Source organism: Curtobacterium sp. MEB011 (assembly GCF_030209655.1).
Classification (GTDB): domain Bacteria; phylum Actinomycetota; class Actinomycetes; order Actinomycetales; family Microbacteriaceae; genus Curtobacterium; species Curtobacterium poinsettiae.
The window spans coordinates 1-55,339 of record NZ_JARVRN010000001.1; the positions used below are offsets into that span (position 1 = coordinate 1).

Sequence of the window (55,339 nt, forward strand, 5' to 3'; positions counted from 1 at the left end):
TGCTGAACAAGACCTTCGGCACCGACGCCGTCAAGCGCGGCCTCCTCGTCGGCACCGCCACCATCACCGCACAGATCAAGTAACACCCCCGCACCACGATCGGCCCGGACCACGCAGCAGCGCGGTCCGGGCCGATTCGCGTTGCGCGAACCGCACCGCGCCGCGGGCCCGCGCCTGGCAGAACCAGTCGTACCCGGCGGCCGTCGTCGCCCTCGCCACGGGCTGGGCGACACCTCACGCGCTCACGCTCGCGAGAACTGTCGCTCAGCGCGAAAGCCCGGCGACGGCCCGCGCCGCCGCGCCACGGCACCGCTCAGCGGCGGCGCCACCACCGCCGCGGCTTCGCGTCGGCCAGCGCCTGCTCCGCAGCCCGAGCGGCCGCCGCCATGCGCAGCTCGCGGCGCTCCCGCCAGGCGAGCACCTCGGCTTCGACGTCGCGCATCGGCGTGACCACCGGCGGCCCGCCGAGCAGCTGTCGCCGGGCCTCCTTCACCCGTGCGTTGAAGTCCACCAGGACGTCGCGCACATCGGTCTCGAGCGACAGGGCGTCGAGGGCGTCGTCGAGTTCGGCGTCCTCCGTCCGGAGCGCCAGGGCCGGTGGCGCGATGCCCCGGATGTCCTCGCGCTCGATCTTCGACTTGATCCACCAGTCGGGATCGTGTTGGCCGTCGATCCCGGGCAGCGGTTTGCCGTGGTAGGGGTTGCCCTCGAAGACTCCTCGGCGTTCGGCTTCGGCGATCTGCGCCCGCGCGTGGGCCGCGACGTCGGCGGCCTTGAGCAGCCGGCGTTCCTCGCGCTCCGACCGCACCTCGTCGGGGTCGAGTGACCCCCGCTCGATCTCCTGGTCGACGAGCTGCTGGTACCGGTAGCGCGCGGCCCGGCGGAGGCGGTCCATGCGTGCATCGACGTCGTTCATCGTCAGACCATGATGCCCCGCGCCCCCGACGGTTCGTCCAGCCCCGTCAGGACTTCTCTGAGACTTCTTCGATGGTCAGCGCCGCCTGGATGAGCGCCAGGTGCGACAGGCCCTGCGGGATGTTCCCCATGAAGTCCCCGTCGACGGCACTGAGCATCTCGCTGAACAGACCGACGTCGTTCGCCTGCGCCACCATGTCGTCCATCAGGTGCTTCGCGTCGTCGACGCGTCCGACGCAGGCCATCGCCGCAGCGAGCCAGAACGAGCACGCCACGAAGGGCGATTCCTCGTCCTGGATGCCGGAGTACCGGTACACGAGCGGGCCGTGCTGCAGCTGTTCCTCGATGGCCCGGATCGTGGACTCCATGCGGGGCCCGCGGTCGAACGCCGACATCGCGTGCAGCAGGATCGAGCAGTCGAGTGCATCGCTACCCGGGTACATGACGTAGTGGCCGAGCTCCTCGTTCCACCCGTTCTCGGCGACCCAGTCCTCGATGAGCTCGCGGTTCTCGATCCACTTGTCACGGGGGCCGTCGATCATCCCCGCGTCGTGCAGCTCGACCGCGGCGTCGAGCGCCTGCCAGCAGCCGATCTTGCTCGTCGTGTAGTGCTGCGTCTCCTGCAGCTCCCACATGCCCGAGTCTGCTTCCGGCCACCTGTGGCAGGCGTCGTCGGCCAGCCCCTGCAGCACCGACGCGGTCTTGCGGTCGAGCACGTTGCCGGCGCGGACGTACTGGCGCATGATCTCGAACACGTCGCCCCAGACGCCGAGCTGCAGCTGATCGCCCGCCCGGTTGCCGATCGTGACCGGCCCGATGCCGTTCCAGCCGGGGACGTCGCGTTCCTCGACCGAGTCGCTCTTGGACCCGTCGAGTGCGTAGAAGATCGGCATCGTCTCGTCGTGCTCGGCGATCGTGCGCATCACCCACGAGACGGCCGCGTGGGTCTCCTCGCGCAGCCCGAAGCGGGTGAGTGCGTGCACCGTGTACGCCAGGTCGCGCACCCAGGCGAACCGGTAGTCCCAGTTCTTCCCGCCGGTGCGGTCCTCGGGCAGGCTCGTCGTCGGTGCCGCGGCGATCGCACCGGTGGGGGAGAAGATCAGGAGCTTCAGGGCGAGGGCGCTGCGCTGGACGGCATCCGACCACGGCCCGTCGTAGCTGAACTCCTTCGACCAGGTCGCCCAGTTCTCGATCGTGCGGTCGACCCCCTCGAGCGTGCGCTCCGGCTCGGGCAGGAAGATCGGTTCGTCGTACGTGCCGACGATCGTCAGGATCGACTTCGAGCCCTCGGTCGTCGAGAACCGGCCGGAGAACCGGGGTCCGTCGTCGTGGACGGGTTCGAAGCCCTGCTCGACGATCGCGATGGTGACGCCGTCGATCCCGATGACGGTGCCGTTCGCGGTGTCGAGGCGTCGGGGTTCCGCGGTGTTCAGGATCGTGCCGGGCACGACGGCCCACTCCATCTCGACGGAGCCCTGGACCCCCTGGACGCAGCGGCCGATCTCGGCCCACGGCAGACGTCCGGCGACACCGGTGACCATGGCGTCGGTCACGGTGGCGGTGCCGGACGGGGTGGTCCACGTCGTCACGAGCACGTTCGTCCCCGGCAGGTAGGCCCGGGACACCTCCGCCTGGTCGTCGACGGGTCGCAGGGCGACGTGTCCGCCGTGCTCGGCGTCGACGATGCTCGCGAACACCGGCGGCGAGTCCATCGACGGGATCGGCAGCCAGTCGATCCGGCCGTCGAGCGCGATGAGGGCGACGGTCCGCCCGTCACCGATCGCGCCGTAGGAGCGGAGCGGCACGTACCCGTTCGTCCGTTCCTCGTTCTCGGTCGCGTCGGGGGTGTCTCGCGTGCGCTCGGTCATGCGTCCAGCCTGCCCCGGCCCCGGCGGCGACCATCAGGCGGACGTACCCCTCGTGGAGAACGCGCGACGCGCCTCCCGCCTGTGGAGAACCGCCGGAGCACCACCGGCGCGCAGCCGACACGCCCACATGACTTGCGCACCCCGGGCGTGTCGCACTACCGTCGTCCTCCTGCCGATCAGGCAGACCGCCCGCCCCGGGCACACCGGAAGGACCGCGCATGCGCGCCGTGCAGCACAACGAGGAACGCGTCGAGCTCCAGCTCGCCGCGGCCGCCGTGCTGCCCGAGCAGCAGTGGTCCCTCCGCTATCCCGCGTAGGCACGCGACGTCAACGACGCCTCGTGCCCACCCGGCCCGGGGCGTTCGTCAGCACCGCTTCCTTCCGTCCGCCACGTCCGGCGACGACCAGGAGGCCGGGCGTGCGACCGTCTCGGACCGTCACCTCGACCGTCACGAAAGCGAGACGACACCATGAAGAAGATCAACGACCGATTGCTCAGCTGGGCCTCGATGCTCGAGGACAACACCGAGCAGCAGGCCCGCACGACCGCGCGCATGCCGTTCGTGTTCCCGCACCTGGCCCTCATGCCCGACGCACACCTGGGCCTCGGGGCCACCGTCGGGTCCGTCATCCCGACCCTCGGCGCGATCATGCCGGCGGCCGTCGGCGTGGACATCGGCTGCGGCATGATCGCGGTCCGCACGCAGTTCACCGCGAGCGACCTGCCGGCCGACCTGCAGGGTCTGCGCGAGCAGATCGAGCGCGCGATCCCGCTGTCGGCCGGTGCGTCGAACCGGAAGATCGTGGCGACCGCCGCACCCCGGATCGCGGAGCTCGAGGCGATGGCCGAGACCGCCGGGTTCGACCCCGACGGCGTGCACGGCGGCTGGCGCAACCAGCTCGGCACGCTCGGCTCCGGCAACCACTTCATCGAGGTCTCCCTCGACGAGCAGGACCGGGTCTGGCTCTTCCTGCACTCCGGGTCGCGGGGTGTCGGCAACAAGATCGCGCAGCGCCACATCAGGGTCGCCAAGAAGGCCATGGAGCGCTGGTGGATCCAGCTGGCGGACCCGGACCTGGCCTACCTGGTCGAGGGCACGCCGGAGTTCGACCGGTACATCGCCGAGCTGCGGTGGGCCCAGCACTTCGCCCTGCTCAACCGCGAGGAGATGATGGACCGCGTCGTCCGGCAGCTGTCCGAGGCCGTCGGCACGCCCGTCGACGAGCGCGAGCGGATCAACTGCCACCACAACTTCACGCAGCGTGAGACGCACTGGGGCAAGTCCGTGTGGGTCTCGCGCAAGGGTGCGATCCAGGCGAAGGCCGGTCAGCCGGGTCTGATCCCCGGGTCGATGGGCACGGCGTCGTACGTGGTCGAGGGGCTCGGCAACAAGCCGTCGCTCGAGTCGTCCCCGCACGGCGCCGGGCGGCTGTTCTCGCGGAGCGCTGCCCGGCGGACCTTCACCCACGAGCAGCTGCGCGAGGCGATGGTCGGCATCGAGTACCGCGACACCGACGCGTTCCTCGACGAGATCCCGGCCGCCTACAAGCCGATCGACCAGGTGATGACGGACGCCGAGGACCTCGTGGCGATCCGGCACACCCTGCGCCAGGTCGTCAACGTGAAGGGCGACTGAGACGCGCCCACCCAAGGACGGGAGGCCCGTGGCGGCCCCGCCACGGGCCTCCCGTCCGCCACGTGGCGGACCGCACGGCCCGGCGCGCCCCGGACAGGACGACGCGGGTCGGGCACGCTTGGCCGTGATGAGCGACACGGCGGAGCACGCAGCGAAGGAGACCGGACGACAGGTCCGGCGAGCGGCCGACAGCCGTTGGTTCGAGGTCACGGCACGCGCCGGGTTCGTCGGCAGTGGCATCGTCCACCTGCTGATCGGGTACCTGGCGATCCTGCTCGGCATCGGGAACGCGTCCTCGGGCGGTGAGACCGACCAGTCCGGTGCGCTGCAGCAGATCGCCGCCGTGCCCGGTGGGGTGTTCCTGCTCTGGCTGATCGCCGTCGGCACCGCCGCACTCACCGTGCGTCTGGTCGTCGAGGCGATCGTCGGCGGACGGTCCGACACCACCCGCGGCTGGCTCGCCCGGCTGAAGGACGTCGCGAAGGCCGTGGTCTACGGCGTGATCGCGTACTCGTCGGCCTCGTACGCGCTCGGCGCCGGGTCGAGCTCGAGCAGCTCGTCGCAGAGCGCCGCGGCGAAGACCCTCGCGACGCCGGGCGGGGTGTTCGTGCTGGTGCTGGCCGGGGCGGTCGCGGTCGCGGTCGGCATCGGCCTCGTGGTGATCGGCTGCCGTCGGTCGTTCCGGAAGCAGATCACGCGACCGTCGGGCCAACTCGACCGCGTGGTCACCGTCCTCGGCGTCGTCGGGTACGTCGGCAAGGGCATCGCCGTGGTGATCGTGGGCGTGCTCATCGCCGTCGCGGGGCTGCAGAGCGACCCCGACCAGGCCACCGGCCTCGACGCCGCGTTCGACGCCGTCCGGAGCATGCCCGGCGGGGTGTTCGTCCTCGTCGCGATCGGCATCGGGTTCCTGGCGTTCGGCGTCTACAGCTTCTTCCGCGCGCGCTTCGCCCGCCTCTGACCCGCTTCCGCGCCTGAGCGGGCGCGGACCCGCCCAGCGGTAGACGGGGTCGATGAGCACGAACGTCACCACCGGCCCCGCGACCGTCTTCGTCGACGCCCGAGCGGTCCTCGCCGAGAGCATCGTCTGGGACCCGTCCGCGCAGCTCCTCCGGTGGACCGACATCACCCTCGGCACCCTCAACACCGCTGGCGCCGACGGCACCGTCCGGTCGAGCGTGCCGCTGCCGCCCCCGCTGGCGAGCTTCCAGCCCCGCGCCTCCGGCGGGTTCGTCGCGGCCCTCGGCGACGCCGTCGTCGTGACGGACGAGCAGGGGGCCGTGGAGCGTGAGATCGCCCGCGTCACGCACAGCACCTCGGGCAACCGGTTCAACGAGGGCAAGTGCGACCCGTTCGGCCGGTTCCTGGTCGGCAGCATGAACGTGACCACCGGCGAACCCGACGCCGCGCTCTACTCGGTCGAGGCCGACGGCACCGTCCGGCTGCTCCGCGGCGGCTTCGGCGTGACGAACGGCATGGAGTGGTCGGAGGACGGCAGCACCATGTACGTCACCGACACCAGCGCCTCGACGGTCTTCCGGGGGTCGTACGGCCCGGACGGCGAGCTCGGCGAACTCGAGCCGTTCATCGTCGGCCACGCGCACGACGGCCTGGTCCGTGACGACGAGGGCTGCTTCTGGAGCGCGATCTACGGCGGTTCCCGCGTCGAGCGCTACGGTCCCGACGGCTCGCACCTGGAGACGGTGGAGCTCCCCGTCGCCAACCCGACGTCGGTGGCGTTCGGCGGCCCGGACATGTCGACGATGTTCGTCGGCACGGCCCGCGAGAACCTCACCGAGCAGGGCCTGGAGCAGGCGCCGCCCTCCGGCGCCGTCTTCGCGGTGCCGACCACGGTGCACGGCTTCCCCGCGAACACCTTCAGCGGCTGACCACGTCGTCGCCGCCCGAGCGGACGGCGGCCGGGTATCCTGGGCGACCGCCCGACCGGAGGAGACCCACGTGGACGACGAACGCCAGGCACCCCGTCCGGACCCGGCCGGGGAACTCGCCCAGGCCGAGGACGCCGACGTCACGGTGCAGGTCGACCGGGTCGCACTCGACGGCACCTACGTCCGGGTGAGTTCGATCGGTGAGCCGGGCGAGCGGGCGTTCGTGCTCGTCGCGGGTCTCGGCATCGCGTCGACCTACTACGAGCGGCTCGCGCCGCACCTCAACGAGAACGGACCGGTGCACGCGCTCGACCTGCCGGGCTTCGCGGGCGTCCCGCGGTTCCGTGGGACGGTCTCGATCGAGCGGTACGCCGACGCGGTCGAGCGGGTCATCGACGACCTCGGGCTCGAGGACCCGGTGCTCATCGGGCACTCGATGGGCACCCAGGTCGTCACCGAGGTCGCCGCTCGCCGTCCCGAGCTCTCCGACCTCGTGCTCATCAGCCCCGTGGTCGACTCGTCGGCGCGCACGGTGCGGCAGTCGGCGTTCCGGTTCCTGCGGTCGACGCTGCACGAGCCGGCCGCGGTCCGCTGGCACGGCATCACGGCGTACGCGCTGTGCGGCTGGCACTGGTTCCGCAAGGTCCTGCCGCGCATGATCGCGTTCCCGATCGAGGAGCGCGCCGCGCACGTGCATGCCCGCACCCTGATCGTCCGCGGCGAGCACGACGCGATGGTGCCGCGCGACTGGGTCCGCCGGCTGGCGCGCGTGTTCCCGTACGCGGTCCTGCGCGAGGTCGTCGACGGTGCGCACTCGGTCATGCACGCCCAGGCCGACGCGGTCGCGCGGCTCGCGGTGGCGCACGTCGACCACCGGATCCCCGACCGCGGCGTGTCCTCGCTGCAGCGGGTGCGAGACGACTCGACGGCGTCGGACCTGGCCCGGCTCAGCCCGGGAGACGCCTGGTTGCTGGTCAAGTCGCGGTTCATCGAGCTCTTCGGGATGGCCCGGAACGACGACGAGACGCTCGAAGCCGCCAAGTCCGCGCACGCCGTCGCGATGGCGGACGGCGACGACCTGCCGGTCGACCCGGCGGACCGCCGGGCGGTCGTCGACGAGGTCGCGCCGGAGTCGAAGTAGCCAGCACCGTCGAAGCAGCGAGCCCCGTCGAGGCGGCGGGCGCCGCGGTGTGCGGGCGACCGCCTGGAGGCCCGGTGCCGGTCCGACGGACCGGCACCGGGCCTCCAGGGCGTCGCGACCACCGCGACGGGCGAGCGATCAGGCCGTGATGCGGCCCGGCAGCATGTCGGGCGTCAGCGAGTTCGCCTCGGCGAGCACCTTGCGGGCCTCGTCGGTCTTGTCCCACACGTTCCAGAGCAGCACACCCCGGACCGTGTCGTCGTCGTCCAGGTAGTAGACGACGCCGGTCACGGTGGGGTCCTGCCAGTCCTCGACCGTGCGGAGCTTCGCGCTGACCTGCCCCACGGCCTCGTACCCCATGTCGAAGACGTCGGAGTAGAACATCGGCGTGTGGTCGTAGGTCTCGTCGGCGTCGGCCAGGTTGCGGCCGGCCTGTCGACCCTGCTGCTGGGCGTTGTCGACGTGTTCCACCCGGCGTGTGCCGAGGATCCGGTCCGGGTACTCGGCGACGTCCCCGGCGGCGAACACGGAGTCGTCGTCGGTGAGCAGCGTCGAGGACACCACGATGCCGTCGCGGACGGTGAGTCCGGCGTCGGCGGCGAGCTGCGTCGCGGGCTCGATGCCGAGCCCGGCGACGACCGCGTCGGCCTCGACCACGGAACCGTCGTCGAGCGTCAGTCGCACACCGTCGGCCGTCTCGGTGCCCTCGGACACCCGACGACCGGTGCGGAGCTCGACGCCGTGGTCGACGAAGCGCTGCTGGAACGCCCGTGCCAGGTCGTCGGGGAACATCCGTCCGCCGACGATCTCGTCCGGGTCGACCAGCGTGACGCGTGCGCCGTTCTGCACGATGCCCGCGGTGATCTCCTGGCCGATGTAGCCGCCACCGACGACGGCGACGTGCGCTCCGGCGTCGGCGAGCTCGCGCAGGCGGCGGTAGTCCGACGCGCTGCGGTAGTCGAGCACGCGTGCCGACGGGGACAGCCCCGGCAGCCCGCGGGGCTTCCCACCGGTCGCGAGCAGGAGCCGCTCGTAGCCGTGGGTCGCACCGTCGGCCGTCGTGACGGTCTTCGCAGCACGGTCGATCGCCGTAACGGCGGTGCCCAGGACGAACTGCGCCCCGGTCTCCTCGGTGTGCAGGTCGACCTTGTCGTCCCAGCTGAAGTCCGGGTCGGTCCAGAGCTTCTTCGAGAGCGCGGGCCGGGCGTAGGGGCGGTCGACGTCCTCGCTGAGGATCCCGATCGACCCGTCGGTGTCGAGCTCGCGGATGCCGCGGGCGGCCGCGTCGGCGACCATCCCGCCGCCGACGATGAGGTAGCGGAAGTCGGTCATGACGCCTCCTGGTTGTGCTGTGGTGCCACGATCAGATCGTCGCGACCGAGCCGGAGTCGACCCGGTAGTTGGCGCCGTTCACGAAGCTGGCCAGGTCGGAGCACAGGAAGGCCACGACGTTGGCGACCTCTTCCGGCTCACCGCGCCGCTTGAGCTCCATGTACGGCCGCTCCTCGTCGAGGAAGCTGCCGATGGCCTCGTCGAACGATGTGCCGCGCTGCTTGGCCCGCTTGTCCATCATCGCGTCGGTCATCGGCGTGTGGATGAACGCGGGCGAGACCGTGTTCACCAGCAGGCCCTCGGAGGCGTAGGAGCGCGAGAGCCCCTTGGCGAACGAGAGCACCCCGGCCTTGGCAGCGCAGTAGGGCAGTTCGTCGTCGTACGGTTGCGAGGCGTCCTCGGACACCAGGTAGACGATGCGTCCCCAGCCGCCTTGTCGCAGGTCGCCGATGAACTCGCGGGTGATCCGCACCGGGCCCATCAGGTCGATGTCGATCGTCTCCGCCCAGCCGGCCTCGTCGATCTCGTGGAACATGCCCTGGGCGCCGGTGACGCCCGAGGACTGCACCAGGATGTCGATCTCGCCGACGGCGTCACGCACCTTGTCGTGCAGGGCGGCGAGGCTCTCGGCGCTCCGGACGTCGGCCGCGAACGCGTGCAGCTTGCCGAGGGGAGCCTCGAGCTGGTCCGCACTGGTGTCGAGACGGCTCTGGTCGATGTCGGTGACGACCACGGTCGCACCCTCTGCCAGCAGGATGCGCGCCGTGTTCCAGCCGATGCCGGAGTCGCCGCCGAAGACGAGTGCGGTCTTGCCCTGGATACCGAGGTCCACCCGGGCCCCTACGCGTGCGCCGACGCGTCGGCGACGGCGGGCGTGGTGGCGGACGCCAGCGGGGTGCTGGGCGCGCGGTTCTCGGCGGAGACCATCCAGGCGAGCTGCTCGAGGCGCTCGATGAAGCCGTGGAGCAGGTCCGCGGTCGTCGGGTCTTCCTCGTCGACCTCGTCGTGGACGTCGCGCATGGTGCCGGTCGCCTGGTACAGCCGGAGCGTGACCTGGTCGATGGCGTCGTGCGTGGTGATCTCGCCCGAGGGGAACGCGTCGAGGTGGCTGCCCGCGGAGACGGTCGCCGAGCGGCCGTCCGGCACGAGGTACAGCGCGCGCATGCGCTCGGCGGTGTCGTCGGCGAACTCGCGAGCGGCGTCGACGATCTCGTCGAGCTGCAGGTGGAGGTCGCGGAAGTTGGTGCCCAGGATGTTCCAGTGGGCCTGCTTGCCCTGCAGGTGCAGGTCGATGAGGTCCACGAGGACCGCCTGGAGGTTCTTGGCCATCTTGTCCGAAGCGTGCATGGTTGTGGCTCCTTTCGCGTCGGTGTGACCGTTCCGGTCTACGCGGTGCCGCAGTGCACGTTCTCAGTGCGCTCGGAGGCAGCGTCCCCCGACGACAGTCGGAGGCCTCGGCGCGACGGTGCTCAGTGCGACGGCGCGGGGTCGACCTGGTCGACCGCCTGGCGCATCTGCTCCAGGAAACCGGCGACGACCCGGGCCTCGGACGCGGGGAGTCCCTCGGCGATCGACATCATCCGGCGGTGCATCACGCCGAGCGTGGCGCGGACCTCGTCGTCGGTCTCGGTCGTCGGCGTGATGACGAGGGCCCGGCGGTCGGTGGGGTGCGGATCGCGGCGCACGTGGTTCGACTTCACCAGGCGGTCGATCAGGATCGTCGTCGACGCGGACGAGATCTTGAGGTACGCCGCGAGGTCCTTGGGGCTCACGGACGTGCCGGAGCGCTGCGCCTGCAGCAGGAACCGCACGGCGAGCAGGTCGGTCTCACCCATGCCCATCGAGTCACGGGTCCGGCGGCGCATGGCGGTCTCGGCGGACCGGTACCGGCGCAGGGCGTTCAGCACGGCGACCCCGCGCTGGGTCGCGTCGTCGTCCGGGAACCAGTACCCGGACGCCTCGGTGATCTCCTGCGTGGACATGGCGTTCAGGGTAACCCGTCTCGTTTCTCAGCTGTCGAGCGAACTCCCGGGTTCCGCGGCGCCCGATGCGTCTGCAACGTCATCGACGTCCGGTGCGTGCCCACCGGACGGACAGGAGGCCCGTGGCGATCCCGCCACGGGCCTCCTGTCCGACCGTCGTCGCGTTACGCGGCTGCGGACTCGTCCGTGCCGGCCGCGGCCTCGGCGAGCGCGGTGAGCGCGCCCTGCACGAGCGTCGTGACCTCGGCGTCCTCGCGCGGGTGGGTCTCGGCGAAACGGACGACCGACTGCGGGATGGCGACCTTGACGTCCTCCAGGACCTTCGCGCCGGCGATGCCGGCGACCTTGCGGGCGTCGTCGTGGGCCCAGACGCCGCCGTACTGGCCGAACGCCGAACCGATGGCGGCGAGCGGCTTGCCTGACAGCGGCGAGGCGCCGAACGGACGCGATGCCCAGTCGAGGGCGTTCTTCAGCACGGCGGGGATGGTGCCGTTGTACTCGGGGGTGACGAGCAGGACGGCGTCCGAGGCGGCGATCGCGTCGCGGAAGGCGACTGCCGGGGCGGGCGGGGTGTCACCGTCGATGTCCTCGTTGTAGAACGGCAGGTCGACGATGCCGTCGAAGGTGTGCAGCTCGATGCCCTCCGGCGCGTGGTGCGCGGCGGCCTCGGCGAGCTTGCGGTTGATGGAGTCGGCGCGCAGGCTGCCGACGAGGACGAGGACGTTCGTCATGGAGCTCCTTCTGTTGCGGGATGCTGTTGCTGGACGGAAAGGTGTCAGCAACAACCAATGCGATCGTAGGGGGCGCTATTCCCGGTCCGCTGAGTACGGTGGCGTCGTGACCACGCTTCGGACCCCGGCCAGCACGCCACGAACCACCGACCCGACCTGGTGGCGCGACGCCGTCGTGTACCAGGTCTACCCACGCAGCTTCGCCGACACGGACGGCGACGGACTCGGTGACGTCGCGGGCATCACGAGCCGGGTGCCGTACCTGGCATCGCTCGGCGTCGACGCGCTGTGGCTCTCCCCGTTCTTCCCGTCGCCCCTGGCCGACGGGGGCTACGACGTCGCCGACTACCGGGCCGTCGACCCGAAGCTCGGGTCCCTCGAGGACCTCGACGCGCTGCTCCGGGCCGCCCACGAGCACGACCTGAAGGTCATCGTCGACATCGTCCCGAACCACACCTCGGACCAGCACGAGTGGTTCCGGGCCGCGTTGGCGTCCGCGCCGGGTTCGCCCGAGCGGGCGCGGTACGTGTTCCGCGAAGGGTCCGGTACCTCCGGCGAACTGCCGCCGAGCGACTGGGTGTCGAACTTCGGCGGCAGCGCCTGGACCCGGGTGCCCGACGGGCAGTGGTACCTGCACCTGTTCGCCCCCGAGCAGCCGGACCTGGACTGGTCGAACCCCGAGGTCCGTGCCGACTTCGAGGACACCCTGCGCTTCTGGTCCGACCGCGGTGTCGACGGGTTCCGCGTGGACGTTGCGCACGGGCTGGCGAAGGACCTGTCGACCCCGTACCGGCCGTCGGACGAGCAGGACCTGCCGCTCGACGGCTCCGACCCGCTGTACGACCGTGACGAGGTGCACGAGATCTTCGCCACGTGGCGTCGGGTGCTCGACGAGTACGACCCGCCCCGCGCCGCGGTCGCCGAGGCCTGGGCTCCGGCACCCCGTCGCGTCCTGTACGCCCGGCCGACCGAGCTCGGGCAGGCCTTCAACTTCGACCTGCTCGAGGCCCCGTTCGAGCCCGATGCGTTCCGTCGGATCATCGAGCGGAACCTGGCCGCCTCGGAGCAGTCCGGCGCCTCGAGCACCTGGGTGCTCTCGAACCACGACGTCGTGCGGCACCCCACCCGCTACGGCCTGCCGGACGGCACGGACACCGATGCCTGGCTCATGACCGACGGCACGACGCCGGAGCTCGACCGCGCACGGGGGCTCCGCCGGGCACGAGCGGCCACCATGCTGATGCTCGCGCTGCCCGGGTCGTCGTACGTCTACCAGGGCGAGGAGCTCGGGTTGCACGAGGCCGCCGCGATCCCGCGCGACCTGCTGCAGGACCCGAAGTGGCTCCGCACCGGGCACACCGTGAAGGGCCGCGACGGCTGCCGGGTGCCGATCCCGTGGGCGCGTTCCGGGCCGTCGTTCGGCTTCGGGGACGCCGCGCCGCACCTGCCGCAGCCGCAGGACTTCGGGGAGTCCTCGGTCGAGGCCGAGGACGGCGACCCCGAGTCCACCCTGTCGCTGTACCGCGAGGCGCTCGCCGCCCGCCGTCGCCTGCAGCAGGGGGAGGCCCTGACGTGGCTGGAGTCCGGCTCCGAGGTCGTCGCGTTCGCACGGAACGACGGGTGGCGGTCGGTGACGAACTTCGGCACGGCCCCGGTGCCCCTGCCCGACGGCACGGTCGTCGCCGCGTCCGGGCCGCTCGACGGGGTCGCGCCGGGACTGCTGCCGGGTGAGACGACGGTGTGGCTGGCCTGAGCGGTCCGGTTGCGCCGTTCTTCCTCCACAGCCCGGAGGCCCGTGGGGGCGTTCCACAGATCATCCCGCCGCCGCCCGGGGGTGACGTCCCGGTCGCGAGCATCGGGGCATGACAGATCCCAGTGCTCCTGCTCCAGCTCCTGCCCCTGATCGCCGGTCGCGCCGGTCGTTCCGGTCGCTCCGCTCGCGGGTCGTCCGCCGTGTCGCCGCGGCCTGCGCCACGGTGACCGCGCTCGGCGTGCTCGCGGCGCCCGCCGTCCTGCCGTCCGGGTCGAGCGCCGCGGCCCTCGACTTCCCGTACGTCAACCAGTTCTCCAGCGCGTCCGGCGGCGCCCTGCACGGTGACGCCGCGGTGTCCGGCGGGCGGCTGCGGCTCACCGACGACGTCCTGAACCAGGCGGGAGCGTGGTCGACGAACGACACGTTCCCGTCCGACACCGGACTCGAGATCGAGTTCACCTACGCCATGTACACCGCGAAGGACGACCCCGGGGCCGACGGGCTGCTGCTGTACCTGGCCGACGGGGCCGCAGCACAGGGCGTCGGGTCCTTCGGTGCCGGCCTCGGGTACGCCTGCCGCAAGGAAGCGACCGAGGGCGGCGGGCGGCAGTGCGACCTGCCCGGCGTGCCCGGGGGCTTCGCTGCCGTCGCGATCGACCACTACGGCAACTTCTCGTCGCGCATCAACGGCTCCGGTCCGGGAGCGCAGCCCGACCACGTCGTGGTCCGCGGCTCGGGCAACGGGACAGAGGGGTACCGGTACGTCGCCGGTGCGACCGCTCCCGGTGGCACGGTGACCTCCGGCTCGACGCCCCGCACGGTCCGCATCACCCTGCTGCCCGACGACGACGGCGGGCTCTCCGTCACGGTCCGGCTGCAGGCCGGCTCGACCATGCGCACCGTCCTCGACTCGGTCCCGCTGCACGGCGACGGCCAGGCTCCGTTGCCCAGCACGCTGCGCCTGGGGTTCGCGGGGGCCACGGGCAGCCACGTCGACAAGCACGAGGTCGACGCGCTCCGGGTCTGGAAGCCCGCCGACCTGTCCGTCGAGCACGACCTGCCCACGACCGTGACGGCCGGTGAGTCGCTCCGCTACACCGTGACGGCGCGCAACCCCGGCCCGAACGCCGCCGACCCGAGCCCACTGCAGGTCGACGTGCCCGACGGCGTCGAGGACGTCACCTGGACCTGCACCGCCGCCGAGGGTTCCGCCTGCGCAACCGGGTCGGGCACCGGGGACGTCGCGACCGACCTGTCCCTGCCCCGAGGGGGTTCGGCCGTCGTCACGGTCGAGGGCCGGGTGGCCGAGGGCACGTCCGGAACACTGGAGAGCGTGGCGACGATCGCCCCGCCGACCTCGTTGTCCGACACGAACGAGGCCGACAACACCTCGCGAGCGAGCACGACGGCGACGGCACCGGTCGTCGCGGCACACGTCGAGACCGACAAGTCGGTGTCGCCGTCGACCGTCCAGCCCGGCGACGAGGTCGAGTACCTCGTCACCGCCCGGAACCGGGGCCCGTCGGTGGCGCAGCAGGTCGGTGCGGTCGACGACCTGCCCGAGGCGATGCGGTTCGTGGGCTCCGACGACGGGTGCACCGCCGAGGGCCAGCGGGTGACCTGCAGCTCCGACGTGTCGCTGGACGTGGGCGAGACCCTGGACTTCCGGATCCGTGCCGCGCTCGATCCCGCGTACCGGGGCGACGGCTCCGACGTCGTGAACGTGGCCACCGCGACGTCGCCGACCGACCCGGACGGTGGTGACCCGTCCACCGGCGTCGCGATCGTCGTCGGCCCGGACGACGAGGCGCCGGAGCCGAGCCCTTCGCCCACCACCGGTCCGGTGCCGACGACCGGCCCCGCCACGGACGACGGGGACGGTGACGCCGGTGGTGACGGCCCCGCGCCGGACGGTCGCGACGACGGGGACAGCGGCGCCGGTGACCCCGCGGCCGGTCGTGGTCCGGGTGCCCCCGTCGGAGCCCTCGCCTACACGGGCGCCGAAGGACTCGGCCTCGCCGCGGCGCTCGCCGCAGTGGCCGCCGCGGTGGGCTCCGTGTGCTGGTGGCTCGCCCGACGTCGTGTCCGGCTGGGCGCCCCGGACGACGACCCGCAGCAGCCCTGACACCACGGGGACGGCACCGCAGGACGGTGTCGTCCCCGTGCAGGGGGGTGTGGACGTCCACAGGGGGTCGAGTCCGCTCCGGTCGGGCGCTCACCACACCGGCGGTAGGATCGGATCCACGATCCGCATGCCCGAAAGAGGTCTCGTGTCCGACACCGTGGACGACGCCACCACCGTGGAAGAAGCGACCCAGCGCGCGCGGTACTGGCCGATCCCGATCCTCCGAGCGGTCCCCGCTGCGATCGTCGCGATGGTGATCACCTTCTCGACCAACCACGCCGCGGGCTACGGCCTGCTGCTCTTCGGCGGCTTCGCCCTGGTCGAGGGCCTCGTGCTCCTGTTCGCCGGGATCTCCCGACTGCCCCTCGACGGTCGTTCGCGTCGCACGACCCTGCTGCAGGCCGTCATCACCCTGCTCGCCGCCGTCGCCGCGATCGCGTGCAACGGCTTCGGGCTGCCGGCCTTCATCACGGTCATCGTCGCGTTCGCGGTGCTGACCGGAGCCCTCGAGCTGTCGCAGGGGCTCCGGGCCCGGCGGCGTTCGCCCTTCGCCCGCGACTGGACCACGATCGGCGGCCTCACGCTGCTGCTCGCGGTCGCCTTCCTCGTCACCCCGCCGGACTACTCCCAGCAGCTCGGTGGCGTGGAGAAGGTCACCGGCACCCTCGACGCCTCGATCGTGCTCGTCGGCCTGCTCGGTGCGTACCTCGCCATCACGGCCGTCTTCCACGTGATCGCCGGCCTCTCGCACAAGTGGGGCACGGCCACGCCGGCCGTCGCCCCGGACGGAGCACCACACGCATGACCACCCCCAGCCGACGTGACCGTCTGCGCCCGGTCGAGCTCCTCGGGATCTCCGCGATCATCGCGGTGTTCACCGGGCTCGTCGTGCTGTTCTCGACGCGGGAACTGCAGCTGGCCGTGATCTTCCTCGGCGTCGCGTTCATCGTGGTGGTCGTCGTGCTCGCGATGCTGCAGCTCGCCTCGTCGAGTGACCAGGACGACAACGACATGCTCGGCGGACACAAGACGCCGGCCGAGGGCGACGGCGACGACTTCCACTGAGTCCCGCCGCTGACGGCTGACGGCTGACGGCTGACCCCCAGTCCTGGGCGGACACGCCCGAGGTCACGAATCCGGAACGGTCCTGTCAGGATCGCCTGTCCTGCCGACACCTCTGAGTGAAGGGGGTGGGATGTGGATGTGACGACCGGCACCGACACGGACGAAGGACTCGTCCGTGCGATGGCACAGGGAGACACCGGCGCGCTCGCCCGGGCGTTCGACCGGTACGCCGCCACCCTCACCCGCTACGCGTGGGCGCTGGTCGACGACCGGTCCGACGTCGAGGAGATCGTGCAGGACGCGTTCCTGACGCTCTGGCAGCGCGCCGCGACCCTCGAGCTGCCGGCGGACACGGTGCTGCCGTGGCTGCTCGTCGTGTGCCGCAACCACGCCTTCAACACCGGGCGCAAGCAGGCCCGGCGCCGCACGGACGAGCTCCCGGAGCACCTCGCCTCGCCCGCCGACCACGACGAGGCCCGCGAGACCCTGCGCTGGGTCCGCGCCGAGATCGCCGCGCTCCCGGACCTCGACCGCCGCATCTGCGAGCTCTGCCTGCTCGAGGGGCACTCGTACGCCGAGGCCGCCGAACTCCTCGGACTCACGGTCGGCGCGGTCACCCAGCGGGTGTCCCGCAACCGTCGACGACTCAAGAAGGTGGTGATGCACGATGAACACTGAGCCTCCGCAGGGAGACGACCTGCAGCGCATGCTCGTCTCGATGAAGCAGAACGTCCTCGAACGTGCCACCCCGCTCCCGAAGCGTCGTCGTGGCCGGTCCGGGATAGTCATCGGTGTCGTCGCGCTGCTCGCCGTCGGCACCGCCACCGGCGCCGTCGCCCTGACCCTGTCGCAGCAGAACGCCGACCCGGTCGCCGCTCCCACCCAGACCCGGCAGCCCGAGCCTGCGCCGTCCTCCACGACGCCGAGCTCCGCCCCGATCACGGGTGCCCCGGTGCCGAAGCCCACCCCGACGTCGACACCGACCCCCGTCGCGGCGACGATCCCCACGGACTGTCGCGCGCTCGTCCCCGCCGAGGACTACGACCGCTTCTTCGGTGACACCCCGCTGACGCAGGCCGACCCACCGTCGGGTACCGATCGAGTGCCGGATGGTCAGGACCCGGAGGGCACCCAGTCGAAGGTCTCCTGCTCGTGGCGTGACCCGCGCGCGGACGTGTCCGGGATCGAGGTCCGGGCCGGGACCGCCACCGAGGCGACCATCCAGCGGGAGATCGAGGAGTTCCCCGCGTACGACGGCGGCGGGACCTGCACGGAGCGTGACGGCGGAACCTTCTGCCAGTCCCGCGGGATCGTCGAGCCGTACGGCGTCGAGAAGGCCTACACGTACTTCGCCCGCGGTGACACCTGGATCACCATCGAACAGACCAACGTCCCGACCGACGGGCTCCTGCCCGCCCTCATCGCGACGTTCTGGGGGGACTGACGGCCCGGAGGCACGTGGCGGACCCGACCCGTGCCTCCAGTCCGTCGGTGGTCAGATCGTGAGCAGGAACGGTCGCCTCGCGCACCGCGACGCGACCGTTCCTGCTCACGAAGCACACCGAGCGCGCCCAGCGTCACCCCACCCGCGCCGCCACGATGTCGCGCGCCAGCGTCCGGACCGCGCGGCTCGGCTCCGGGGACGTCCGGACCGCCAGGCCGATGCGGAGCGGGTCGACCTCGTCCTCCAGGTCGAGCACCGCCCCGTCGTACCGCACGCCCGAGTCCGGCACGACCCCGACGCCGAGCCCGGCCGAGGCGAACCGGATCACGGCGGGCATGTCGTTCATCTCCGCGACGATGCGCCGACGGATGCCGAGTCGCTCGAGTGCTCCGTCGAGGATGATCCGGTTGCCGAACCCGTGTGCCGTGTCGACGAAGGGCTCGTCGGCGAGTTCGGCGAGCGACACCGACGACCGGCCGGCGAGCGGGTGGTCCGCCGCGGTGAACACCCGGAACGGCATCTCCCGCAACGGCTCCACGACGACGCCGGCGGGCACGGTGGGCAGGCCCGTGTAGGCGATGTCGAGCCGCCCGGCGACCAGGTCCTGCACGAGGCCGGTCGTCCCCGACGGCGAGGTCATCAGCTCCACGGCGACGAGCGGGTGCTGCCGCCGGAACCGCTGCAGCACGCCCGTGAGGTCGACGATGTCCATGCTCGTGAAGATGCCGAGCCGCACCCGACCCCGCAGGTCGGCGTCGTCGGCGGTGGCCAGGTCACGCATCCGGTCGAGGGACTCGAGCACCGCGCGGGCATGGGGGAGCAGGTCCTCGCCGGCGGGGGTCAGCACGAGCTGTCGGCCGGTGCGGTCGAAGAGCCGCACGCCGAAGCTGCGCTCGAGCGAGGCGATGCCCGCGGACACCGTGGACTGCGCGGCCCAGAGCCGTTCCGCCGCCCGGGTGACGCTGCCCTCGGCGGCGACGGTGACGAACTGTTCGAGCAGTCGGGTCTCCATCGTCTGAGTATCGAGCAGATCGATCACTGACATCAAGGGCATCCGTTGGACTCGATGCACCGCGCACGCGATCATCAGAGCATGTCAACCGTCACCGAGACCCCGACGGGTACCGTCCCCGCCACCAGCGCCGCGCCCGCATCGGCGAGCGACCGCGTCGTCGCGCCGCGCGGACGCCGTGTCCACACCCGTCGGCGTCACGGCTTCGGCTTCTGGGTCGTCGCGTTCGCGTTCCTCACGGTGATGGCCTTCGCGACCGTCCCCGCGCCGCTCTACGTCATCTACCAGGCCCGCGACGGGTTCCCGACGTTCACCACGACGGTGATCTTCGCCGCGTACGGGGTGGGGGTCGTCGGGTCGCTGTACCTGGCGGGGCACCTCAGTGACGTGCACGGGCGGCGGCCACTCATCCTGGTGTCGATCGCGCTCGAGCTCGTCGCCGCCGTGCTGTTCCTGCTCTGGAACGACGTCACCGGCCTCATCGTCGCCCGGCTCGTGACCGGCCTCGGCGTCGGGACGCTGACGGCGACCGCGACGGCGCACCTCGGTGAACTCCGGGTCCGGGCGACCGGGTCGAGCGACTCCGCGAAGGGTGCGAGCGTCGCCGCTGGGGCCGTGAACCTCGGTGGGCTGTCGCTCGGCGCCCTGGTCGGTGGAGCCCTCGCCGAGTTCGTCGGGCAGCCGCTCATGGTCCCCTACGTGGTGTTCGTCATCGCGCTGGCGGTCGCGTTCGTGCTGGTGCTCGCCGCACCGGAGACGGTCGACCGCCCCGAGCAGCCCGTGGCCTACCGACCGCAGCGCATGCAGGCTCCCGAGGGGCAGGGTGCCGCGTTCTGGGCCGCCGGGGCAGCCGCCTTCGCCGCACTCGCCGTGCAGGGGCTCTTCACCTCGGTCGCGCCGAGCTTCCTCGGTACCACCTTCCACGTCACCGACCGCCTGGCCGCCGGCGCCACGACCTTCGGGGTCTTCGCTGCGAGCGCGTTGTCGCAGATCGTCTTCGCCCGACTGTCGCAGCGGGCGCAGATCCGGCTCGGCATGGTGCTGCTGGTCGTCGGGCTGGTCGTCCTGGCCGTCGCCGCGGTGCTGCTGCAGGTCGCCGGGTTCATCGGCGGTGGGGTCGTCGCGGGTGCCGGCGTCGGCCTGCTGTTCCGTGCCGCGATCGGCAGTGCCGCAGCACTCGTCGGACCGGAGCGTCGGGGTGGCGTGCTCGCAGCCACGTTCCTCATCGCGTACGCCGGCCTCACCGTGCCGGTCGTGGCCGTCGGGGCCGCGCTGCTGGTGATCCCGACGCTCCCCGTCCTGATCGGGTACGTGGTGCTCGTCGCCGTCCTGGCCGTCGTCGCCGGCACCCGGCTGGCCGCGCGCGCCTGACGGCGGGCGGGCTTGGCGTCCGCCTCCCGCACCCGGAACCGGGTTCCGTCCTCCGTGAGCCGGCCTGGAGGCGCGACCCACCTCCGGCATACTGGGCGCGTGTCCCAGAACCGCAACCGTCCCGTGATCACGGGGATCGCGGCCGTGGTGGCCGCGGGTCTCCTCGCCGGCGGGCTGTTCCTGACGGCACGGCAGGGCGCGGACGACCCGACCATCGACGTCGGCTCGGCCGCGCGGACGCCGAGCGACGCGTCGACCGCCACCGGCGACGGCACCGTCACGATCACCCGCACGGGGCCGGACCTGCCCGGGTCCGCCGCCCTGGCGCGGTGCGACAGCACCACCCAGGCCGCGGTCGCGCAGTACGAGACCCAGGCCCTGGGCCGCGTCACCCTGCAGTGCGGCACCGCGGCCCAGGGGTACGAGCACATCCGGGTGCGCCACACCGCTGACTGGCGCGACGTCGTCACCGGGCACGGCTCGCGCGACTGGGACGACGCCATGCTCACGGCGGTGCAGACCGCGCTCGAGGACCCCCGCCCCGGGTTCCCGCTCGACGCCGGCGACGGCAAGGTCTGCTACGCCGCACCCGTCCGGTTCGACGACGGTTCGCGCCCCGACGACGAGCCCTGGGTGAAGGTGATCGTCTCGGCCACCACCGACCGGGTGATCACGGCGTACCCCACGCGCACCGACGACTGCTGACCCGGCACCCGCGGACACCCGTTCTGCGACAGACCACGCGTCGATCACCTGGTGGATCGTCGCGGAACCGGGGCGCTGACGCCCGCACGCCCGAGCGCGGGACCCTACGCGTGCACCTCGTACTCGTGCCGCCGGTGCGACACCGGCTCCAACTGGAAGGTCGAGTGCTCCACCGGCACGTCGAAGTGCTCCGCCACACACCGCTGCAGCTCGTCGAGGATCGCGGGGGCGTGCGCCGTCGAGAAGCAATGGTCGTCCACGACCACGTGCGCGGTCAGGTTCGGTACCCCGGTCGCCACGAGCGTCGCGTGCAGGTCGTGCACCGCGATGACGTGGTCGAGCTCGAGGATGTGGCCGCGCACGTCGTCGAGGTCGAGCCCCGGCGGCGTCGACTCGAGCAGCACGTTCGCGGTCTCACGCAGCAGCCGGATCGCCCGCGGCAGGATGAGCAGACCGATCAGGATCGCGGCGACGGAGTCCGCACGCTCCCACCCGGTCAGCATGAGCACGATCGCCGCGATGATGACGGCGACCGACCCGAGTGTGTCGTTGAGGACCTCGAGCCGGGCGGCCCGCGAGGTGAACCCCTCGCCCGATGCCCGCAGCAGCACCGCGTAGGCCACCAGGTTGCCGACGAGGCCGACGATGCCGAACACGAGCAGCGGCCCGGAGTGGATCTCCTCCGGCACGACGAGCCGCTGGGCCGCCGAGATGATCACGTAGACCCCGACGGCGAGCAGGATGGCGGCCTGTGCGGTGGCCCCGAGGACCTCGGCCCGCTGGAAGCCCCAGGTGCGCTGCGCGGTCGGCGACCGGCGGGCGAGCCGCGTCGCGACGAGCCCGATGCCGAGTCCGCCGGTGTCGACGACCATGTGCCCGGCGTCGACGAGCAGCGCGAGCGAACCGGTGACCACGGCGCCGACGACCTCGGCCAGCAGGATGCCCGCCGAGATGCAGAACGCGATGAGCAGGGCGCGCTCCGAGGCGTGCCCGACGCCGTGCCCGTGGTCGTGTCCCATGTGCGACATCGTAGGGATCCGCACCGACGACATGCCAGGATCGAACCGTGAGCCGGTCGCGCTGCGCCTGGTCCCCACGCGTGTGACGCTCGTGGAACGATTCGATGACGAAGCCGACCTGCAGCGCGTGTCCCTGGTGCTCGCGGCACCGGTGGTCGGCACGCTGTACCGGTACGAGGGGGCGTTCCGGTACGAGATCGCGCCGGACACAGAACGGGGATGAGATGAGCGACCAGAAGGGCCGCGTCGTGATCGCGGGAGCGAGCGGCTTCGTGGGGCAGTACCTGCGGGACGCCTTCACGGAAGAGGGCTACCAGGTCGTCACGATCGGGCGGACCGGCGACGCCGTGTGGGGCAACACCATGCGCATCCGGGAACTCGTCGACGGCGCCGCCATCGTCGTGAACATGGCGGGCAAGAGCGTCAACTGCCGGTACGGCCGACGCAACCGCGCCGAGATCATGCGCTCGCGGGTGGACACCACGCTCGAGCTCGCCGAGGCCATCCGGACGTCCGAGCACCCGACGCCGCTGTGGTTGAACGCCTCGACCGCGACGATCTACCGGCACGCCGACGACCGCCCGCAGGACGAAGCGACGGGGGAGATCGGCGAGGGGTTCTCGGTCTCGGTGGCGCGCGCGTGGGAGGACGCCTTCTTCGGCGCCGACCTGCCCGGCACCCGTCGTGTGGCACTCCGGATGGCGATCGTGTTCGGCGACGGCAGCGCCCTGCTGCCGCTCCTCCGGCTCGCCCAGGCCGGCCTCGGTGGGCCGCAGTACGACGGGCCGTGGGTGCCGACCCGATCCCGGCTCCGCGCCGGCACCTACCACCACCACCGGCCCACCCACGGTCGGCAGCGGTTCAGCTGGGTGCACATCGCCGACGTCCTCGGGTCGATCCGGTTCCTCCGCGACCACCCGGAGATCGAGGGGCCGGTGAACGTGTCGAGCCCGAACCCGTCCGACAACCGAACCGTCATGGCGACCATCCGCGACGCCGTCGGGCGCCGGTTCGGGGTGCCGACGTTCCGGTGGATGCTCGAGCTCGGGTCGTTCGTGATCCGCACCGAGACCGAACTCGTGCTGAAGAGCCGGTGGGTGGTGCCGACCCGGCTGACCGAGGCCGGCTACGAGTTCCGCTACCCGCACCTGCGTGGGGCGCTCGCCGGGATCATCGCGGAGCGTCGCCAGCACCGGGGCTGAGCACCGGAACCGGGACCCCGTCGATCGGGGCCGGGGCCGGTGCCGGGGCCGGTGCCGGGGCCGCGGCTGGCGCCGGGTACGCTCCCGGCCGTGGCCCGCGGGCCGGGCGCGACGACCACAGCACGGCGGCCACGACGACCGCGCCGGCGAGCACCTCGACCAGGTCGGGCACCTCGCCGAAGGCCGCCCACGACGCGAGCACCCCGACCACCGGCACGAGCATCGAGAACGGTGCGACCGTGCTCGACGGGTAGGCCGCCAGCAGCCGTGACCAGATGCCGTAGCCCACCAGGGTGGCGACGACCACGATGTACAACAGGCCCAGGTCGGCGGGCAGCGCGGCCGCCGTGAACGCCGAACCGAGTGCGGTGCCGATGCGGTCCGGCCCCTCGACCACGAGCGACAGCACAACCATCGGGACCGGTGGCACGACGGACCACCACAGGGTCAGGTGCAGCGGGTTCGCGGCTCCCGCTCGTCGGGTCGCGACGTTGCCGATCGCCCACCCGAGCGCACCGCACAGTGCGAGCACGACCGGCAGCAGCGCGGCGGTCTGCGAGCGGTGCAGGGCGATCGCGGCGAGGGCGGCCACGGCGACGGTGACCCCGACGACCTGCCGTCCGGTCAGCCGCTCGCGCAGGAACACCCCGGCCAGCACCACCGTGAACGGCGCGGAGGCCTGCAGCACCAGCGAGGCGAGCCCCGACGGCATGCCGGACGCCATGCTGAGGTACAGGAACGAGAACTGCAGCACCCCGAGCCCCAGGCCGACGAGCAGCAGCCGCCCGAACGGGATCCGGGGCCGCGGCACGAACAGCAGCGTCGGGACCGCCAGGATCGCGAACCGCAGCGCTGCGAGCAGGAACGGCGGGAAGTGCTCGAGCGCGAGTGCCGTCGCGGGGAAGTTCAGTCCCCAGACCACGGCGACGACGACGGCGAGGAGACGGTCTCGGGCGGTCATGCTCCTCATCGTCCCGGGCACGACGTTGTAGGTCCATCGAAACCTTCGCGAACCACGATGTAGGGTCCCTGCATGGTCGACTTCGACGTGCAGCTGCTGGCGGTCCTGCGGGAGCTCGCCGAGCGGGGGAGTGTCACCGCCGTCGCCGAGGCCACCCACCGCACACCGAGCGCCGTCTCCCAGCAGCTGCATACCCTGCAACGGCAGGTCGGGGTCCCGCTGGTCGAACGCGTCGGCCGCGGGGTCCGGCTGACCCCGCACGGCGAGGTGCTCGCCGGCCTGGCGTCCGGGGTCGCCACCGCCATCGCGCGGGTGGACGCCGCCTGGCAGGAGCACCTGGGCGGGACGACCGGACCGGTGTCGCTGGCGATCTTCCCGTCGGCGGCGGAACTGCTGCTGCCCGGCGTGCTCACCCGGATGCAGGCGCACCCGGGCATCGCGTTGACCCTGGTCGACGTGGACGTCAGCGAGGGAGACTTCGCACCGCTCGCGGCGGACCACGACGTGGTCGTCGGGCACCGGTCGGACGGCGTCCGACCGGCCGACCAAGGATCGGTGGAGACCGTCCCGCTGCTCAGGGAGCCCCTCGACGTGGCCCTGCCACCAGGCCACGCCCTGGCCGGCCGCGCGCGCGTGGGCATCGACGAGGTCGTCGGGGAGACGTGGATCGGCGTCCCGGAGGGGTACCCGATCGACCGGGTCCTGCACGCCATGGCCGCGGCGACGGACACCCCGCCGAGCGTCGCGTTCCGCACGATCCACCTGCCGCTCATCGAGAACCTGGTGGCCGCCGGGCACGGCATCGCGCTCGTCCCGCGGTACACGACGGGCACGCGGGCCGCCGGCCGCTTCCACCTGGCCGAGCTCGCCGACGTCCGTGCCGGACGTCGCATCGAGGCACTCGTCCGCCCCGACCGTGCCGTCCGTCCCGTGGTGCGCACCGTCCTGGAGGCCCTGGTCGCCGTCGCCCTGGACGTCACCACCTGAGACGGTTGCGCCCACTGCCGGGCGCACGCCGTGCCTCCAGGCCGTGGGCGGGCCACGGGCGGGCCGCGGCAGACGCGCTTCTGTGGCGGCGTGACCGCGTCAGCGCACCTGGAACGGGGTGCCGAGCGGCAGGCGCTCCGCCAGCGCGGTGATGTGGTCGTTGTGCATGCGGATGCAGCCGTGCGATGCGGCGGTGCCGATGCTGGACGTGTCGTCGGTGCCGTGCAGCCCGATCTGTCCGGGGCCGCCGCCGAACGAGTTGAGCACGTCCGAGAACGCCGTCGTGCCGTACGCGTACGGGCCGTAGCCCTCGTTCGTCGGCGCGAGCAGCTCGGTCAGGGCGAACCGACCGGTCGGCGACGGGGTGCCACCGGTGCCGGTGGCGACGGGGTAGCTGTCGACGACCTTGCCGGCCTTGTACAGGTCGAGGGTGTTCGTCGAACGGGTGACGACGATCGCGTACGGGTCCTCGGACAGGGTGACGGCGCTGGTCGGCACCCAGCCCGTGCTGCCGTTCGGGCGCTGTGCGAGCTGCACCTCGGCCCAGCCGTCCTGCTGGTCGACGACCCGGAGGACGAGCGGGGCTCCGGACGCCTGCGGGTTCTCGAGGGTCTGCGTCGCCTTGCCACCCGCGCTCGCGCTGACCGGGACGGACGCGCCCGTGGCGGCAGCGACCGTGGTGCTGGTCGGGGCGTCGATCCCGTCGACCGGTGCTGCCGATCGGGTCGGCTTCGGCGTCGTCGGGGTGGGGGTCGGTGCGGCGGCGGACCGCGTGGGGGTCGGGGCGGGTGCGGCTGACAGGGGGCCGAACGCGACGAACGCGACGGCCCCCGCACAGACGACGGCCACGGCGGCGGCGATCACAGTCGCACGCCGCCGTGGCTCGGTCGGGAGGATCGGCAAGATCAGCCCGTGAAGGTCGCCGTTCCGGGCACCGGGACGGCAACCGGAGCCGTGCCCGGGTCGCCGGCGGCGGCCGGGTCGGCGATGAAGGAGCCGTCGGCCGAAGCGGTCTGGCTCGAGGATCGGCCTTCGAGCGTGGCGGTGTACGCGCCGGCGCTCACGGCACCCTCGGGCAGGACCACCACGACGACGACGTCGCCCTCATCGTCCGCCACCGAAGCATTGGTGCGGATCGAGTAGGTCTCGCCGCCCTGCGTGATGGTCGCCGCGACGGACTCGCTCGGGGCGAAGCCTGCACCCGTCACCTGGAATCCGGTGAGGGTCTGCGAAACGCGCAAGGACGTCGGCGCGTCGGCGGTCGCGGTGGGCTGCGGCGTGAAGTACGTCGTGGTGTCGTCGACGCGGAGCGCGGAGATCGAACCGCTGGCGTCGGCGGCGAGGGCCTGGCCGTTGACCTCGAGCGGCGAGGCGAGGCTCTTCAGCTCGGTGCCGGGCACCTCGGCGGTCGGAGCCGGAGCGCCGTTCACGGTCGGGGCCGGGGTGGGCTGGTCGGTCGGGGCCGGCGTCTCGGTGGGCTCGGTCGGCGGAGTGGTGATCTCGCCGGCGATGTCGAGGCCGACGTACACGACGTAGCCGACGACCTCGGCGTCCGCGTCACGCAGGTCGGCGGCGAGCTCGGCCGACGACTCGACGTCACCGGTGGAGGGGTCGATCCAGTTCTTGGTGCCGTCGACGCTCGCGCCGCCATCCGTGACGGGCTCGTCGGTGGCGAAGACCACGGACTGCGCGGTGGAGTCGCCGCCTGCCTGCACAGCGAGACCGAACGACGTCGCCCCGGTCATGGTCATGCTGATGCCGGAAGCGAGGGCGGGGACGGCGCTCGGGGCCACGGGCTTGTTCAGGCCGCGGATCAGTGCAACGGCTTCGCCCTCGGAGACCGACAGGCCGTCCTCGTCGATCGTGGCGTGGTCGGTGATCGTGCCACCGCCGCCCACGTCGGTGATGTCCGCCCAGTACCACTGGTCGGTCAGCGGGAACGTGCCGGTCGGCGCGGCCGTGAAGTCGTCGGCCGAGTCGGTCCAGGTGACGATGGCCGAAGCGGAGCCGTCCGTCGACAGGGCGGTCGAGACCGTCGGGACGAGGGCGGCGGAGACGCCGAGCACGGTGGCGCCGACGGCGGCCGCGGTGATGCGAGAACGAAGCACGGTGTGGAGATCCATCCGGTCAGTGGACAGGGTGCATCCACTGCGACGCCCCCCGTGCTGAGATGTACTCAGCAGCTCCAACCTATCGAACCGCTCAGGTTTCCGCATCCCCCAGCTCGCGCCGCCGCGCTCAGACGTCGAGGTGGTCGACCAGCTCGTCCGCCAGGCCCGTGTAGGTCGCCGGCGTCAGGTTGGTCAGCCGGGCCTTCGCGCCGTCCGAGATGTCCAGACGGTTCACGAAGACGATCAGGTCCTGCTGGCTCACCCGCTTGCCCCGCGTGAGCTCCTTGAGCATCGCGTAGGGGTCCTCGATGTTCGACTGTCCGGCGGTGACCTCGGCGCGGATGACCGTCTGGATGGCCTCGGCGAGGACCTCCCAGTTGTGGTCGAGGTCGTCGGCGAGCTTGGCCTCGTTCACGGCGATCTCGCCCAGACCACGGCGCAGGTTGTCGAGCGCGAGCAGGGAGTGCCCGAACGCGACGCCGATGTTCCGCTGCGTCGTGGAGTCGGTCAGGTCGCGCTGCAGGCGGCTCGTCACGAGCGTCTCGGACAGTGTCGAGAAGAGCGCCGACGAGATCTCGAGGTTCGCCTCGGCGTTCTCGAACTTGATCGGGTTGATCTTGTGCGGCATGGTCGACGACCCGGTGGCACCCGCGACGGGGATCTGCGTGAAGTACCCCATCGAGATGTAGGTCCACACGTCGGTCGCCAGGTTGTGCAGGATCCGGTTGGCGTGACGCACCCGGTCGTACAGCTCGGCCTGCCAGTCGTGCGACTCGATCTGCGTGGTGAGCGGGTTCCACGTCAGGCCGAGGCCCTCGACGAACTCGCGGGACAGGGCGGGCCAGTCGGCCTCGGGGTCCGCGGCGAGGTGCGCCGAGAAGGTGCCGGTCGCGCCGGAGAACTTGCCGAGGTACTCGCCGCCCTCGATCTGGGCGAGCACGCGCTCGAGCCGGTAGACGACGACCGCGAGCTCCTTGCCGAGCGTCGTGGGGGTCGCCGGCTGGCCGTGCGTGTGCGAGAGCATCGGCACGCTCCGCAGCTCGACGGCGAGCGTCCGGAGCTTCTCGAGCACGGCCCGGAAGCCGGGCAGCCAGACCTGCTCGACGGTGTCGCGCACGGTGAGCGCGTAGGACAGGTTGTTGACGTCCTCGCTCGTGGCGGCGAAGTGGGTGAGCTCGGCGATCGCGTCGAGCCCGAGCTCGGACAGTCGGCGGCGCACGAAGTACTCGACGGCCTTCACGTCGTGACGGGTCGTCGCCTCGATCTCGGCGAGCTCCGCGATCTGGTCCTGGCCGAAGGTCTCGACGATCCGACGGAGTGCCGCCTTGTCGTCGACGCTGAGCGGCGACGTGGTGAACATGGCGTGGTCGGTCAGGAAGATGAGCCACTCGACCTCGACCACGATGCGCGCGCGGTTGAGGCCGGCCTCGGAGAGGTGCTCGCCCACCGTGTGCACGATCGGGTAGTAGCGCCCGTCGAGCGGGCTGATCGGCTGCGGGGGAAGGGGGGTCATGGGGCTCCCTGACGGACTGCCGGCTCGAGCTGGTGGAAGAGCGCCCGGCAGGCCCGTTCGACGGTCGAGAGCACTCGGTCGAACTCGTGCCGGTCCGCGTAGTACGGGTCCGGCACGTCGGCTTGCTGGGGCCAGGCGGCGTCGTACCGCAACAGGAGCGTCACCTTGGCGGAGTCGTCCATGGTCGGAGCCCACGAACGCAGGATGCGCTCGTGGGAGCGGTCGAGTGCGACCACCAGGTCGAGGTCCGGGAACCGGTCCGGGTCGAACTGACGGGCGCGATGCCTGCTGCCATCGTATCCGCGCGCCGCCAGCGCTGCGATCGTGCGCTCGTCGGCGGGTTCACCCACGTGCCAGTCGCCCGTGCCGGCCGACTCCACCTGGAAACGGTCCGCGAGACCGGCGTCCGCGGCGATCTGCGCGAACACGACACCGGCCATGGGGGAGCGGCAGATGTTGCCGCTGCAGACGAACGAGACGCGGAACGGGGCGTCGACGTCCTGGGTCATGAGCACATCATGACGCAGGGCGGGGTCCTCCGCGAGGTCCGCCGACCTCACGCCCGCTGGCGGTTGAGCACCGGCCGGGCGAAGAGCCCGATCAGCCAGGCGAAGACCGCGAGCACGAAGGCACCGACGATGCCCCAGCCGAAGGAGTCGACCTCGAGCCCGAAGCCGAATGCCTCTGAGATGCCGGCGACGATGAGCAGCAGGATCGCGTTGACGACGAACGAGATGAGCCCGAGCGTCAAGATGTAGATCGGGAAGGCCACGATCCGGATCAGCGTGCCGATCACGGCGTTCACGAGGCCGAACACGAACGCCACGAGCAGGAAGGTGAGCACGGTCGCGGTGGTCCCGCCGTCACCGAAGGGCGTCACGGAGACGCCGCTGACGATCAGCGTGGTGAGCCAGAGCGCGAGGGCGTTGACGACGAGGCGGACGAGGAATCGCATGCGTCCATGATGCCCTCCGCCACCCGCGCACGGGCCGGTAGCCTGAACCCGTGACCGAGCAGCGTGTGCACATCCGGCCCGAGGTGGCCGTCCTCCCCGCCTACAAGCAGGGACGTCAGGCGTCCGACTCCGCCTTCAAGCTGTCGAGCAACGAGAACCCGTTCCCGCCGCTCCCCGGGGTCGTCCAGGCCGTGCAGGCCCAGACGTCGTTCAACCGCTACCCCGACGCCACCGCCCTCGCCCTGCGCGCCGTGCTGGCCAACCGCTTCGGGCTGACCGCCGAGCAGGTGCACGTCGCCCCGGGCAGCGTGGCGATCCTGCACGAGCTCGCCCGCGCCACCTCGGGCCCCGGTGACGAGATCGTCTACGCCTGGCGTTCGTTCGAGGCCTACCCGGGGGTCGTCACGGTCGCCGGTGCCACGAGCGTGCAGGTGCCGAACCGTGCCGACGGCGGGCACGACCTCGACGCGATGGCCGCTGCCGTCACCGAGCGCACCCGCATGGTGCTCGTCTGCTCACCGAACAACCCGACGGGGCCGATCGTGACCGCCGCGGAGTTCGACGCGTTCATGGCAGCGGTGCCGCAGTCGGTGTTGATCGTGCTCGACGAGGCATACGCCGAGTTCGTGACCGACGAGGCAGCGGTCCACGGCCACCCGCTGCTCGCCGCGCACCCCAACCTCGTGGTCCTCCGCACCTTCTCGAAGGCGTACGGGCTGGCCGGCCTCCGGGTGGGCTACGCGCTCGGTCCGGACTACGTCCTCGACGCCGTCCGTGCCTGCGCCATCCCACTGTCCGTGACCGCCCAGGGCCAGGCTGCAGCGCTCGCCAGCCTGGAACGCGAGGCCGAACTGCTCGAACGCGTGACCGAGATCGCGGCGCTGCGCGACCGGATCGTCGCCGAGCTCCGGGCCCAGGGCTGGGACGTCCCCGACGCCCAGGGCAACTTCCTCTGGCTGCCGACGGGGGAGCGCACGGCAACCGCCGCGGCCGCGTTCGAGGACGCCGGGATCATCGTCCGGGCCTTCCCGCCGGAGGGCATCCGCATCTCGATCGGCGAGCACGAAGCTGTGGGAACGCTCCTCGAAACAGCCCGCTCACTTGTGGGGGACCTCCAGGTGGCCGACTAGTGCCTGGCGCTACGCTGGCCCGCATGTCATTCCGCGCCGCGGCTCCCGCGACGACCACCGTCCGGCTCCTCGACCCCCAGGGTCGGTTCGTGGAGACCGACGAGAACGCCGAGTTCGCCGCCGCCGCGCGAGCGATCCCGGACGAGACCCTGCTGGCGATGCACCGCCGCATGGTGCTCACCCGTCGGTTCGACCACGCCGGCCACAACCTGCAGCGCACCGGCCAGCTCGGCCTGTGGGTGCCCAGCCACGGGCAGGAAGCCGCGCAGACCGGCTCCGCCTTCGCCCTTCGCGCCCAGGACCACGTGTTCCCGTCGTACCGCGAGCACGCCGTCACCATGCACCGCGGCGTCGAGCCGATGGAGATCATCGCGATGTACCGCGGGCAGACCCACGGCGGGTGGGACCCGGACCAGCGCGGCAACACGCACATCTCCACCCTGGTGATCGGCTCGCAGACCCTGCACGCCACCGGGTACGCGCTCGGCCAGAAGCTCGACGGCGACGTCGGCACGGGCGACCCGGACCGCGACGCCTGCTCGATCGTCTACTTCGGCGACGGCGCCACCAGCCAGGGCGACGTGAACGAGGCCTTCGTGTTCTCCGCGTCGACCAAGGCGCCGGTCGTCTTCTTCCTGCAGAACAACCACTGGGCCATCTCGGTGCCGGTGTCGGTGCAGTCCCCGACGCCGCTCGTCGACCGCCCGCGCGGCTTCGGGATCCCGAGCGTCCTGATCGACGGCAACGACATCCTCGCGTCCTACACGGCCTCGGTCGTCGCGACCGAGCACGCCCGCAGCGGCCAGGGCCCGGCCTTCATCGAGGCCGACACCTACCGCATCGGTGCGCACACCAGCTCCGACGACCCGAGCCGGTACCGCGCCGACGGCGAGCTCGAGGAGTGGGTCCTGCGCGACCCGATCGTCCGGTCCGAGGCGTACCTGCGCTCGAAGGGTGCGACGGACGAGCAGTTCGCCGCGTTCGACGAAGAGGGCGAGGACATCGCCGCCGACGTCCGACGCCGCACCGTCGCCCTGACCGCACCGTCCGTCGACGTCATGTTCGACAACGTGTACCGCGAACCGCACCCGCGGATCACCGAGCAGAAGGCCTGGCTCGCCCAGTACGAGGCCGGCTTCGAAGGGGGCGCCCACGCATGAGCACCACCGAGCAGCTCTTCGACTACACCCTGCGCTCCCACCCGGGCGCCGGCGAGGTCCCGAGCGACCCCACCCCGACCCTGCCGATGGCCAAGGCCCTCAACGCCGGGCTCGCCGCGGCCATGGAAGCGGACGACAAGGTCCTGCTGATGGGCGAGGACATCGGCCAGCTGGGCGGCGTCTTCCGCATCACCGAGGGCCTGCAGGACCGCTTCGGTGCCGAGCGCGTGCGGGACACCCCGCTCGCCGAGGCCGGCATCATCGGCACCGCGATCGGCCTCGCCCTGCGCGGCTACCGCCCGGTCGTCGAGATCCAGTTCGACGGCTTCGTGTGGCCCGGTTTCGACCAGATCACCTCGCAGCTCGCGAAGATGGCGAACCGCCTGCCGGCGCACATGTCGTTGCCCGTCGTCATCCGCATCCCCTACGGCGGCCACATCGGCGCCGTGGAACACCACCAGGAGTCCCCCGAGGCGTACTTCGCGCACACCCCGGGTCTGCGGGTCGTCAGCCCGAGCACCCCGAACGACGCCTACTGGATGATCCAGGAAGCCATCGCGTCCAAGGACCCGGTGGTCTTCCTCGAGCCGAAGTCGCGCTACTGGCCCAAGGGCCAGGTGGACCTGGTCGACGGCCACGTCCCGATGCACACCACCCGCGTCGCCCGCACCGGCACCGAGGTCACCCTCGTCGGCCACGGCGCGATGGTCGCCACCCTGATGCAGGCCGCGGACATCGCCGAGGCCGAGGGCACCAGCTGCGAGGTCATCGACCTCCGCTCGATCTCGCCGATCGACTGGGAGCCGCTGGTCGCATCGGTCCGCAAGACCGGTCGCCTGGTCATCGCGCAAGAGGCCTCCGGCTTCGTCAGCGTCGGCAGCGAGATCGCCGCGACCGTCGCCGAGCGGGCGTTCTACACGATGCAGGCACCGCCGCTCCGGGTCTCCGGGTTCGACGTGCCGTTCCCGGTCTCGAAGCTCGAGCACCTGCACCTGCCGGATGCGGACCGCATCCTCGAGGCCGTCGACCGCGCCCTCGCCTACTGACCCGTCCGACCGAGGACCCGTCCGACCGAGCTCGACCAGATCCACGAAGGAGCCGTAGTGGCCGCCGCCGAATTCCCCCTGCCCGACGTGGGTGAAGGTCTCACCGAGGCCGAGATCGTGCAGTGGCGCGTCGCGATCGGCGACGAGATCGCCGTCGACCAGGTGCTCGTCGAGATCGAGACCGCGAAGTCGCTGGTCGAGCTGCCGTCGCCGTTCGCCGGCACCGTCACCGGCCTGCTGGTGTCCGAGGGTGACACGGTCGAGGTCGGCAAGCCGATCATCCGCGTCGACTCGGACGCGTCGGTCGCGTCCGGAGCGGCGCTCACGCCCCCTGCCGAGCAGCCTGTCGAGCAGCCCGTCGAGCAGCCTGGAGGCGCGACGCCCGACGCCCAGACCGCCCCGGTCTCGCCGGTGGTCGCGTCCACCCCTCCGGCCGCCGCCGCCCCGTCGGCCCCGGTCGCGCAGACCCCTCCCGCTCCCGCGGCAGCCGCGGCCCCGGCACCGGTCGCGCCTGCTCCGGCTGCTGCCCCCGCGGCAGCTGCGGCACCCGCGACGCCGGCCCAGCCGGTCGCGGTCGACGCATCCGTCCACGGGACGGACGAGTCCTCCGGCGCCGTCCTCGTCGGCTACGGCTCGGCGACCTCGTCGCCGTCCCGTCGCAAGCCGGGTGCCCGCCGGGCCGCAGCGCTCGCGGCCGAGGCGAGCCGTGCCTCCAGTGCGGACACCGCGGCGGCGGCCGAAGCCTCCGTCGACCCGGGCGAGGAGCGCACGGCCGAGGCGATCAGCGCTCTCGGGACGGGCTCCGCGCACAAGCAGAGCACCGCGACCAACGTGCTGGCGAAGCCGCCGATCCGGAAGCTCGCGAAGGACCTCGGCGTCGAACTGACCGAGATCGTCGCGACCGGTCTCGCCGGCGAGGTCACCCGCGACGACGTCATCCGGCACGCGAAGCAGGCCAGCGTCTTCCGCAACATCGAGACGCCCGAGTGGGGCGAGGTCCGCAGCGAGACGATCCCGGTCAAGGGCGTCCGCAAGGCCATCGCCACCGCGATGACGACGTCCGCGTTCACGGCACCGCACGTGTCGCTCTTCGTCGACGTCGACGCGACCCACACGATGGAGTTCGTCAAGCGGCTCAAGGCCTCGCCGACGTTCGCCGGCGTCAAGGTCTCACCGCTGCTCATCGTCGCGAAGGCCGTCATCTGGGCCGTCCGCCGCAACCGCTCGGTGAACTCGACCTGGACCGACCGCGAGATCATCGTCCACCACTTCGTGAACCTCGGCATCGCCGCGGCGACCCCGCGCGGGCTCATCGTGCCGAACATCAAGGACGCGCAGGACATGTCGCTGCTCGAGCTGGCGCAGGCGCTCGAGGAACTCACCCTGACCGCCCGCGACGGCAAGACGACGCCGAAGCAGATGGCGAACGGCACCGTCTCGATCACGAACATCGGCGTGTTCGGCATGGACACCGGCACCCCGATCCTCAACCCGGGCGAGGTCGCGATCGTCGCCATGGGCACGATCAAGCCGAAGCCGTGGGTCGTCGACGGCGAGGTCCGCTCGCGCATGGTGACGACCATCGGTGCCTCGTTCGACCACCGGGTCGTCGACGGTGACGTGGCCTCCCGCTTCGTGCACGACGTCGCCTCGGTGCTCGAGGAGCCCGCGCTCCTGCTCGACTGAGCGCCGGTCAGCGGCTCTCTCGTCGGTCGTTCCGCTTCGTGAGCAGAAATGGTCGGGTTGCTTCGAGCCACTCGACCATTTCTGTTCCCCATCTGCGGGCTTCCGCAAACGTCGCGTGGTGTTCACACGGATGTCGGGGGTCGGCGGCATGATCAGTGCATGGTCCACCAGCTCCTGACCCCCTCCCAGGAGATCCGAACGGATCGCCTCCTGCTCGCCCCGCTGACGCCGGCCGACATCGACGACGTGCACGCGCTCTTCTCGGACGCCCGCACGTGGCAGCACCTGCCCACCGGACGGCACGTGGCGCGGAGCTCGAGTGTGGACATGGTCCAGCGCAAGATCGGCGGTCGTGCGCGGCACGGCCTCGGGTCGTGGGCTGTCCGCAGCGCCTCGGACCACGCCTTCGTCGGCGTCGGGGGGATCGACATGACCGCCGGCGGGGTCTGGAACCTCGGCTACCGCCTGGCGCCGGCCGCCTGGGGGCAGGGTTTCGCGTCCGAGATCGCGCTCGCTGCCGTCCGTGCCGCCGGCGACACCGCTCCCGCCGTCCCGGTGACCGGCCGGGTGCTCACGAACAACCCTGCTTCCGCCGCTGTACTGCGTCGAGCTGGGCTGTCGCTGGTGTGGCAGGGGGCTCCCGCCGCGCAGAACCGTGCGGCCGCCGGCGTCGAGGGGCAGGTCTGGACCGATCGGCTGCTCTCCGACGAGCAGTTCGCCTGGCTCGTCGCCAACGCCTGACCCGTCAGCGAGCGGGTCCACTGAGCGTGATGCTCCGTGCGGCGCGCGCTTCGACCGATGACGAGTGTGTCGCGATCAGGACGGCCGCTCCGTCGGCCGCCAGTTCGTCCAGCAGGTCGAGCACCATCGCGGCGTTGCCGTCGTCGAGGGCACTCGTCGGCTCGTCCGCGAGGATGACCGACGGACGCTTCACCAGGAGCCGTGCCATCGCGACGCGCTGCTGCTCGCCGCCGCTGAGCTCGTGGACCCGGTCGGTTCCGCGTCCGGCCAGACCGACACGTTCCAGGGCCTCACCCGTCCGGAGGCCTCGGTGTCTCCGCCGTCCGTCCGGCAGGCGAACCACGTCGACGTTCGACTGGACCGTCATGTCGGGTACCAACCCGAAGTCCTGGAACAGGTACCCGAGGTGGCGCCGCCGGATCAGTCGTGCTCGCCGCTCGTTCGAGCCTGCCGACTCACCGTTGATCCGGATCGTGCCGCCGTCGAGCGCATCGATGTGCCCGACACAGTCGAGCAGTGTCGACTTCCCGCAGCCGCTCGGCCCGACCAAGCCGACGATCTCACCCCGTGCCACATCGAACGTCAGGTCGTGCCACAGTGCATGGCCTCCGCGACGCTTCGACGCGTTCCGTACCTCGATCATCGTGATCCGTTCCCTCGGTTGCGTGCAGTCCTCCGTGCCGTGACGGCCATGACGACGAGGCTGGTGGCGCTCACCGCCGCGAGTGTCACGAGGGCGAGCGCCGCGGCGACTCCGGCCGACTGCACGACCGGGTCGAGTGCCGATCTGAGCCCGCTTCCGTCCGGCCGTTGCGACCACCAGGTGTTGACGACGGCGATGACGGCGATCGATACCAGGCCGGCTTCGATCGTCAACAGGCCAGCATCGGTGCGGACGGGCGAGACGCCACTGGTGAACTTCGCGAACATCGCGCGGCCGTGACGGCGTCGGTGCGCGATCGTGGCGACCATACCGAGCATGACGCTGACGGCGAGGGTGCTGACCAGGGTGCCCGTCCCGATCGCCACGGTCATCGCTGCATGCCGTGCCTGTTCCGCCGCAGACTGACCCACCGCGACGACCGCGCTGAACTCGGTGCGGAGGCTCGATGCGCCGATCGACCGCTCGGCGGCAGCACGGGATGTGAAGACGACGTCTCCGGTCGACAACCACGATCCGAGTTCATCGGCCGAGAAGACGTCGCCCGGTGTGGGGACGACCACGATCACGGCGTCTTCGAGCCACGCGCGCGACGACGCGTCGTCCGGGTACGAGTAGACCTGCTGACGTGCCAGCGTGCCACCGGTGACGTGCTCGAGGAGGGCCGCGGGTGCGTCCCGCAACTGCCATTCGGTCAAGCCCTCGACGAGCCGCTCGCGGGAGAGGCCACTGTCGGCGGGCATCCACACGGCGATCTCCGCGCCGTCGGTGGTGATGCGGGCCCCGTCCTCGGAACGGACGTCCTGCAGGTCGAGGTAGCCCTGGTCGACGACGAGCGCAGGGACCGTGGACTTCCCGCTGCCACTCGACACCTCGACCGCAGCGGCGAGGAACGCATCACGCCGTTCGAGTGCCCCGCCGGCGAAGTCACCGATGCTGTCCCAGTAGGCCTGCTCCTCGACCGGGCGCGGATCCGGGGTGACCCAGAGCTGGACGGTTTCGCCGGCCGCCCGCAGATCCCGTTCAGCCGTCCCCTGTCGTGCGGTGGTCACCGCGCCGGTCAGTTCGAAGACGGCCGCGACGAGCACCAGCAGCGCGGGCACCCGCGCGATCTGTGCGACGAGCAGGAGCGCGCCCGCTGGTCGAGCGCCTCGCAGTGCGCCGACCAACGGCTGTCGGCACGCGACCACCGTGCCCATCGTGTGCGCGACGACGACCGGTACGAGCAGCCCCACGCAGAACGCGGAGATCGCGACGGCGAGGGTCGCCGCCGAAGCGAGCCCGTTGTAGAACCAGAGCCCGATGGCGGCGACGGGTACCCCGATGGCGGTGACGAGCACGGCGGTCCGGAGCTCAGCCAGTTCCTGGATGACGATGGCGGCTGTGGTGTCTCCGTGCAGTCGGCGGACTGCGCTGCGGCGAGGGGCCCCGACGGTCGTCATCAGACAGAGCGCCACGCATCCCGAGACGAGTGCTCCGACCAGGGCCAGGGTCTGATCCAGGCCGTCGGTGACGCCGATGCGTTGCAGGAGCGGCACGCGCTCCACGCTGACCTCGTACCCGGCGTCGGCCAGTGCGCGCACGGTGGCTCGCCGAGCGTCGTCGTCCCCGAATACCGAGTACGAGCCGGTCGGGTCGAACTGGTCGAGTTCCGACATCGGACGGACGGTGGTGACCATCGACCTCGTGAAGTCCTCGTACCCGTCGAGGAGCCAGCCGGCACCGCGGCTCGAAGGCGCGTCGGTGACGAGCGCCACGCGGCGCGTCGTCGGAGCCGCGCGGTCCGCCACCATCCGCGCGATCGTCGCGTGCTCGGCCTCGGCGACCTGCTCGAGTGCGGTCGCGACCCGCTGGTTCGATCCGGTCTCGGCACCGGCGGCAGCGGTCACCACGGACGAGGCGCCCACGATGCCGGCTTCGCTGACCTGCACCAGGCCGACGAAGCCCAGGACGGAAGCCAGGAGGGGTGGGACGAGGTAGGCGAGCGTCACCGAGCGGATGTTCATGGTCCCCCTTACGGCGAGCGTGAGCCGGAGCGGACGGTCGCTCTGGACCGCCCGCTCCCGGTCTCAGCAGTTGTGGTAGTACGCCTTGTTGCCGCTGCGTGCCTTCGGTGTCATCGCCATCGCGTACCGGCCGCCTGGCACGTTCGTGACGCGCTTCGACTTCTTGCCGACCGCAGTCGCGCCGTGGCACCGCTTCTCGCGGAAGTAGTTCGACCAGGTGTCGTCCTTGCCGACGCCCCACTGCCAGAAGCTCCCGCCCCCGCCGTCGTTGTTGGTACCGATGCCGCTGGTCTCACCGCTTGCACTCCCGCCGGATGCAGCGACGGCCACTCCGCCGGCTTCCGACCCTGATCCCATGACCTCGAACTGCGCAGCTGAGGCCGCCGTCGCAGTGCCCGTGATCAGGCCGACGGTGAGACCGAGGCCGACGAGCATCTTCGTTCTGGACTTGCGCACGACTGTTTCCTCCCATGTGCCCCCCGATGAGGCTCGACCGATCGTGGCAGCCATGCACAACTGATGTCAAGAATCTGAAATGCATGTGTCACCGAGACCGGGTTGGCTGACGTTGGTCTTCCCGGCCTGACTCGCTACTGTGATGGGGACTGGTCATGTCCGCGCATGACCACCGCCCAGGACCAGCAACGGAGCACGAGGGACGCATGACGAGCCGCATCACCGAGGGTGCCGAACCGAAGCACCAGCAGCTGCGGCGCATCCTGCTCGACCTCGTCACCACGCGGCTGGCTCCCGGTGCTGCGATCCCGTCCGAACGGCAGCTCATCGCCGAGTACGGCGTCTCACGGATCACCGTGCGTGAAGCGCTCGGGCAGCTGGTCAACGAGGGCTACCTGGAGCGCGTCCGTGGCAAGGGCACCTTCGTGGCGCACCGGCCCGTGCAGTCGACGCTGCACCTCGCCTCGTTCACCGAGGAGATGCGGGCGCTGGGACACGAGCCGACCACCGTCGTGCTCGTGCGCGAGGAGCGGGTGCCGCCGGCCGACACCGCCGCGGCCCTGCGGATCGACCCCGACGTGCCGGCCTTCCACGTGAAGCGCCTGCGGATGGCCGACGGTGCGCCGGTCTCGATCGACGACGCCTGGCTCGTGGCCGATGCGTTCCCGGGCCTGCTCGACCACGACCTGTCGGGGTCGGTGTACTCGATCATCGCCACGGAGTACGGCACCCCGATCGACCGCGCGCAGCAGACCGTCGCGGCGAACCCGGCGGCCGACGACGTCGCGACGCTGCTCGGCACGAAGACCGGAGCGCCGGTGCTCGAGTTCGACCGGGTGTCGTACGCGGGGGAGCGGCCCGTGGAGCACACCCGCAGCTGGTACCGCTCGGACCGCTACCGCGTGCAGATGGAGGTCACCGCGACCCCCGCGGTCGCGTAGTCCGCCCGACAACGCGAAAGCGACTGTGTGCTGCGGGTGTTCCGCAGTACACAGTCGCTCTGGCGAGGAAGAACCCCTAGACCTCGTACAGGGTGTCGCCGTCGAGCACCGTGGTGCCGACGGTTCCCTGGTCGATGCTGTCCGGCGTCGAACCGAGCACGACGACCGGGCAGATCGGCGAGTACCCGGCAGCCGAGATCACCGAGGGGGTGAACCGGACGACGGGGTCGCCGGCGGTGACGGTGTCGCCCTCGGTCGCGAGGAGCTCGAAGCCCTCGCCGGCGAGCTTCACGGTGTCGATGCCGACGTGCACCAGGACGTCGGTGCCCGCGGCGCCCTGCAGGGCGAACGCGTGCGGGTGCAGCTTCACGATGGTGCCGTCGACGGGGGCCACCGCGGTGACCGCACCCTCGACACCCGTCGGGTCGACCGCGACGCCGGCGCCGACGAGCTGTCCGGCGAACACGGGGTCGGGCACGTCGGCGAGGGCGACGACCGGTCCGCCGAAGGGGGTGCGGACGACGGTCACAGTTCGTCCTGGATGTCCTGCGCGAGGTTGTCGGCGACCGTGCCGACGATGACCTGCCAGCCGGTGCCGCCACCGACGACGGCCTGGGCCCCGGCTGCCTGCAGGGCGGCCTTGTCGACCAGGTCCCCGTCCTCGACCTCGACGCGGAGGCGCGTGATGCAGCCCTCGACCTCTTCGATGTTCTCGGCGCCGCCGAGTGCGGCGATGATGTCGGCTGCCTTGATGTCGGCCATCGTTTCCTCCTCGTTAAGGGTTTGCGTCGCAGGTTGACACCGGACCGCTCTCGGATCAGACTACGGAACTGGTCATGACCGGACAGGACCGGACCTGGCGACACCGCCGAGGTTACCTGCGCTGGCTGCACGACTCAACTCACCCCGACAGCTCCACCCAATGACGAGAGGACCTCCGATGAGCGCCACCACTGCCGCGGATGTGCCGGAGAAGAAGAAGCCGAAGAAGCAGTCACGGCTGTTCGCACAAGCCCAGCGCCTCGGACGGAGCCTGCTCCTGCCGATCGCGGTCATGCCCGCCGCGGGCATCCTGCTCCGCATCGGCCAGCCAGACCTCCTCGGGGCGATCCCCGGCTTCGGCAAGTGGGCCGGAGTCATCTCGGCTGCTGGCAACGGTGTCTTCAACTGGCTGCCGTTGCTCTTCGCGGTGGGCATCGCGATCGGCTGGGCGAAGAAGTCGGACGGCACCACCGCCCTCGCCGCGGTCGTCGGCTACATGGTCATGTTCGAGGTCTGGAAGGTGATGTCGCCGATCGTCCTCGACGGCGTGAAGGACGCCAACGGCGACCAGGCGATGATCAACTTCGGGGTGCTCGGCGGCATCGTGATGGGGCTCGTCTCCGCGGTCATGTGGGAGAAGTTCCACCGCACGAAGATGCCCGACTTCCTCGGGTTCTTCTCGGGCCGTCGCCTCGTCCCCATCCTCACCGCGGTCGCGGGTCTCGTCATCGCCGTCGCGATGTCGTTCGTCTACCGCTACTTCGACATCGCGCTGACCGCGGCGGGGACGGCCGTGGCCGACAACGCCGTCATCGGCGGCGGCATCTTCGGCTTCGTGAACCGCATGCTCATCCCGATCGGGCTGCACCAGCTGCTGAACTTCTTCCCGTGGTTCCAGCTCGGCAGCTTCACGGGCGCGGACGGCGTGATCTACCACGGCGACATCGCTCGGTTCCTCAACGGCGACCCGACCGCCGGCATCTTCCAGACCGGCTTCTTCCCGATCATGATGTTCGCGCTGCCTGCCGGTGCCCTGGCGATCTGGCGCAACGCCAAGCCGCAGAACCGCAAGCTCGTCGGCGGCATCATGATCTCCGCCGCACTGACCTCGTTCGTCACGGGCATCACCGAGCCGCTCGAGTACTCGTTCATGTTCGTCGCGTTCCCGCTCTACGTGATCCACGCGGTGCTCACGGGCACCTCCCTCGCCCTGGTGAACGCCCTGGGGATCCACGACGGCTTCTCGTTCTCTGCCGGTGCGATCGACTACGTGCTGAACTTCGGCAAGGCGGACGGTGCGATCTGGCTCATCCCGATCGGCCTCGGCTACGCGGTCGTCTACTACTTCCTGTTCAGTTTCGTGATCAAGAAGTGGAACCTCCGCACGCCCGGGCGTGAAGAGGACACGATCGCCGAGAACACGATCGACGCGGCCACCAAGCCGTAGACGCGAGCGTCTCCGAAACGGGAGGCCCGGTGCCAGCTGGCACCGGGCCCCCCGTCCGTCTCGCGGTCGCCCTGAGAGCCCTCATAGCGGTTTTGACAATCGTTATCAGTAGGCGTTAGCGTCGTGCCATGCACAACCGCCTCCTCGCCCTCCCGCTCGTCGCCGGCGCCGCCGCGCTCGCCCTGACCGGGTGCGCCACCTCATCTGCCTCGGGGGAGGCCACCAGCAGCGACGGCACGATCAACGTCGTCGCCTCCACGAACGTCTACGGCTCGATCGTCAAGAGCATCGGTGGCGACGCCGTCACCGTCACGAGCATCCTGAGTGACCCGTCGCAGGACCCGCACTCCTTCGAGTCGAGTGCCCGCACGCAGCTCTCCGTGTCGAAGGCCGACCTGCTCATCGAGAACGGTGGCGGCTACGACGACTTCATGACGACGCTCGCGAACGCCTCGGACACCAAGGCCGACACGATCAACGTCGTGAAGCTCTCCGGCCTCGACAAGGGCGGGAGTGCCGAGTTCAACGAGCACGTCTTCTACAGCTACCCCACGATGGTGAAGCTGGTCGAGGCGGTCACGAAGGACCTCAGCGCACTCGACGAGAGCGGCAAGGACGCGTTCCAGAAGAACGCCGCCACGCTCACCACCAAGCTCCAGGACCTCGAGTCCCAGACCGACGCCGTCAAGAAGCAGGACGCCGGCGACAAGGTGGCGTACACCGAGCCGGTGCCCGGGTACCTGTTCGACGCGATGGGCCTCGAGAACGAGACCCCGCCCGCCTTCTCCGAGGCCATCGAGGAAGGCGACGACGTCCCGCCGGCGGCCCTCCGCGACACCCTCGCGCTGTTCACCGGCAAGCGCGTGCAGCTCCTCGCCTACAACAACCAGGCGTCGAGCCCCGAGACCGAACAGGTCCAGAAGGCCGCCGAGCAGAACGACATCCCCGTCGTCGGTGTCACGGAGACGCTCCCCAAGGGGCAGGATTACGTCTCGTGGCAGCAGGCGAACATCGACGCGGTGAAGGCAGCGCTCCAGAAGTGACGACCTCGACCGCAGCAGCGGCGACCCACGGCCCGGCGACCACCTCGGTGGACGACCGGGCTGCGGCTCGTCCGGTCCTCGCGCTCCGCGACGCCGGGTTGTCCTACGGCGCCCGGAAGCTCTGGGCAGGCCTCGACCTCGACCTCGCGCCGGGGGAGTTCGTCGCGGTCCTCGGGCCGAACGGCGCCGGCAAGACCTCACTGCTCCGAACGGTCCTCGGGCAGCAGCGGCTGACGAGCGGGACGATGTCGTTCCTCGGGCAGCCCGTGCACCGCGGCCACCGGAAGATCGGCTACATCCCGCAGCAGCGCCTGATGGAAGCCGGGACACCCCTGCGCGCACGGGACATGGTCGCCCAGGGCGTGACCGGACACCGATGGGGCATCCGGCGGGCCTCGAAGGCCGACCGGGCACGCATCGACCGGGTCCTCGACGAGGTCGGCGCCACCGCGTTCGCGGACGCCCCCGTCGCCGAGCTCTCCGGTGGCGAGCAGCAGCGCACGCGTGTCGGGCAGGCCATCGCCGCCGACCCCGCCCTGCTGCTCTGCGACGAACCCCTCATCTCCCTCGACCTGCGGCACCAGCGCGGGATCACCGAGCTCATCGACCGCGAGCGCCGGCAGCGCCAGGCCGCCGTGCTCTTCGTGACCCACGACGTGAACCCGATCCTCGACGTCGTCGACCGCGTGCTCTACATCGCCGGGGGCCGGTTCCGGATCGGTTCGCCCGACGAGGTCCTGCGCGCCGACGTCCTGAGCGACCTGTACGGCACGCCCGTCGACGTCGTCCGCACCATGGGGCGCATCGTCATCGTCGGGGCGAACGAGGCCCACGAGCACCACCCGGGCGAGGTCGACCCGCACGCCGACCAGCCCGACGACGGGCGGATCTGATGGACCTGCTGTCGACCGTCTTCTCGTTCCAGGACTACGGCCAGCTCCTCGTGCTGGTGCAGAACTCGATCTGGGCCGGCGCGGTGCTCGGCATCGTCGGCGGGCTCATCGGCCCGTTCGTCGTCGCCCGGAACATGCCGTTCGCCGTGCACGGCATCTCGGAGCTCTCGTTCGCCGGAGCCAGTGCGTCGCTGCTGCTCGGGGTGAACGTCGTCTCCGGCTCGCTCGTCGGCTCGGTCGTCGCCGCCCTGCTCATCGGTCTGCTGGGCTCCAGGGCCCGGGAACGCAACTCGATCATCGCCGTCCTCATGCCGTTCGGGCTCGGGCTCGGCATCCTCTGCCTGGCGCTCTACAAGGGCCGTGCCGCGAACAAGTTCGGCTTGCTCACCGGGCAGATCGTCTCGGTCGACAACCCGCAGCTGACGGTCCTGATCGTGGTCGCCGCGATCGTCGTCGCGACGCTGCTCGTCATCTGGCGTCCGCTGATGTTCGCCTCGGTCGACCCCGACGTGGCTGCGGCCGCGGGGATCCCGGTCCGCACCCTGGCGATCGTGTTCATGCTCGTGCTCGGACTGGCCACCGCCGTGTCGGTGCAGATCGTCGGGGCGCTGCTCGTGCTGTCCCTGCTCGTCACCCCGGCCGCCGCGGCGCTGCGCCTCAGCTCGCACCCGGTCGTCGTGCCGGTGCTGTCGACGGTGTTCGCGGTGACGTCGGTCGTCGGTGGCATCCTGCTCGCACTGGGCGGCGGACTGCCGATCAGCCCCTACGTGACGACCATCTCGTTCGCGATCTGGGTGGTCTGCCGGATCATCGGGTCGCGACGCGACAAGCGGGGACGCAACCGTCTCGCCGGCCGGGGCCAGCGTGGCGGGGACGAGCCGGGCCTCCCGGCAGGGACGACGTCGACAGCCGGTCGGAAGGAAGAGGTGCCAGCATGAACGCCGTGCAGAAGACGAAGCGGAACACGTGGCAACGCGAAGCGGTGCGCGGCGCCCTCGACTCCACCGAGGGGTTCGTCAGCGCGCAGGCGCTGCACCAGCACCTGCGGGACGAGGGCTCGACCATCGGCCTGGCCACCGTCTACCGGGCGCTCGCCGACCTGGCGACCGAGGGCGGTGCCGACTCGCTGCAGCAGGACGGCGAATCGCTCTACCGGGCCTGCACGACGGACACGCACCACCACCACCTGATCTGCCGGAACTGCGGTCGGACCGTCGAGATCGAGGCGGACCCGGTGGAGCAGTGGGCGCAGGACGTCGCCGCCGCCAACGGGTTCACCAACGCCAGCCACGTCGTCGACATCTTCGGCGACTGCGCCGTGTGCACGGCCGCCCGCGCGACGGACCCGACCGGCGAGTAACCTGCCCCGCATGCACGTCATCCTGGTCCCGGGGTTCTGGCTCGACGCGAGCGCGTGGGACGACGTCGCCCCGGTGCTCCGCGAAGCCGGGCACTCGGTGCAGGCCGTCACCCGCGACGGTGACACACTCGACGAACAGGTGGCTGCCCTGGTCGCCATCCTCGACGACGTCGCGTCGGCCGACGAACCCGTCGTCCTGGCCGGGCACTCCGGCGCCGGACCCATCGCGTACATGGCTGCCGACCAGCGCCCGTCGCTCGTCGCGCACCTGCTCTACGTCGACACGTTCCCGGGGCCCGAGGGCGGGTGCGTCAACGACGAGCTGCCCGTGGTCGACGGGGTCGTGCCGCTGCCGTCGTGGGACATCTGGGAGCCTGCCACGGTCCGGGGCATGACGCCCGAGGTGCGGCAGGACGTCGAACACCGGGCGATCCCCGAGCCTGCCTCGGTGCCGTCGGACCGGTTCCACTACGCCGACGCCGCACGGCACACGATCCCGGCGACGATCATCACCTGCGAGATCCCCGCCGCCGAGCTGCTCGCGATGGTGGCGGACCACCAGGTCTGGGCGGCCGAGCTCGTCGCGACCGAGGAGCTCTCCATCGTCGGGCTCGAGACCGGCCACTGGCCGATGTTCACGGCGCCGCAGCAGCTCGGTGAGCTCATGGTGCAGGCGCTCGCGCCGAAGCCGACGCAGGCCCCGTAGGGCCGCGGGCCCGGGCGCCGGGCGCACTCGAACGCCGTGGGCGCGACCAACGCGGCCACGTGAGCGGCCCTGTCCAGCCGCAACGGGCCTCCAGGCCTGGAGGCCCGGCTTGCGACACGCCCGGTCGTCGCGTAACGTGGACCCCTGGTTCTCCGCGTCCGCGCGGCGGACCCGTTGTTCCAAGCCCTCCGACCGTCGCGAATGCCGCGGTCGCGCGGTGTCCGGCTCTCCTTCGACAGGGGATGCGGACCTGGGCGGTGCACACAACCCCCTCGCACGGCCACTCCGGTGGCACTGCGCGTGTGCACCAGGCAAGTGAACTTGGGTGCGGCCGTCCGGTCGCACGGTACTCAGGAGGAAACCATGGCAGCAGTGTGCCAGGTGACCGGCGCCGTTCCCGGCTTCGGTCACAACATCTCGCACTCGCACCGCCGGACGAAGCGTCGCTTCGACCCGAACGTGCAGAAGAAGACGTACTACGTGCCGTCGCTTCGTCGTAACGTCACGCTCACGCTCAGCGCGAAGGGCATCAAGGTGATCGACGCACGTGGCATCGAGTCCGTCGTCAAGGATCTCCTTGCCCGTGGGGAGAAGATCTGATGGCGAAAAAGGGTCAGGACATCCGTCCGATCATCAAGCTCCGCTCGACGGCGGGCACCGGGTTCACCTACGTGACCAAGAAGAACCGTCGGAACAACCCCGACCGACTCGTGCTGAAGAAGTACGACCCGGTGATCCGCAAGCACGTCGACTTCCGTGAGGAGCGCTAAGCATGGCGAAGAAGAGCAAGATCGCGAAGAACAACCAGCGTGCCGTCATCATCGCGCGTTACGCCGAGCGTCGTCTCGAGCTGAAGAAGGCCCTCGTGGACCCGAACGGCACCGACGAGTCGCGTGAGGCCGCCCGCGTGGGCCTGCAGAAGCTGCCCCGCGACGCATCGCCCATCCGCTACCGCAACCGTGACGCCATCGACGGCCGCCCCCGCGGCCACCTCGGTGAGTTCGGCATCAGCCGTGTCCGTTTCCGTGACATGGCCCACCGCGGCGAGCTCCCCGGCATCACGAAGAGCTCCTGGTAAGCACTCGCAGTACCCGACGCCCCGTCACCTCCAGGTGGCGGGGCGTTCGCTGTGTACGGGGTACACGCGACCGTTCATTCGTCACATCTGCCCCTCCAGCACCCCTTCGGAGCCCCGACAACCCCGGAAATCCGGGCGAGTCGGCGGTTTTCACCCCCTGCGGCTGGTAGGTTCAACTCCGGTTCCGCCGGGCCCTCGGCCCACTGGCACCGTGGCACGGGGCACCCGCTCCGGGCGCCGGACGACATGTGCGTCCGACCGATACTGCAAGAAGTCCGAGGAGGACATCCATGGCTGACAAGTCACTGAACCGCACCGAGCTCGTCGCTGCCGTCGCCGCTGAGTCCGGCCAGAGCCAGGCCACCGTCAACGGCGTCGTCGACGCGCTCTTCAGCGTCGTCTCGTCGTCCGTCGCCGACGGCACGAAGGTCACGATCCCCGGTTGGATCGCCTTCGAGAAGACGCACCGCGCCGCCCGCACCGGCCGCAACCCGCAGACGGGTGACGCCATCGAGATCGCCGCGAGCGACTCGGTCAAGGTCAGCGCCGGCTCGAAGCTCAAGGCTGCGGTCAAGTAAGACTGCTCCGCACATCGAGAGGGACGGCTTCGGCCGTCCCTTTCGTCGTTCCCGGGGCCGTCACGGCCTGGAGGCCCGTTGCGGTTTGCACAGATCGGCCCGCCCCGTTCGGTGGCCGGGTGGGCACCGCCTAGGCTTGACGGGTGAATCGGATCGCGCGCATCGCCGGTCCCGCCGTGCTCCTGCTCGTCGGGTTCGTGGCGCTGCTCACGGCACTCGTCATCGGCGGGGGAGCGAACCCCGCGCTCATCGCCGACCCCGGGCCCGTCGTCCGCTTCGGGCTGCCGATCGCTCGGCTCGTCGTCGACCTGTCCGCGGCCACGACGATCGGCGGGCTCGCGCTGGCGACCGTCGGGCTGTCGCGTTCCGGACCCGAGTGGAACCGTGCGATCGACGTCGCGGCCGGGGCGAGTGGCATCTGGACGGTCGCGTCGGCCGTCGCCACGTTCTGCACGTTCCTCAGCGTCGCCGGTTCGCGCATCAGCATCGACGAGCAGTTCGGGCAGTCGATGGGGGTCTTCCTCACCGGCACCGAGCTCGGGTTGGCCTGGCTCGTGACCGTCCTCGTCGCCGCGGCCGTCACGGTGCTCTGCTTCGCAGTCCGTTCGCGGGGCATGGTCGCCCTGACCGCCGCGGTCTCGATGATCGGCCTGATCCCGCTCGCACAGCAGGGGCACGCCGCCGGTACTGCGAGCCACGACGCCGCCGTCACGGCACTGGGGCTGCACCTGGTCGGTGCGGCGCTGTGGGTCGGTGGGCTCGTCATGCTCGTGCTGCTGCGCGGCGTGCTGCCCGGCGACCGGTTGGCCGCGGTCGTGGCCCGGTACTCGAGCATCGCCCTCGGGTGCTTCGTGCTCGTCGCCGTCTCCGGCACCGCGTCGGCGCAGATCCGCGTCGGGGCGCTGTCGAACCTGTTCACCCCGTACGGCACGCTCGTCCTGGTGAAGATCGGCGCGATCGTCGCCATGGGGGTCCTCGGCGCCGTGCAGCGTCGTCGGGCCATCCGCGCCCTGACCACCTCGCCCGGTCGGCAGCGGCCCTTCTGGACCCTGATCGTCGTCGAGCTCGCGGTGATGGGCGTCGCCTCGGGCTTCGCGGCGGCACTCGGCCGCACGGCCACCCCCGTCGACCAGATCGCCCTGAGCAAGACCACCGACCCGAGCCCGGCGGAGCTCCTGACCGACGACCTGCTGCCGCACGCACCCGGTGCGTGGGGCTGGCTGACCCAGTGGAACATCGACCTGTTCTGGCTGATGGCCGCCGTGCTGCTCGCCGCGACCTACGTGGCCGGCGTCGTGCGACTGCGGCGGAGCGGCGTGCGGTGGCCGGCGCGACGCTCGATCGCCGCAGCCCTGGCGATCGTGTCCCTGGTGGTCGCGACCTCGGGCTCGCTGCACCAGTACGACCGGTTCCTCATCTCGGCCAACGTCGGTGCCCACGTGCTGCTCGGCCTGGTGGTCCCCGCCCTGGTGTGGGCGGCGGCACCCGTCGCGCTCATCCGTGCGGCCGTGCACCCCCGGCACGACGACAGCACAGGGGTGCGCGAGTGGACGGACGTCATCGTCGAGCACCCGTCCGTCCGGTACCTGGCGCAGCCGTTCCCCGCGTTCCTGCTCGCGGCGGCGGTGTGGTGGGCCTTCTTCGCCACCGATGCCGTCCGGTGGTCGGTGAGCGACCCCACCGGTCGCACCGTCAGCGACGCCGTGTTCCTGCTCGTCGGGCTGCTGGCCGTCCCCACGCTCTGCACCCCGGTCCCGGTCGGGCAGCGGCGTCCGACCACGGCTGCCGCGGTCGTCCGGATCGTCGGGGCCGTGGTGATCGCGACGGGCACGGTGTCGCTCGGCATCGCGATGCGCGGCCCGCTCGGGCTGCTGCAGGCCTCGTGGTTCGGCGCGATGGGCCGGACGTGGGGGCCGGGTCCGCTCGTCGACCAGGCCCGGGCCGGCCTCGTGTTGATCGTCGCCGGCACGCTGCTCCTGGTGACCGTCGTCGTGGTGGTGCTCGTGCGGCTCCGGCGAGACGGAGCAGCCCCGAGGGATGCGGCCGCCACCGCTGGCACTGGCACTGGCGTCGCCGCTGGCGATGCTGTCGCCGCCGACGCTCCTGACGCCGGGGCGACCGTGCCCGCCGTCCCCGCTGCCCGCGCCGACCAGGACGACCTGGACTTCGACGACGGCAGCGACGACCTCGAACCCTCGCCCGGAGCGGACGCCCGATGAGCATCGAGCTGAGCGACGAACAGCGCGCGGTCTTCGAGTACATCGAGCACACCCGCGACCACGTGTTCATCACCGGCCGGGCCGGCACGGGCAAGTCCACGCTGCTCAACCACCTGTCGTGGAACACCGAGAAGCAGGTCGTCATCTGTGCCCCGACGGGGGTCGCCGCGCTCAACGTCGGCGGCCAGACGATCCACTCGCTGTTCCGGCTGCCGATCGGGCTCATCGCCGACGCCGAGCTGCGGCAGGGCCCGGACACCCGCAAGCTCCTCAACACGATCGACACCCTGGTCATCGACGAGGTCTCGATGGTCAACGCCGACCTGCTCGACGGCATGGACCGATCGCTCCGCAAGGCCCGTGGTCGGCAGCTCGAGCCGTTCGGCGGTGTGCAGGTCGTGATGTTCGGCGACCCGTACCAGCTGCCCCCGGTGCCCGGCGATGCCGATGAGCGCGCCTACTTCACCGACCACTACCGGTCGATGTGGTTCTTCGACGCCAAGGTGTGGCTCGAGGCCGAGCTCAACATCATCGAGCTCGCCACCGTCCACCGGCAGCGCGACGACGCCTTCGCCGCGATGCTCACCGCCGTCCGGCACGGTCGGGTCACCGCGGACATCGCCGAGCAGCTCAACACCGCCGGAGCGCGCCCGGCTCCGGACGACGCCATCACCCTGGCGACCCGCAACGACACCGTGGCGCGGATCAACAAGGCGGCCCTCGAGCGGCTGCCCGGCAAGGTGAAGACCGCCAAGGCCGACGTCAACGGTGACTTCGGCGGACGGAACTTCCCCGCTGACGAAGCCCTCGAACTGAAGCCCGGCGCGCACGTGATGTTCCTGCGCAACGACGCCGACCAGCGCTGGGTCAACGGCACCCTCGGCATCGTGACCGCCATCCGCGACACCGTGTGGGTCGATGTCGACGGGGAGTCGTTCGAGGTCCAGCCGTCGGTGTGGGAGAAGTTCAAGTACTCGTACGACGCGGACAAGAAGGAACTCAAGAAGGACACGGTCGGGGAGTTCCAGCAGTTCCCGCTCCGGCTCGCCTGGGCCGTGACCATCCACAAGTCCCAGGGCAGCACGTACGACCGCGCCGTGGTCGACCTCGGCAACCGGGTGTTCAGCGCCGGCCAGACCTACGTGGCGTTGTCGCGGCTGACCTCGCTCGAGGGGCTGTTCCTGACGCGCCCGCTCCGCCCGCAGGACATCATCGTCGACCTGGACGTCCGACGCTTCATGTCCGAGGCACCGCGCATCGTCGCCACCGAGCTCGAGGCCCCGAAGGCGAAGCCCGACGCCGACGCTGACGCCGACGCGGACTGACCGGAAGCTGACGGGCGCGTCGGACTGACCCGGTCGGTCTTCTGCATCGGCCTCGCGCCGCGGAACGTCGGTGCGGGCACGCCTGCGTGCCTGTCGCACACTGACGGGCGGTCACGACTCCCCGTTGGTCCTTTGTCGAGTGGTCACTCGTCGTCGCCTGGACGCTCCGCATCCGACAGTTCGTGACCGACCGGCGCACCTGAGCGGGGAGTCGTGACCGGCCCGCGCGCCCGCACCGGCCCCCCACACGCGATGCCCGCACCGGCCCGCGCGCCCGCACCGGCCCCGCACACGCGACGACGCCCGCCTGCCGGAGCGGCAGACGGGCGTCGGGAAGTGCAGTCGAGCGGAGGCGTCAGGCGCGCGCCGCACGCAGCGCGCGGAGGTTCTCCTTGTCGGCACCGAGTGCGGTGAGCAGCAGGATCACACCGACGATCGCGTGGAAGACGTTGTCCGTGGTGTTGAGCGCGAAGACGTTGGCCGAGGTGTCCACGAAGACGAAGCCGTACACCGCGAAGACCACGAGCAGGACTCCGACGAGCAGGTTGCCGTTGCGGGAGCCGATGGTGTTGCCGAGGCCGGTGATGAGCAGGACCACGGCGAGCAGCACCCACACCAGGCAGAGCGCCGGGTTCACGCCGAACGCGTTCCACAGCATGCCGCCCTGGCGGTTGAAGAAGCCGGGGTCGCCGTCGGCGGCGAAGAAGAAGCCCAGGACGCCCCAAAGTGCGAGGACGCCGCCGGCCGTGAGTGCGAGACCCCGGTTCGGCGAGGCGGTGATGCCCGGTTCCTTGATGGCCACTTCGGTTTCCTCCTCGTACACTGCCGACGCGACGTGCGTCGGTCCCGCGTGGTGCGACGGCCCGGCTGGGATCACCGATCCCGTCGTCGTGGCGCGGAGTGCGCGGCCGACAGGGGTGCGGTTCCCAGCCTCCGGCCGGTGCTCCAACGGTATCGTGTCGGACCCCGACCGACCCAATCGCAGCGCCGCTGCCAGTCGTGCGAGGAGCCCGACGACGACCACTCCGAGGAGGACCAGCCCGGTGACCTTGACACCCGAGCGCAGCGCATCCGAATCGCGTGGACCGTTGGTCTCGCGGCGGGTGCGGTGGGCTGCGCTTGCGGCTCTGGGGTTCGTGATCGTGCCTCTCGTCTACGGGGTCGCGGTGCTGACCCCGGTCGGTCAGAAAGCGGAGGACGCCGCGCTCGGCGGGGTCCGGGAGTCCGACCTGTTCAGCTCGGACACTGCCCTCAACGTCATCTCGGTGCCGGTGATCCTGTTGCTCGTCGTCGTGATCGTCGCCGTGGCGTTCGCCAGACGGCGGCTCTCGGTTGGGCTCGGCGCGGGGGTCGTGGTGCTCGCGTCGGCGGCCACCTCGACGCTCGTCAAGCGTATCGCCGTGCGCCCGGAGATCGCCCAGTCGACGACGCCGAACTCGTTCCCGTCGGGGCACGCGACGATCGCGCTGGCGGCGCTGTTCGCGGTCCTGATGGTCACGCCTCGTCGGTTCCGCCCCTTGGTGACCATCGTCGGCGCGGGCTACGCGGTGTTCGTGGCGAACCAGACCGTGGTCTACGGCTGGCACCGGGTCAGCGACATCATCGGTGCCTGCGCGATCGCGGTGTTCTGGCTCGGGATCGTCCGGGCGGTCGGTCCCCGGGTCGACCGCGGGCTCCGGGGTGACCGTGACGGTCGACGAGGCCCGCGGCGGGTGGTGAGCGTCGTGCTCCTCGTGGTGACCGGGGCCACGCTGGCGATCGGTGTCGCGGCGCTCGTGGTCGGGCTGGCCGGTGACGGTGCGTACGACCATGCCGCGATCCTGCTCGCGGGGCGGCTGGCGTCCAGTGCGAGCGTCCTGGCGGTGGTCACCGCGGTCTGGTTCCTGGACGGGATGCACCACGCCGCGCGCACCGACCCGGCCACGTTGCGGTCCGCCGGCTGACCCGGGGAGCCGAGCCGGGCCTCCAGGCCGCGCGACAGTACCGACCGACGGGCGCGAGCCTGGCGGGAATGCTCCGCCGTGCGCTACGTTGTACCGAGCAAGTCGATGCAAACGCATCGATATCGCGAAAGGCGGCGCAACATGCAGTTCGGCATCTTCACGGTCAGTGACGTCACGACCGACCCCACGACCGGCACCACGCCGGACGACACCCAGCGCGTCCGCGACATCCTGACGATCGCCGAGCACGCCGACCAGGCCGGCCTCGACGTCTTCGCGACCGGTGAGCACCACAACCCGCCGTTCGTGGCCTCGTCGCCGACCACGTTGCTCGCCTACCTGGCCGCGAAGACGAAGGACATCACCCTGTCCACGTCGACCACGCTGATCACCACGAACGACCCGGTGCGCATCGCCGAGGAGTACGCGATGCTCCAGGTCGTGTCCGACGGCCGCATGGACCTCATGATGGGGCGCGGCAACACCGGCCCGGTCTACCCGTGGTTCGGGCAGGACATCCGTCAGGGCGTCAACCTGGCGATCGAGAACTACGCGCTCGTCCGCCAGCTGTGGGAGAACGACGTCGTCAACTGGCAGGGCAAGTTCCGCACGCCGCTGCAGGGCTTCACCTCGACCCCGCGTCCGCTCGACGGTGTCCCGCCGTTCGTCTGGCACGGCTCGATCCGCACGCCGGAGATCGCCGAGCAGGCCGCGTACTACGGCGACGGTTTCTTCCACAACAACATCTTCTGGCCGATCCAGCACACCGAGCAGATGGTCGGCCTGTACCGCCAGCGCTTCGAGCACTACGGGCACGGCCGCGCCGACCAGGCGATCGTCGGGCTCGGTGGGCAGTTCTTCGCGCGGAAGAACTCGCAGGACGCGATCGACGAGTTCCGGCCCTACTTCGACAACGCCCCGGTCTACGGCCACGGCCCCTCGATGGAGGACTTCACCGCCCAGACCCCGCTCACCGTCGGTTCGCCGCAGCAGGTCATCGACCGGTACGCCGCGATGAAGGACCACGTCGGGCACTACCAGCGCCAGCTGTTCCTCATCGACCACGCCGGCCTGCCGCTCAAGACGGTGCTCGAGCAGATCGACATCCTGGCGACGGACATCGTGCCGGAGTTGCGCAAGCTCAACGACGAGGGTCGCCCCCTTGACGTGCCGTCGGACCCGCCGTCGCACGCGGCGCGTGCTGCTGCCGCGATGGCGGCCGGCACGGTCGGCAGCGACCACGTCGCCGCCGAGGACGAGTGGACGGGCGCGTCCGTCTGATCGCCTGACCACCTGACGGACGGGAGGCCGGGTGCCAGCTGGCACCGGGCCTCCCGTCCGTCCCGGCGCGCGTCCAGGGCGCTGCGTCGTGAAAGCGACAGCCCTGCGGATGGCGCTGCCGTCACCTTCGCGAGAGCGACAGTTGCCCGCGGATCATCCGCGGAGATCTGTCGCTTCCGCCAGGGGAGTGGCGCGCTCCGCGGCGGGGCGGGCCGGCACGAGCTTGAGGCCGACGACGCACCCGACGATGCCGGCGATGAACAGCAGGCGCAGGACGGTGACGGGCTCCGCGCCGGTGGCCATGCCCCAGAGCACGGTGAGGGCGGCGCCGGTCCCGGTCCACACCGCGTACGCCGTGCTGATCGGGATGTGCTGCAGGACGTAGCCGAACGCGACGAGGCTGATCACGATCGTGACCCCGAACACGATCGTCGGTCGGAGGTCGGTGAAACCGTCGCTCTCGCCGAGGGCGGTCGCCCAGACGGTCTCGAGCGCTGCGCTGACGAACAGGACGATCCACGCCACGTCAGCTCACCACCTTGAGGCCGATGACGCACGCCACGAGACCGAAGACCAGGGCGAGTCGGGCGAAGGACGCGGCTTCCTGGCGGCGGAGGATCGCGACGACCACGGTCAGGGATGCGCCGATGCCGACCCAGACGGCGTACGCGGTGCCGACCGGGATGGTCTTCATCGCGAACGCCAGCCCCACCATGCTCAGGGCCATCCCGGCGACGAACACGATCGTCGGGACGACCTTCTTGAAGCCGTTCGAGGCGCTGAGGGCGGTGGCCCAGACGGCTTCGAGCACGCCGCTGAGCACGAGGATTGCCCATGCCATGACGATGTCCTTTCCTGCGGGGGTCGTTGTGGTTCCCGTTGTCGTACGACTGTGCGACAACGACCTCGACGGTAGCACGAGTTGGTACGACTGTGCGAGTATGGCGTCGTGGCCAGGAGCATGGACGTCGACGAACGGCGCCGCACCGTGTCCGAGGCGGCGTGCCGGGTCCTCGCCCGCGACGGCCTCGGGGCACTGAGCGTCCGGAACGTCGCCGCCGAGGCCGGGCTGCCGCCGAGCACGGTCCGCTACACGTTCCCGACCCAGGCGAGTGTCCGGTCGCACGCGCTCGAGCTGGTGTTCGACGCGACCGCGGCC

At 71.1% G+C, this 55,339-nt stretch carries 59 protein-coding genes (1 of these 59 cut by a window edge); 36 read left to right on the forward strand and 23 right to left on the reverse strand.

Going from position 1 to position 55,339, the window contains the following annotated elements; translation table 11 throughout:
* Positions 1-313: 313 nt before the first annotated feature.
* Together QRN30_RS00005 and QRN30_RS00010 are read right to left on the reverse strand one after the other, a co-directional pair.
* A complete protein-coding gene (locus QRN30_RS00005) occupies positions 314-916 on the reverse strand; it encodes a DnaJ family domain-containing protein (protein WP_017886505.1) in 603 nt (200 codons plus the stop codon).
* Between the two features lie 46 nt (positions 917-962).
* A complete protein-coding gene (locus QRN30_RS00010; RefSeq protein ID WP_042538339.1) occupies positions 963-2,783 on the reverse strand; it encodes a glycoside hydrolase family 15 protein in 1,821 nt (606 codons plus the stop codon).
* A 470-nt stretch (positions 2,784-3,253) separates the two neighbouring features.
* On the opposite strand from QRN30_RS00010, the gene QRN30_RS00015 reads away from it, so the two are divergent.
* The 4 genes from QRN30_RS00015 (at position 3,254) to QRN30_RS00030 (ending at position 7,450) form a co-directional block, all read left to right on the forward strand.
* The gene (locus tag QRN30_RS00015) at positions 3,254-4,420 is read left to right on the forward strand and encodes an RtcB family protein (protein ID WP_284759955.1); all 1,167 of its coding nucleotides are present in this window, start codon (positions 3,254-3,256) and stop codon (positions 4,418-4,420) included.
* 127 nt (positions 4,421-4,547) lie between these two features.
* Positions 4,548-5,381, forward strand: a complete 834-nt coding sequence (locus QRN30_RS00020) for a DUF1206 domain-containing protein (RefSeq protein ID WP_159555949.1) — start codon at positions 4,548-4,550, stop codon at positions 5,379-5,381.
* 52 nt (positions 5,382-5,433) lie between these two features.
* Positions 5,434-6,309: an SMP-30/gluconolactonase/LRE family protein gene (locus QRN30_RS00025; RefSeq protein ID WP_284759956.1), complete on the forward strand. Its 876-nt coding sequence runs from the start codon at positions 5,434-5,436 to the stop codon at positions 6,307-6,309.
* Between the two features lie 70 nt (positions 6,310-6,379).
* Complete coding sequence (locus QRN30_RS00030) at positions 6,380-7,450, forward strand: alpha/beta fold hydrolase (RefSeq protein ID WP_284759957.1); 1,071 nt, start codon at positions 6,380-6,382, stop codon at positions 7,448-7,450.
* 138 nt (positions 7,451-7,588) lie between these two features.
* Here QRN30_RS00030 and QRN30_RS00035 read toward each other — a convergent pair whose 3' ends face one another.
* The 5 genes from QRN30_RS00035 to QRN30_RS00055 form a co-directional block, all read right to left on the reverse strand.
* Positions 7,589-8,782: an NAD(P)/FAD-dependent oxidoreductase gene (locus QRN30_RS00035; RefSeq protein WP_214533059.1), complete on the reverse strand. Its 1,194-nt coding sequence runs from the start codon at positions 8,780-8,782 to the stop codon at positions 7,589-7,591.
* 31 nt (positions 8,783-8,813) lie between these two features.
* On the reverse strand, positions 8,814-9,614 hold the full coding sequence (locus QRN30_RS00040) for an SDR family NAD(P)-dependent oxidoreductase (RefSeq protein WP_017886496.1): 801 nt from the start codon (positions 9,612-9,614) through the stop codon (positions 8,814-8,816).
* An 8-nt stretch (positions 9,615-9,622) separates the two neighbouring features.
* Positions 9,623-10,129 carry a Dps family protein gene (locus tag QRN30_RS00045; RefSeq protein ID WP_017886495.1) on the reverse strand — a complete coding sequence of 169 codons (507 nt, stop codon included), beginning with the start codon at positions 10,127-10,129 and terminating at the stop codon, positions 9,623-9,625.
* Positions 10,130-10,251: 122 nt separating this feature from the next.
* Entirely contained in the window at positions 10,252-10,764 is a 513-nt protein-coding gene (locus QRN30_RS00050) for a MarR family winged helix-turn-helix transcriptional regulator (protein WP_017886494.1), read from the reverse strand.
* A 164-nt stretch (positions 10,765-10,928) separates the two neighbouring features.
* Entirely contained in the window at positions 10,929-11,495 is a 567-nt protein-coding gene (locus QRN30_RS00055) for an NADPH-dependent FMN reductase (protein WP_017886493.1), read from the reverse strand.
* A gap of 106 nt (positions 11,496-11,601) precedes the next feature.
* On the opposite strand from QRN30_RS00055, the gene QRN30_RS00060 reads away from it, so the two are divergent.
* From QRN30_RS00060 to QRN30_RS00085, 6 genes are all read left to right on the forward strand, one after another.
* Positions 11,602-13,248, forward strand: coding sequence for a glycoside hydrolase family 13 protein (locus QRN30_RS00060; RefSeq protein ID WP_071251476.1), 1,647 nt, complete (start codon positions 11,602-11,604; stop codon positions 13,246-13,248).
* Positions 13,249-13,357: 109 nt separating this feature from the next.
* Positions 13,358-15,373 carry a lectin-like domain-containing protein gene (locus QRN30_RS00065; protein WP_139179715.1) on the forward strand — a complete coding sequence of 672 codons (2,016 nt, stop codon included), beginning with the start codon at positions 13,358-13,360 and terminating at the stop codon, positions 15,371-15,373.
* Positions 15,374-15,518: 145 nt separating this feature from the next.
* The gene (locus QRN30_RS00070) at positions 15,519-16,178 is read left to right on the forward strand and encodes a DUF308 domain-containing protein (RefSeq protein ID WP_017886490.1); all 660 of its coding nucleotides are present in this window, start codon (positions 15,519-15,521) and stop codon (positions 16,176-16,178) included.
* Entirely contained in the window at positions 16,175-16,438 is a 264-nt protein-coding gene (locus QRN30_RS00075; RefSeq protein WP_017886489.1) for a hypothetical protein, read from the forward strand. The genes QRN30_RS00070 and QRN30_RS00075 overlap by 4 nt, the downstream gene beginning before the upstream one ends.
* A gap of 138 nt (positions 16,439-16,576) precedes the next feature.
* Positions 16,577-17,116: an RNA polymerase sigma factor gene (locus QRN30_RS00080; protein ID WP_017886488.1), complete on the forward strand. Its 540-nt coding sequence runs from the start codon at positions 16,577-16,579 to the stop codon at positions 17,114-17,116.
* The gene (locus tag QRN30_RS00085; RefSeq protein WP_139179716.1) at positions 17,106-17,882 is read left to right on the forward strand and encodes a hypothetical protein; all 777 of its coding nucleotides are present in this window, start codon (positions 17,106-17,108) and stop codon (positions 17,880-17,882) included. Before QRN30_RS00080 ends, QRN30_RS00085 begins: the two co-directional genes overlap by 11 nt.
* 133 nt (positions 17,883-18,015) lie before the next feature.
* Here the strand turns inward: QRN30_RS00085 and QRN30_RS00090 are convergent, their stop codons facing one another.
* Entirely contained in the window at positions 18,016-18,927 is a 912-nt protein-coding gene (locus tag QRN30_RS00090) for a LysR family transcriptional regulator (protein ID WP_159555956.1), read from the reverse strand.
* 48 nt (positions 18,928-18,975) lie between these two features.
* Here QRN30_RS00090 and QRN30_RS00095 point away from each other — a divergent pair, with 48 nt between their 5' ends.
* Positions 18,976-20,265, forward strand: a complete 1,290-nt coding sequence (locus QRN30_RS00095) for an MFS transporter (RefSeq protein WP_042538346.1) — start codon at positions 18,976-18,978, stop codon at positions 20,263-20,265.
* A 99-nt stretch (positions 20,266-20,364) separates the two neighbouring features.
* A complete protein-coding gene (locus QRN30_RS00100; protein ID WP_140448232.1) occupies positions 20,365-20,970 on the forward strand; it encodes a hypothetical protein in 606 nt (201 codons plus the stop codon).
* 104 nt (positions 20,971-21,074) lie between these two features.
* On the opposite strand, the gene QRN30_RS00105 is transcribed toward QRN30_RS00100, so the two are convergent.
* Positions 21,075-21,989: a cation diffusion facilitator family transporter gene (locus QRN30_RS00105; protein ID WP_017886484.1), complete on the reverse strand. Its 915-nt coding sequence runs from the start codon at positions 21,987-21,989 to the stop codon at positions 21,075-21,077.
* Between QRN30_RS00105 and QRN30_RS00110 the strand changes: the two genes are divergently transcribed.
* Complete coding sequence (locus tag QRN30_RS00110) at positions 21,988-22,212, forward strand: hypothetical protein (protein ID WP_017886483.1); 225 nt, start codon at positions 21,988-21,990, stop codon at positions 22,210-22,212. The genes QRN30_RS00105 and QRN30_RS00110 overlap by 2 nt on opposite strands.
* 1 nt (position 22,213) lies before the next feature.
* Complete coding sequence (locus QRN30_RS00115; protein WP_017886482.1) at positions 22,214-23,191, forward strand: epimerase; 978 nt, start codon at positions 22,214-22,216, stop codon at positions 23,189-23,191.
* On the opposite strand, the gene QRN30_RS00120 is transcribed toward QRN30_RS00115, so the two are convergent.
* Entirely contained in the window at positions 23,160-24,152 is a 993-nt protein-coding gene (locus QRN30_RS00120; protein ID WP_042538351.1) for an EamA family transporter, read from the reverse strand. The two genes, QRN30_RS00115 and QRN30_RS00120, sit on opposite strands and share 32 nt — an antisense overlap.
* 72 nt (positions 24,153-24,224) lie before the next feature.
* On the opposite strand from QRN30_RS00120, the gene QRN30_RS00125 reads away from it, so the two are divergent.
* Positions 24,225-25,139 (forward strand): LysR family transcriptional regulator, encoded by a 915-nt coding sequence (locus QRN30_RS00125; protein WP_042538353.1) that lies wholly within the window; start codon positions 24,225-24,227, stop codon positions 25,137-25,139.
* A gap of 99 nt (positions 25,140-25,238) precedes the next feature.
* Here QRN30_RS00125 and QRN30_RS00130 read toward each other — a convergent pair whose 3' ends face one another.
* The 5 genes from QRN30_RS00130 to QRN30_RS00150 all read right to left on the reverse strand — a co-directional run bounded on the left by QRN30_RS00130 (position 25,239) and on the right by QRN30_RS00150 (position 29,718).
* Positions 25,239-26,003, reverse strand: coding sequence for a L,D-transpeptidase family protein (locus QRN30_RS00130; RefSeq protein ID WP_052481717.1), 765 nt, complete (start codon positions 26,001-26,003; stop codon positions 25,239-25,241).
* 41 nt (positions 26,004-26,044) lie between these two features.
* On the reverse strand, positions 26,045-27,262 hold the full coding sequence (locus QRN30_RS00135) for a hypothetical protein (protein WP_284759972.1): 1,218 nt from the start codon (positions 27,260-27,262) through the stop codon (positions 26,045-26,047).
* A 115-nt stretch (positions 27,263-27,377) separates the two neighbouring features.
* Complete coding sequence (gene purB, locus QRN30_RS00140; protein ID WP_214519170.1) at positions 27,378-28,763, reverse strand: adenylosuccinate lyase; 1,386 nt, start codon at positions 28,761-28,763, stop codon at positions 27,378-27,380.
* Positions 28,760-29,272 carry a low molecular weight protein-tyrosine-phosphatase gene (locus QRN30_RS00145; RefSeq protein WP_017886476.1) on the reverse strand — a complete coding sequence of 171 codons (513 nt, stop codon included), beginning with the start codon at positions 29,270-29,272 and terminating at the stop codon, positions 28,760-28,762. The genes purB and QRN30_RS00145 overlap by 4 nt, the downstream gene beginning before the upstream one ends.
* 47 nt (positions 29,273-29,319) lie before the next feature.
* Positions 29,320-29,718, reverse strand: coding sequence for a phage holin family protein (locus tag QRN30_RS00150; protein ID WP_017886475.1), 399 nt, complete (start codon positions 29,716-29,718; stop codon positions 29,320-29,322).
* A 50-nt stretch (positions 29,719-29,768) separates the two neighbouring features.
* Here QRN30_RS00150 and QRN30_RS00155 point away from each other — a divergent pair, with 50 nt between their 5' ends.
* From QRN30_RS00155 to QRN30_RS00175, 5 genes are all read left to right on the forward strand, one after another.
* A complete protein-coding gene (locus QRN30_RS00155; protein WP_284759977.1) occupies positions 29,769-30,848 on the forward strand; it encodes a histidinol-phosphate transaminase in 1,080 nt (359 codons plus the stop codon).
* Between the two features lie 23 nt (positions 30,849-30,871).
* On the forward strand, positions 30,872-32,008 hold the full coding sequence (locus tag QRN30_RS00160) for a thiamine pyrophosphate-dependent dehydrogenase E1 component subunit alpha (protein ID WP_259551563.1): 1,137 nt from the start codon (positions 30,872-30,874) through the stop codon (positions 32,006-32,008).
* Between the two features lie 86 nt (positions 32,009-32,094).
* Positions 32,095-33,054 carry an alpha-ketoacid dehydrogenase subunit beta gene (locus QRN30_RS00165; protein WP_031259385.1) on the forward strand — a complete coding sequence of 320 codons (960 nt, stop codon included), beginning with the start codon at positions 32,095-32,097 and terminating at the stop codon, positions 33,052-33,054.
* 57 nt (positions 33,055-33,111) lie between these two features.
* On the forward strand, positions 33,112-34,740 hold the full coding sequence (locus tag QRN30_RS00170; RefSeq protein ID WP_042538362.1) for a dihydrolipoamide acetyltransferase family protein: 1,629 nt from the start codon (positions 33,112-33,114) through the stop codon (positions 34,738-34,740).
* A gap of 159 nt (positions 34,741-34,899) precedes the next feature.
* Complete coding sequence (locus tag QRN30_RS00175; protein WP_284759980.1) at positions 34,900-35,481, forward strand: GNAT family N-acetyltransferase; 582 nt, start codon at positions 34,900-34,902, stop codon at positions 35,479-35,481.
* A gap of 4 nt (positions 35,482-35,485) precedes the next feature.
* On the opposite strand, the gene QRN30_RS00180 is transcribed toward QRN30_RS00175, so the two are convergent.
* From QRN30_RS00180 to QRN30_RS00190, 3 genes are all read right to left on the reverse strand, one after another.
* The gene (locus QRN30_RS00180; protein ID WP_017886469.1) at positions 35,486-36,124 is read right to left on the reverse strand and encodes an ABC transporter ATP-binding protein; all 639 of its coding nucleotides are present in this window, start codon (positions 36,122-36,124) and stop codon (positions 35,486-35,488) included.
* Entirely contained in the window at positions 36,121-38,148 is a 2,028-nt protein-coding gene (locus tag QRN30_RS00185; protein ID WP_284759983.1) for a bacteriocin-associated integral membrane family protein, read from the reverse strand. Before QRN30_RS00185 ends, QRN30_RS00180 begins: the two co-directional genes overlap by 4 nt.
* Before the next feature lie 63 nt (positions 38,149-38,211).
* Positions 38,212-38,604, reverse strand: coding sequence for a lactococcin 972 family bacteriocin (locus QRN30_RS00190; protein WP_162243008.1), 393 nt, complete (start codon positions 38,602-38,604; stop codon positions 38,212-38,214).
* Between the two features lie 206 nt (positions 38,605-38,810).
* Here QRN30_RS00190 and QRN30_RS00195 point away from each other — a divergent pair, with 206 nt between their 5' ends.
* A complete protein-coding gene (locus QRN30_RS00195) occupies positions 38,811-39,545 on the forward strand; it encodes a GntR family transcriptional regulator (protein ID WP_214532731.1) in 735 nt (244 codons plus the stop codon).
* 76 nt (positions 39,546-39,621) lie between these two features.
* Here the strand turns inward: QRN30_RS00195 and QRN30_RS00200 are convergent, their stop codons facing one another.
* Complete coding sequence (locus QRN30_RS00200) at positions 39,622-40,074, reverse strand: PTS sugar transporter subunit IIA (protein WP_214532732.1); 453 nt, start codon at positions 40,072-40,074, stop codon at positions 39,622-39,624.
* Positions 40,071-40,307 (reverse strand): PTS sugar transporter subunit IIB, encoded by a 237-nt coding sequence (locus QRN30_RS00205; RefSeq protein WP_017886464.1) that lies wholly within the window; start codon positions 40,305-40,307, stop codon positions 40,071-40,073. The genes QRN30_RS00200 and QRN30_RS00205 overlap by 4 nt, the downstream gene beginning before the upstream one ends.
* 178 nt (positions 40,308-40,485) lie before the next feature.
* Between QRN30_RS00205 and QRN30_RS00210 the strand changes: the two genes are divergently transcribed.
* The 12 genes from QRN30_RS00210 (at position 40,486) to QRN30_RS00265 (ending at position 50,956) form a co-directional block, all read left to right on the forward strand.
* A complete protein-coding gene (locus QRN30_RS00210; RefSeq protein ID WP_017886463.1) occupies positions 40,486-41,754 on the forward strand; it encodes a PTS transporter subunit EIIC in 1,269 nt (422 codons plus the stop codon).
* A gap of 128 nt (positions 41,755-41,882) precedes the next feature.
* Entirely contained in the window at positions 41,883-42,797 is a 915-nt protein-coding gene (locus tag QRN30_RS00215; RefSeq protein ID WP_017886462.1) for a metal ABC transporter solute-binding protein, Zn/Mn family, read from the forward strand.
* A gap of 47 nt (positions 42,798-42,844) precedes the next feature.
* Positions 42,845-43,690: a metal ABC transporter ATP-binding protein gene (locus tag QRN30_RS00220; protein ID WP_042538396.1), complete on the forward strand. Its 846-nt coding sequence runs from the start codon at positions 42,845-42,847 to the stop codon at positions 43,688-43,690.
* Positions 43,690-44,628 (forward strand): metal ABC transporter permease, encoded by a 939-nt coding sequence (locus QRN30_RS00225; RefSeq protein WP_284759990.1) that lies wholly within the window; start codon positions 43,690-43,692, stop codon positions 44,626-44,628. Before QRN30_RS00220 ends, QRN30_RS00225 begins: the two co-directional genes overlap by 1 nt.
* Positions 44,625-45,050: a Fur family transcriptional regulator gene (locus tag QRN30_RS00230; protein WP_017886459.1), complete on the forward strand. Its 426-nt coding sequence runs from the start codon at positions 44,625-44,627 to the stop codon at positions 45,048-45,050. Before QRN30_RS00225 ends, QRN30_RS00230 begins: the two co-directional genes overlap by 4 nt.
* A gap of 10 nt (positions 45,051-45,060) precedes the next feature.
* The gene (locus tag QRN30_RS00235; protein WP_284759991.1) at positions 45,061-45,756 is read left to right on the forward strand and encodes an alpha/beta fold hydrolase; all 696 of its coding nucleotides are present in this window, start codon (positions 45,061-45,063) and stop codon (positions 45,754-45,756) included.
* A 363-nt stretch (positions 45,757-46,119) separates the two neighbouring features.
* Complete coding sequence (rpmB, locus tag QRN30_RS00240; protein WP_027464952.1) at positions 46,120-46,356, forward strand: 50S ribosomal protein L28; 237 nt, start codon at positions 46,120-46,122, stop codon at positions 46,354-46,356.
* The gene (gene rpmG, locus QRN30_RS00245; protein WP_017886456.1) at positions 46,356-46,526 is read left to right on the forward strand and encodes a 50S ribosomal protein L33; all 171 of its coding nucleotides are present in this window, start codon (positions 46,356-46,358) and stop codon (positions 46,524-46,526) included. Before rpmB ends, rpmG begins: the two co-directional genes overlap by 1 nt.
* A gap of 2 nt (positions 46,527-46,528) precedes the next feature.
* Entirely contained in the window at positions 46,529-46,834 is a 306-nt protein-coding gene (gene rpsN, locus QRN30_RS00250; protein ID WP_017886455.1) for a 30S ribosomal protein S14, read from the forward strand.
* 290 nt (positions 46,835-47,124) lie between these two features.
* Positions 47,125-47,412 (forward strand): HU family DNA-binding protein, encoded by a 288-nt coding sequence (locus QRN30_RS00255; RefSeq protein WP_017886454.1) that lies wholly within the window; start codon positions 47,125-47,127, stop codon positions 47,410-47,412.
* A 143-nt stretch (positions 47,413-47,555) separates the two neighbouring features.
* A complete protein-coding gene (locus QRN30_RS00260) occupies positions 47,556-49,631 on the forward strand; it encodes a bifunctional copper resistance protein CopD/cytochrome c oxidase assembly protein (protein ID WP_284759992.1) in 2,076 nt (691 codons plus the stop codon).
* Positions 49,628-50,956, forward strand: coding sequence for an ATP-dependent DNA helicase (locus tag QRN30_RS00265; RefSeq protein WP_214585099.1), 1,329 nt, complete (start codon positions 49,628-49,630; stop codon positions 50,954-50,956). The genes QRN30_RS00260 and QRN30_RS00265 overlap by 4 nt, the downstream gene beginning before the upstream one ends.
* Positions 50,957-51,311: 355 nt before the next feature.
* On the opposite strand, the gene QRN30_RS00270 is transcribed toward QRN30_RS00265, so the two are convergent.
* A complete protein-coding gene (locus tag QRN30_RS00270; RefSeq protein ID WP_159557184.1) occupies positions 51,312-51,758 on the reverse strand; it encodes a DUF4383 domain-containing protein in 447 nt (148 codons plus the stop codon).
* 340 nt (positions 51,759-52,098) lie between these two features.
* Here QRN30_RS00270 and QRN30_RS00275 point away from each other — a divergent pair, with 340 nt between their 5' ends.
* Together QRN30_RS00275 and QRN30_RS00280 are read left to right on the forward strand one after the other, a co-directional pair.
* On the forward strand, positions 52,099-52,899 hold the full coding sequence (locus QRN30_RS00275; protein ID WP_140448242.1) for a phosphatase PAP2 family protein: 801 nt from the start codon (positions 52,099-52,101) through the stop codon (positions 52,897-52,899).
* A 141-nt stretch (positions 52,900-53,040) separates the two neighbouring features.
* Positions 53,041-54,180 (forward strand): CE1758 family FMN-dependent luciferase-like monooxygenase, encoded by a 1,140-nt coding sequence (locus QRN30_RS00280; RefSeq protein WP_140448243.1) that lies wholly within the window; start codon positions 53,041-53,043, stop codon positions 54,178-54,180.
* Positions 54,181-54,333: 153 nt separating this feature from the next.
* Here the strand turns inward: QRN30_RS00280 and QRN30_RS00285 are convergent, their stop codons facing one another.
* Positions 54,334-54,705 (reverse strand): DMT family transporter, encoded by a 372-nt coding sequence (locus tag QRN30_RS00285; RefSeq protein ID WP_284759997.1) that lies wholly within the window; start codon positions 54,703-54,705, stop codon positions 54,334-54,336.
* A 1-nt stretch (position 54,706) separates the two neighbouring features.
* Complete coding sequence (locus QRN30_RS00290; protein WP_017886447.1) at positions 54,707-55,021, reverse strand: DMT family transporter; 315 nt, start codon at positions 55,019-55,021, stop codon at positions 54,707-54,709.
* Between the two features lie 108 nt (positions 55,022-55,129).
* Here QRN30_RS00290 and QRN30_RS00295 point away from each other — a divergent pair, with 108 nt between their 5' ends.
* Positions 55,130-55,339, forward strand: partial view of a TetR/AcrR family transcriptional regulator gene (locus tag QRN30_RS00295; RefSeq protein ID WP_284759999.1) — the 5' portion only. It continues 369 nt past the right edge of the window; the window shows 210 of its 579 coding nt (coding positions 1-210); the start codon lies at positions 55,130-55,132; its stop codon lies off the right edge, out of view.

What these genes read in the sequence shown, in the direction of transcription:
- QRN30_RS00005 (WP_017886505.1), bottom strand. Translation starts at nt 916, where the DNA reads ATGAACGACGTCGATGCACGCATGGACCGCCTCCGCCGGGCCGCGCGC.
- QRN30_RS00010 (WP_042538339.1), bottom strand. Translation starts at nt 2,783, where the DNA reads ATGACCGAGCGCACGCGAGACACCCCCGACGCGACCGAGAACGAGGAA.
- QRN30_RS00015 (WP_284759955.1), top strand. Translation starts at nt 3,254, where the DNA reads ATGAAGAAGATCAACGACCGATTGCTCAGCTGGGCCTCGATGCTCGAG.
- QRN30_RS00020 (WP_159555949.1), top strand. Translation starts at nt 4,548, where the DNA reads ATGAGCGACACGGCGGAGCACGCAGCGAAGGAGACCGGACGACAGGTC.
- QRN30_RS00025 (WP_284759956.1), top strand. Translation starts at nt 5,434, where the DNA reads ATGAGCACGAACGTCACCACCGGCCCCGCGACCGTCTTCGTCGACGCC.
- QRN30_RS00035 (WP_214533059.1), bottom strand. Translation starts at nt 8,782, where the DNA reads ATGACCGACTTCCGCTACCTCATCGTCGGCGGCGGGATGGTCGCCGAC.
- QRN30_RS00045 (WP_017886495.1), bottom strand. Translation starts at nt 10,129, where the DNA reads ATGCACGCTTCGGACAAGATGGCCAAGAACCTCCAGGCGGTCCTCGTG.
- QRN30_RS00050 (WP_017886494.1), bottom strand. Translation starts at nt 10,764, where the DNA reads ATGTCCACGCAGGAGATCACCGAGGCGTCCGGGTACTGGTTCCCGGAC.
- QRN30_RS00055 (WP_017886493.1), bottom strand. Translation starts at nt 11,495, where the DNA reads ATGACGAACGTCCTCGTCCTCGTCGGCAGCCTGCGCGCCGACTCCATC.
- QRN30_RS00065 (WP_139179715.1), top strand. Translation starts at nt 13,358, where the DNA reads ATGACAGATCCCAGTGCTCCTGCTCCAGCTCCTGCCCCTGATCGCCGG.
- QRN30_RS00075 (WP_017886489.1), top strand. Translation starts at nt 16,175, where the DNA reads ATGACCACCCCCAGCCGACGTGACCGTCTGCGCCCGGTCGAGCTCCTC.
- QRN30_RS00085 (WP_139179716.1), top strand. Translation starts at nt 17,106, where the DNA reads ATGAACACTGAGCCTCCGCAGGGAGACGACCTGCAGCGCATGCTCGTC.
- QRN30_RS00090 (WP_159555956.1), bottom strand. Translation starts at nt 18,927, where the DNA reads ATGTCAGTGATCGATCTGCTCGATACTCAGACGATGGAGACCCGACTG.
- QRN30_RS00095 (WP_042538346.1), top strand. Translation starts at nt 18,976, where the DNA reads ATGTCAACCGTCACCGAGACCCCGACGGGTACCGTCCCCGCCACCAGC.
- QRN30_RS00110 (WP_017886483.1), top strand. Translation starts at nt 21,988, where the DNA reads ATGTGCGACATCGTAGGGATCCGCACCGACGACATGCCAGGATCGAAC.
- QRN30_RS00105 (WP_017886484.1), bottom strand. Translation starts at nt 21,989, where the DNA reads ATGGGACACGACCACGGGCACGGCGTCGGGCACGCCTCGGAGCGCGCC.
- QRN30_RS00115 (WP_017886482.1), top strand. Translation starts at nt 22,214, where the DNA reads ATGAGCGACCAGAAGGGCCGCGTCGTGATCGCGGGAGCGAGCGGCTTC.
- QRN30_RS00120 (WP_042538351.1), bottom strand. Translation starts at nt 24,152, where the DNA reads ATGACCGCCCGAGACCGTCTCCTCGCCGTCGTCGTCGCCGTGGTCTGG.
- QRN30_RS00125 (WP_042538353.1), top strand. Translation starts at nt 24,225, where the DNA reads ATGGTCGACTTCGACGTGCAGCTGCTGGCGGTCCTGCGGGAGCTCGCC.
- QRN30_RS00135 (WP_284759972.1), bottom strand. Translation starts at nt 27,262, where the DNA reads ATGGATCTCCACACCGTGCTTCGTTCTCGCATCACCGCGGCCGCCGTC.
- purB (WP_214519170.1), bottom strand. Translation starts at nt 28,763, where the DNA reads ATGACCCCCCTTCCCCCGCAGCCGATCAGCCCGCTCGACGGGCGCTAC.
- QRN30_RS00145 (WP_017886476.1), bottom strand. Translation starts at nt 29,272, where the DNA reads ATGACCCAGGACGTCGACGCCCCGTTCCGCGTCTCGTTCGTCTGCAGC.
- QRN30_RS00150 (WP_017886475.1), bottom strand. Translation starts at nt 29,718, where the DNA reads ATGCGATTCCTCGTCCGCCTCGTCGTCAACGCCCTCGCGCTCTGGCTC.
- QRN30_RS00160 (WP_259551563.1), top strand. Translation starts at nt 30,872, where the DNA reads ATGTCATTCCGCGCCGCGGCTCCCGCGACGACCACCGTCCGGCTCCTC.
- QRN30_RS00165 (WP_031259385.1), top strand. Translation starts at nt 32,095, where the DNA reads ATGGCCAAGGCCCTCAACGCCGGGCTCGCCGCGGCCATGGAAGCGGAC.
- QRN30_RS00175 (WP_284759980.1), top strand. Translation starts at nt 34,900, where the DNA reads ATGGTCCACCAGCTCCTGACCCCCTCCCAGGAGATCCGAACGGATCGC.
- QRN30_RS00180 (WP_017886469.1), bottom strand. Translation starts at nt 36,124, where the DNA reads ATGATCGAGGTACGGAACGCGTCGAAGCGTCGCGGAGGCCATGCACTG.
- QRN30_RS00185 (WP_284759983.1), bottom strand. Translation starts at nt 38,148, where the DNA reads ATGAACATCCGCTCGGTGACGCTCGCCTACCTCGTCCCACCCCTCCTG.
- QRN30_RS00195 (WP_214532731.1), top strand. Translation starts at nt 38,811, where the DNA reads ATGACGAGCCGCATCACCGAGGGTGCCGAACCGAAGCACCAGCAGCTG.
- QRN30_RS00205 (WP_017886464.1), bottom strand. Translation starts at nt 40,307, where the DNA reads ATGGCCGACATCAAGGCAGCCGACATCATCGCCGCACTCGGCGGCGCC.
- QRN30_RS00210 (WP_017886463.1), top strand. Translation starts at nt 40,486, where the DNA reads ATGAGCGCCACCACTGCCGCGGATGTGCCGGAGAAGAAGAAGCCGAAG.
- QRN30_RS00215 (WP_017886462.1), top strand. Translation starts at nt 41,883, where the DNA reads ATGCACAACCGCCTCCTCGCCCTCCCGCTCGTCGCCGGCGCCGCCGCG.
- QRN30_RS00225 (WP_284759990.1), top strand. Translation starts at nt 43,690, where the DNA reads ATGGACCTGCTGTCGACCGTCTTCTCGTTCCAGGACTACGGCCAGCTC.
- QRN30_RS00230 (WP_017886459.1), top strand. Translation starts at nt 44,625, where the DNA reads ATGAACGCCGTGCAGAAGACGAAGCGGAACACGTGGCAACGCGAAGCG.
- QRN30_RS00235 (WP_284759991.1), top strand. Translation starts at nt 45,061, where the DNA reads ATGCACGTCATCCTGGTCCCGGGGTTCTGGCTCGACGCGAGCGCGTGG.
- rpmB (WP_027464952.1), top strand. Translation starts at nt 46,120, where the DNA reads ATGGCAGCAGTGTGCCAGGTGACCGGCGCCGTTCCCGGCTTCGGTCAC.
- rpmG (WP_017886456.1), top strand. Translation starts at nt 46,356, where the DNA reads ATGGCGAAAAAGGGTCAGGACATCCGTCCGATCATCAAGCTCCGCTCG.
- rpsN (WP_017886455.1), top strand. Translation starts at nt 46,529, where the DNA reads ATGGCGAAGAAGAGCAAGATCGCGAAGAACAACCAGCGTGCCGTCATC.
- QRN30_RS00255 (WP_017886454.1), top strand. Translation starts at nt 47,125, where the DNA reads ATGGCTGACAAGTCACTGAACCGCACCGAGCTCGTCGCTGCCGTCGCC.
- QRN30_RS00265 (WP_214585099.1), top strand. Translation starts at nt 49,628, where the DNA reads ATGAGCATCGAGCTGAGCGACGAACAGCGCGCGGTCTTCGAGTACATC.
- QRN30_RS00280 (WP_140448243.1), top strand. Translation starts at nt 53,041, where the DNA reads ATGCAGTTCGGCATCTTCACGGTCAGTGACGTCACGACCGACCCCACG.
- QRN30_RS00290 (WP_017886447.1), bottom strand. Translation starts at nt 55,021, where the DNA reads ATGGCATGGGCAATCCTCGTGCTCAGCGGCGTGCTCGAAGCCGTCTGG.